This window comes from Rhodopila sp. (genome assembly GCF_035548235.1).
Lineage (GTDB): Bacteria > Pseudomonadota > Alphaproteobacteria > Acetobacterales > Acetobacteraceae > Rhodopila.
This window is the reverse complement of sequence record NZ_DASZTJ010000213.1, coordinates 1-57,229: the sequence shown is the minus strand read 5'-3', so window position 1 is coordinate 57,229 and position 57,229 is coordinate 1. Positions and strand designations below refer to the sequence as shown.

52 protein-coding genes (1 of these 52 cut by a window edge) are annotated in these 57,229 nt (G+C 67.7%); 13 read left to right on the top strand and 39 right to left on the bottom strand.

The genetic code is table 11. The features are described 5' to 3' along the window. The 5 genes from VHB27_RS17690 to VHB27_RS17670 all read right to left on the bottom strand — a co-directional run. Positions 1-160, bottom strand: partial view of a malonic semialdehyde reductase gene (locus VHB27_RS17690; protein ID WP_325602910.1) — the 5' portion only. Its footprint begins 428 nt before the window's first position; only the first 160 of its 588 coding nucleotides appear in the window; it begins with the start codon at positions 158-160; its stop codon lies beyond the left edge, outside the window. Positions 161-285: 125 nt separating this feature from the next. After that, positions 286-846 (bottom strand): NifU family protein, encoded by a 561-nt coding sequence (locus VHB27_RS17685; protein ID WP_325602908.1) that lies wholly within the window; start codon positions 844-846, stop codon positions 286-288. A 125-nt stretch (positions 847-971) separates the two neighbouring features. Further along, on the bottom strand, positions 972-1,787 hold the full coding sequence (locus tag VHB27_RS17680; RefSeq protein ID WP_325602906.1) for a gamma-glutamyl-gamma-aminobutyrate hydrolase family protein: 816 nt from the start codon (positions 1,785-1,787) through the stop codon (positions 972-974). Positions 1,788-1,884: 97 nt separating this feature from the next. Continuing rightward, positions 1,885-2,445: a LolA family protein gene (locus VHB27_RS17675; protein WP_325602904.1), complete on the bottom strand. Its 561-nt coding sequence runs from the start codon at positions 2,443-2,445 to the stop codon at positions 1,885-1,887. 148 nt (positions 2,446-2,593) lie between these two features. After that, positions 2,594-3,817, bottom strand: a complete 1,224-nt coding sequence (locus VHB27_RS17670; RefSeq protein ID WP_325602902.1) for an MFS transporter — start codon at positions 3,815-3,817, stop codon at positions 2,594-2,596. 105 nt (positions 3,818-3,922) lie between these two features. Here VHB27_RS17670 and VHB27_RS17665 point away from each other — a divergent pair, with 105 nt between their 5' ends. Then, positions 3,923-4,684, top strand: a complete 762-nt coding sequence (locus VHB27_RS17665; protein ID WP_325602900.1) for an AraC family transcriptional regulator — start codon at positions 3,923-3,925, stop codon at positions 4,682-4,684. Between the two features lie 15 nt (positions 4,685-4,699). Here VHB27_RS17665 and VHB27_RS17660 read toward each other — a convergent pair whose 3' ends face one another. The 12 genes from VHB27_RS17660 to VHB27_RS17605 all read right to left on the bottom strand — a co-directional run bounded on the left by VHB27_RS17660 (position 4,700) and on the right by VHB27_RS17605 (position 17,579). Next, entirely contained in the window at positions 4,700-5,173 is a 474-nt protein-coding gene (locus VHB27_RS17660; RefSeq protein WP_325602898.1) for a DUF1178 family protein, read from the bottom strand. Between the two features lie 95 nt (positions 5,174-5,268). Beyond that, positions 5,269-5,529, bottom strand: coding sequence for a glutaredoxin 3 (gene grxC, locus VHB27_RS17655; RefSeq protein ID WP_325602896.1), 261 nt, complete (start codon positions 5,527-5,529; stop codon positions 5,269-5,271). A gap of 5 nt (positions 5,530-5,534) precedes the next feature. Then, positions 5,535-6,701, bottom strand: coding sequence for a CCA tRNA nucleotidyltransferase (locus tag VHB27_RS17650; RefSeq protein WP_325602893.1), 1,167 nt, complete (start codon positions 6,699-6,701; stop codon positions 5,535-5,537). After that, complete coding sequence (locus VHB27_RS17645; RefSeq protein ID WP_325602890.1) at positions 6,701-6,949, bottom strand: DUF6111 family protein; 249 nt, start codon at positions 6,947-6,949, stop codon at positions 6,701-6,703. The genes VHB27_RS17650 and VHB27_RS17645 overlap by 1 nt, the downstream gene beginning before the upstream one ends. A 23-nt stretch (positions 6,950-6,972) precedes the next feature. Continuing rightward, entirely contained in the window at positions 6,973-7,875 is a 903-nt protein-coding gene (rfbD, locus tag VHB27_RS17640; protein ID WP_325602888.1) for a dTDP-4-dehydrorhamnose reductase, read from the bottom strand. Then, positions 7,868-8,425 carry a dTDP-4-dehydrorhamnose 3,5-epimerase gene (gene rfbC / locus VHB27_RS17635; RefSeq protein ID WP_325602886.1) on the bottom strand — a complete coding sequence of 186 codons (558 nt, stop codon included), beginning with the start codon at positions 8,423-8,425 and terminating at the stop codon, positions 7,868-7,870. Before rfbC ends, rfbD begins: the two co-directional genes overlap by 8 nt. Further along, positions 8,422-9,297, bottom strand: coding sequence for a glucose-1-phosphate thymidylyltransferase RfbA (gene rfbA, locus VHB27_RS17630; RefSeq protein WP_325602884.1), 876 nt, complete (start codon positions 9,295-9,297; stop codon positions 8,422-8,424). Before rfbA ends, rfbC begins: the two co-directional genes overlap by 4 nt. After that, complete coding sequence (rfbB, locus tag VHB27_RS17625) at positions 9,294-10,370, bottom strand: dTDP-glucose 4,6-dehydratase (RefSeq protein ID WP_325602882.1); 1,077 nt, start codon at positions 10,368-10,370, stop codon at positions 9,294-9,296. Before rfbB ends, rfbA begins: the two co-directional genes overlap by 4 nt. A 62-nt stretch (positions 10,371-10,432) precedes the next feature. Then, positions 10,433-11,110 (bottom strand): TetR/AcrR family transcriptional regulator, encoded by a 678-nt coding sequence (locus VHB27_RS17620; RefSeq protein ID WP_325602880.1) that lies wholly within the window; start codon positions 11,108-11,110, stop codon positions 10,433-10,435. 5 nt (positions 11,111-11,115) lie between these two features. Then, positions 11,116-11,247, bottom strand: a complete 132-nt coding sequence (locus VHB27_RS17615) for a hypothetical protein (RefSeq protein WP_325602878.1) — start codon at positions 11,245-11,247, stop codon at positions 11,116-11,118. 244 nt (positions 11,248-11,491) lie between these two features. Then, complete coding sequence (locus VHB27_RS17610; protein ID WP_325602876.1) at positions 11,492-14,911, bottom strand: FAD-dependent oxidoreductase; 3,420 nt, start codon at positions 14,909-14,911, stop codon at positions 11,492-11,494. 253 nt (positions 14,912-15,164) lie between these two features. Then, positions 15,165-17,579, bottom strand: coding sequence for an ATP-binding protein (locus VHB27_RS17605; RefSeq protein ID WP_325602874.1), 2,415 nt, complete (start codon positions 17,577-17,579; stop codon positions 15,165-15,167). 783 nt (positions 17,580-18,362) lie between these two features. Between VHB27_RS17605 and VHB27_RS17600 the strand changes: the two genes are divergently transcribed. Together VHB27_RS17600 and VHB27_RS17595 are read left to right on the top strand one after the other, a co-directional pair. Continuing rightward, positions 18,363-19,223: an ImuA family protein gene (locus VHB27_RS17600; RefSeq protein WP_325602872.1), complete on the top strand. Its 861-nt coding sequence runs from the start codon at positions 18,363-18,365 to the stop codon at positions 19,221-19,223. Beyond that, entirely contained in the window at positions 19,162-20,658 is a 1,497-nt protein-coding gene (locus VHB27_RS17595) for a Y-family DNA polymerase (RefSeq protein WP_325602870.1), read from the top strand. Before VHB27_RS17600 ends, VHB27_RS17595 begins: the two co-directional genes overlap by 62 nt. A 4-nt stretch (positions 20,659-20,662) precedes the next feature. On the opposite strand, the gene fixJ is transcribed toward VHB27_RS17595, so the two are convergent. Both fixJ and VHB27_RS17585 read right to left on the bottom strand, forming a co-directional pair. Next, positions 20,663-21,280 carry a response regulator FixJ gene (gene fixJ, locus VHB27_RS17590; protein ID WP_325602868.1) on the bottom strand — a complete coding sequence of 206 codons (618 nt, stop codon included), beginning with the start codon at positions 21,278-21,280 and terminating at the stop codon, positions 20,663-20,665. Next, positions 21,270-22,796, bottom strand: a complete 1,527-nt coding sequence (locus VHB27_RS17585) for a PAS domain-containing sensor histidine kinase (RefSeq protein WP_325602865.1) — start codon at positions 22,794-22,796, stop codon at positions 21,270-21,272. Before VHB27_RS17585 ends, fixJ begins: the two co-directional genes overlap by 11 nt. 142 nt (positions 22,797-22,938) lie before the next feature. Here VHB27_RS17585 and VHB27_RS17580 point away from each other — a divergent pair, with 142 nt between their 5' ends. Both VHB27_RS17580 and VHB27_RS17575 read left to right on the top strand, forming a co-directional pair. Continuing rightward, on the top strand, positions 22,939-23,793 hold the full coding sequence (locus tag VHB27_RS17580) for a universal stress protein (protein ID WP_325602863.1): 855 nt from the start codon (positions 22,939-22,941) through the stop codon (positions 23,791-23,793). 92 nt (positions 23,794-23,885) lie between these two features. Beyond that, a complete protein-coding gene (locus tag VHB27_RS17575; protein WP_325602861.1) occupies positions 23,886-25,007 on the top strand; it encodes an amidohydrolase family protein in 1,122 nt (373 codons plus the stop codon). A gap of 126 nt (positions 25,008-25,133) precedes the next feature. On the opposite strand, the gene VHB27_RS17570 is transcribed toward VHB27_RS17575, so the two are convergent. From VHB27_RS17570 to VHB27_RS17560, 3 genes are read right to left on the bottom strand one after another with little or no spacing between them, the layout of a single operon-like run. Further along, on the bottom strand, positions 25,134-26,096 hold the full coding sequence (locus VHB27_RS17570; RefSeq protein ID WP_325602859.1) for a sterol desaturase family protein: 963 nt from the start codon (positions 26,094-26,096) through the stop codon (positions 25,134-25,136). After that, positions 26,096-27,073, bottom strand: coding sequence for a YncE family protein (locus VHB27_RS17565; protein WP_325602857.1), 978 nt, complete (start codon positions 27,071-27,073; stop codon positions 26,096-26,098). The genes VHB27_RS17570 and VHB27_RS17565 overlap by 1 nt, the downstream gene beginning before the upstream one ends. Positions 27,074-27,107: 34 nt before the next feature. Beyond that, complete coding sequence (locus VHB27_RS17560; RefSeq protein WP_325602855.1) at positions 27,108-28,442, bottom strand: O-antigen ligase family protein; 1,335 nt, start codon at positions 28,440-28,442, stop codon at positions 27,108-27,110. 92 nt (positions 28,443-28,534) lie between these two features. Here VHB27_RS17560 and VHB27_RS17555 point away from each other — a divergent pair, with 92 nt between their 5' ends. Both VHB27_RS17555 and VHB27_RS17550 read left to right on the top strand, forming a co-directional pair. Then, the gene (locus tag VHB27_RS17555; protein ID WP_325602853.1) at positions 28,535-29,458 is read left to right on the top strand and encodes an SMP-30/gluconolactonase/LRE family protein; all 924 of its coding nucleotides are present in this window, start codon (positions 28,535-28,537) and stop codon (positions 29,456-29,458) included. Between the two features lie 164 nt (positions 29,459-29,622). Continuing rightward, the gene (locus VHB27_RS17550; RefSeq protein WP_325602851.1) at positions 29,623-30,285 is read left to right on the top strand and encodes a GntR family transcriptional regulator; all 663 of its coding nucleotides are present in this window, start codon (positions 29,623-29,625) and stop codon (positions 30,283-30,285) included. 85 nt (positions 30,286-30,370) lie between these two features. Here the strand turns inward: VHB27_RS17550 and VHB27_RS17545 are convergent, their stop codons facing one another. Further along, positions 30,371-31,045: a 3-oxoacid CoA-transferase subunit B gene (locus tag VHB27_RS17545; protein WP_325602849.1), complete on the bottom strand. Its 675-nt coding sequence runs from the start codon at positions 31,043-31,045 to the stop codon at positions 30,371-30,373. Beyond that, positions 31,042-31,782, bottom strand: a complete 741-nt coding sequence (locus tag VHB27_RS17540) for a CoA transferase subunit A (protein WP_325602847.1) — start codon at positions 31,780-31,782, stop codon at positions 31,042-31,044. The genes VHB27_RS17545 and VHB27_RS17540 overlap by 4 nt, the downstream gene beginning before the upstream one ends. Positions 31,783-32,109: 327 nt before the next feature. Between VHB27_RS17540 and VHB27_RS17535 the strand changes: the two genes are divergently transcribed. Beyond that, positions 32,110-32,493, top strand: coding sequence for a hypothetical protein (locus VHB27_RS17535; protein ID WP_325602844.1), 384 nt, complete (start codon positions 32,110-32,112; stop codon positions 32,491-32,493). A 212-nt stretch (positions 32,494-32,705) separates the two neighbouring features. Further along, complete coding sequence (gene tsaA, locus VHB27_RS17530) at positions 32,706-33,191, top strand: tRNA (N6-threonylcarbamoyladenosine(37)-N6)-methyltransferase TrmO (RefSeq protein WP_325602842.1); 486 nt, start codon at positions 32,706-32,708, stop codon at positions 33,189-33,191. Between the two features lie 21 nt (positions 33,192-33,212). Here tsaA and VHB27_RS17525 read toward each other — a convergent pair whose 3' ends face one another. The 10 genes from VHB27_RS17525 to hrpB form a co-directional block, all read right to left on the bottom strand. Next, complete coding sequence (locus tag VHB27_RS17525; RefSeq protein ID WP_325602840.1) at positions 33,213-33,425, bottom strand: formate dehydrogenase subunit delta; 213 nt, start codon at positions 33,423-33,425, stop codon at positions 33,213-33,215. After that, positions 33,415-34,239: a formate dehydrogenase accessory sulfurtransferase FdhD gene (gene fdhD / locus VHB27_RS17520; protein ID WP_325602838.1), complete on the bottom strand. Its 825-nt coding sequence runs from the start codon at positions 34,237-34,239 to the stop codon at positions 33,415-33,417. Before fdhD ends, VHB27_RS17525 begins: the two co-directional genes overlap by 11 nt. Further along, positions 34,232-37,075, bottom strand: a complete 2,844-nt coding sequence (fdhF, locus tag VHB27_RS17515; protein WP_325602836.1) for a formate dehydrogenase subunit alpha — start codon at positions 37,073-37,075, stop codon at positions 34,232-34,234. Before fdhF ends, fdhD begins: the two co-directional genes overlap by 8 nt. Positions 37,076-37,089: 14 nt before the next feature. Next, positions 37,090-38,610: an NADH-ubiquinone oxidoreductase-F iron-sulfur binding region domain-containing protein gene (locus tag VHB27_RS17510; protein WP_413788633.1), complete on the bottom strand. Its 1,521-nt coding sequence runs from the start codon at positions 38,608-38,610 to the stop codon at positions 37,090-37,092. Beyond that, positions 38,607-39,113, bottom strand: a complete 507-nt coding sequence (locus VHB27_RS17505; RefSeq protein WP_325602832.1) for a formate dehydrogenase subunit gamma — start codon at positions 39,111-39,113, stop codon at positions 38,607-38,609. Before VHB27_RS17505 ends, VHB27_RS17510 begins: the two co-directional genes overlap by 4 nt. 125 nt (positions 39,114-39,238) lie before the next feature. Next, complete coding sequence (locus VHB27_RS17500) at positions 39,239-39,550, bottom strand: hypothetical protein (protein WP_325602830.1); 312 nt, start codon at positions 39,548-39,550, stop codon at positions 39,239-39,241. 83 nt (positions 39,551-39,633) lie between these two features. Beyond that, the gene (locus VHB27_RS17495) at positions 39,634-41,055 is read right to left on the bottom strand and encodes a sensor histidine kinase (RefSeq protein ID WP_325602828.1); all 1,422 of its coding nucleotides are present in this window, start codon (positions 41,053-41,055) and stop codon (positions 39,634-39,636) included. A 24-nt stretch (positions 41,056-41,079) separates the two neighbouring features. After that, positions 41,080-41,763: a response regulator transcription factor gene (locus VHB27_RS17490; RefSeq protein WP_325602826.1), complete on the bottom strand. Its 684-nt coding sequence runs from the start codon at positions 41,761-41,763 to the stop codon at positions 41,080-41,082. A 10-nt stretch (positions 41,764-41,773) separates the two neighbouring features. Continuing rightward, on the bottom strand, positions 41,774-42,856 hold the full coding sequence (locus VHB27_RS17485) for a trypsin-like peptidase domain-containing protein (RefSeq protein ID WP_325602824.1): 1,083 nt from the start codon (positions 42,854-42,856) through the stop codon (positions 41,774-41,776). Positions 42,857-43,005: 149 nt separating this feature from the next. Then, positions 43,006-45,432: an ATP-dependent helicase HrpB gene (gene hrpB / locus VHB27_RS17480; RefSeq protein WP_325602822.1), complete on the bottom strand. Its 2,427-nt coding sequence runs from the start codon at positions 45,430-45,432 to the stop codon at positions 43,006-43,008. Between the two features lie 94 nt (positions 45,433-45,526). Between hrpB and VHB27_RS17475 the strand changes: the two genes are divergently transcribed. Together VHB27_RS17475 and mnmE are read left to right on the top strand one after the other, a co-directional pair. Further along, positions 45,527-46,246 carry an ArsR/SmtB family transcription factor gene (locus VHB27_RS17475; RefSeq protein ID WP_325602820.1) on the top strand — a complete coding sequence of 240 codons (720 nt, stop codon included), beginning with the start codon at positions 45,527-45,529 and terminating at the stop codon, positions 46,244-46,246. Then, positions 46,246-47,535, top strand: coding sequence for a tRNA uridine-5-carboxymethylaminomethyl(34) synthesis GTPase MnmE (gene mnmE / locus VHB27_RS17470; protein ID WP_325602818.1), 1,290 nt, complete (start codon positions 46,246-46,248; stop codon positions 47,533-47,535). The genes VHB27_RS17475 and mnmE overlap by 1 nt, the downstream gene beginning before the upstream one ends. A 33-nt stretch (positions 47,536-47,568) precedes the next feature. On the opposite strand, the gene ccmB is transcribed toward mnmE, so the two are convergent. Then, the gene (gene ccmB / locus VHB27_RS17465) at positions 47,569-48,234 is read right to left on the bottom strand and encodes a heme exporter protein CcmB (RefSeq protein ID WP_325602816.1); all 666 of its coding nucleotides are present in this window, start codon (positions 48,232-48,234) and stop codon (positions 47,569-47,571) included. Then, a complete protein-coding gene (gene ccmA, locus VHB27_RS17460) occupies positions 48,234-48,872 on the bottom strand; it encodes a heme ABC exporter ATP-binding protein CcmA (RefSeq protein WP_325602814.1) in 639 nt (212 codons plus the stop codon). The genes ccmB and ccmA overlap by 1 nt, the downstream gene beginning before the upstream one ends. A 144-nt stretch (positions 48,873-49,016) precedes the next feature. Between ccmA and acnA the strand changes: the two genes are divergently transcribed. Continuing rightward, positions 49,017-51,710 (top strand): aconitate hydratase AcnA, encoded by a 2,694-nt coding sequence (acnA, locus tag VHB27_RS17455; protein WP_325602812.1) that lies wholly within the window; start codon positions 49,017-49,019, stop codon positions 51,708-51,710. Positions 51,711-51,753: 43 nt separating this feature from the next. On the opposite strand, the gene VHB27_RS17450 is transcribed toward acnA, so the two are convergent. The 3 genes from VHB27_RS17450 to VHB27_RS17440 all read right to left on the bottom strand — a co-directional run bounded on the left by VHB27_RS17450 (position 51,754) and on the right by VHB27_RS17440 (position 57,061). Further along, the gene (locus VHB27_RS17450; protein WP_325602810.1) at positions 51,754-52,599 is read right to left on the bottom strand and encodes an FTR1 family iron permease; all 846 of its coding nucleotides are present in this window, start codon (positions 52,597-52,599) and stop codon (positions 51,754-51,756) included. Positions 52,600-52,682: 83 nt separating this feature from the next. Continuing rightward, on the bottom strand, positions 52,683-55,610 hold the full coding sequence (locus tag VHB27_RS17445; protein ID WP_325602808.1) for a Hint domain-containing protein: 2,928 nt from the start codon (positions 55,608-55,610) through the stop codon (positions 52,683-52,685). A 47-nt stretch (positions 55,611-55,657) separates the two neighbouring features. Further along, on the bottom strand, positions 55,658-57,061 hold the full coding sequence (locus VHB27_RS17440; RefSeq protein WP_408904019.1) for a sulfotransferase family protein: 1,404 nt from the start codon (positions 57,059-57,061) through the stop codon (positions 55,658-55,660). Here VHB27_RS17440 and VHB27_RS17435 point away from each other — a divergent pair. Further along, the coding region (locus VHB27_RS17435; protein ID WP_325602804.1) for a hypothetical protein at positions 56,948-57,229 on the top strand (282 nt) is incomplete at its 3' end. The genes VHB27_RS17440 and VHB27_RS17435 overlap by 114 nt on opposite strands.

Genomic DNA, 57,229 nt, shown 5'->3' with positions numbered 1-57,229 from the left:
AAACGAAGCGCGCCGGCGAGGAATTCGCCGAGGTCGGCCCCCATTTCGTCACCTCATACAACTCACGCAGCGTGTCGTCGGAGATCGGGTCGGGCTTCCACTTGTTATGGGTCCGCGCCTCGCGGAACAGCAGGTCGAGGCCCGCCGCGTCGATCGTCATCAGGCAAACTCCCAATACAACAGGCCGCGTCCGGCGCGGCAGGAAATGATGCGGTGCAGCGTAAAGAAGCCCCCGGCTTCGTCAACCGTCTATCGACGCCGCCAGCCCACGGGGCGTACGCCGCATCAGAACTCGACCTGTTCCACCGCCACCACTTCCGGGACGTAGTGCTTCAGCATGTTCTCGATGCCGTATTTCAGCGTCGCCGTGGAGGACGGGCAGCCGGAGCAGGAGCCCTGCATGTGCAGTCGCACGACACCGTCGCGGAAGCCGCGGAAGACGATGTCGCCGCCATCGCCCGCCACCGCGGGGCGCACCCGGGTGTCCAGCAACTCCTTGATCTGCTCGACCACTTCCTGATCGGCCGGGTCGGTGTCTTCCTCGAGCAGGTCCTCATCGCCGCTGTCGATGACCGGCAGGCCGGCGACGAAATGGTCCATGATCGCGGCCAGCACGCGCGGCTTCAGTTCCTGCCAGGAGACGCCATCCGTGCGGGTGACGGTGACGAAGTCGTTGCCCAGGAAGACGCGGCCCACGCCGTCCAGTTGGAACAGCACGGTGGCCAGCGGGCTGCGCGCGGCCGAGGCCGCCGAGGCGAAATCCGCCGTGCCCATTGTCATGACGTCCCGGCCAGGCAGGAACTTCAGGGTGGCGGGGTTCGGGGTGCCTTCGGTTTCGATGAACATGGCGGCGGTCCTGAGCTGTCTTGGCGATCAAATCCGGACTGTTCCGGTCCGGCTTTGCCGCATACATCGGTCCAATTGCTGTCGCAGGCAAGATGGGGGACGCGGAAAAAGCGCGATTCGCCGGATCAGTCGGCGGCGATCGAGACGCCGCCCAGGCGGGCCGATTCGGCATAGGCGCGGACAGCCGCGGCGAAGTGCTCGAAAATCGCGCGGGAGAGGGAATCGGTGCGCCAGTCGTATTCGGGATGCCACTGCACGCCGACGGCATATCCGATTGCAGGGCCGGCCTGACTGGCGACGACGCGCACGGCCTCGACCGTGCCGTCGGGTGCGACCCCTTCCACCACAAGGCCCGGCGCCAGCCGGTCGATTCCCTGGTTATGCAGCGAGTTCACGGCGATGTCCGTCGCGCCGGCCAGCCGATGCAGCCAGCCGCCGGACACGACGCGCACCGCGTGCGCCTTGCCCTGGCGCACCCGCGCCGATGGCTGCATCGGCGTCGCATGGTCCATGCGATCCGGCAGGTCCTGCAGGCGCTGGTGAAGGGAGCCGCCGAGGGCGACGTTGAGCTCCTGGAAGCCGCGGCAGATCGCCAGCACCGGGACGCCGCGCAGGATGGCGGCGCGAATCAGCGGCAGGGTGATACCATCGCGGGCCGGATCTTCCGGCGTCCCCTCGGCATGCGGAGGTCCGTCATACAGCGTCGGCTGCACGTTCGACCGGCTGCCGGTCAGGATGATTCCGTCGAGGCGGTCCAGCAGCGTCTCGATATCAGCGGAAGGGCCGTTCGCCGGCAGCAGCACCGGCACCCCCCCGATCACTTCATCCGTCGCTCGGACATAGGTATCGGAGGCGGCGTGGTTCGGCATGCCGAAAATGCCGAACTGCTTGGTGCAGCAACTGATGCCGATAAGCGGCTTGACCACGCGGGCTGACCTCATCTCGTCAAGGATCATCCCCTAAACTCGCGGCAAAAAGAAGACCTTTTCCGTGATTCGCCCACAAAACAGCCATGCGCGTCACGACGTCATCCCTTCCTCAGTGCGGATTCTGCGGCGTGCCGGCAGGGATGACGATCTGGTCGAACAGGCGCTGATCGTAGGTGCCACCCGTCTGGACGTTGTAGAGCGTGACGCGGGTTTCACGCCGTTGTGCGTCCAGCACGGTCCATTGGCGCAGCGCCAGCGGCGGATCGGAGAAAATCAGCGTCAGGCTGCCGTCGCCAGGGCTGGCGGTGCGGGTGACGGTGAGTTGAAGCTGCCCGGGCTGGCGTTGGATTCCCGTGACCGTCACCGCGCCGGACAGGCTGACGTGCTCGGCCAGCAGAATGCCCAGCGGCGTCCGGCTGAGCGGGATGTTGCTGGTCTGCTGCAACGACGCGTCACGAAACGTCAAGACGCCGCTCGACGCCAGCAACAGGAACGGAGAGGGCGGATCGTATTGGAACCGCAGGCGGCCGGGTCGTTCCATCCAGGCCGTGCCTTCCGACAATCCGCCGTCAGGCGCGACTTGCAGGAAATGCGCCTTCAGTGATTTCAGCCCGTTCAGGTAGGTCTCCACCCGGGCGATGTCCGCCTGGTCCTGCGGCGTCAGCGTCATCCTCGTCGCCGCTTGGGCCCGCGCCGCACGAGGCGCGGCGGCAAGCGCGAGGAGGGGAAGGGGGGCGAGAAGCAACCGGCGGCGCGAAATCATGCCGGCGATTTGGCCCCTCGCGCCTCGCTTTGCAAATGCCCTCGCCGCGGGCCGGCTATTCCGCCGCGACAGGCGCCACGCCGGCTTCCAGCCACAATTCCGGCTCCAGCTCCTCCCGCCGGTTCGGGAAGAACAGGGCGCAGCCCAGCGTGACGACGCAGAAGCCGGACAGCACCGCCGTCACCACGCTGACGCTGCCGGTGCGCTCATACAGGATGGACACCACCGGCGCGGCGCCCGAGGCCCCCAGGAATCCAACGAAAAAGCGCACCGAATAGATCCGCGCCCGCAGCGCCGGAGAGATGTAGCGGGCGGCCATGGTCTCGTTCACCGTCACCTGTCCGAAGATCGAGGCGGCGACGGCGGCGCAGAGCGGCAGCACCAGCCAGCCCTGGGCAAAGGACAGCGCGGCCATCGCCGGGGTCAGCACGATGCTGACGGGCAGGAAGACCCGCTTCAGCGTGTTGCGGTCGATCATCCGCCCGACGGTGAACTGGGTCAGGGCGCCGCACAGCGTCACCAGGAAGGCGCAGGCGCCGACCAGCGGCAGCAGGCTGGTATTGTCGGCCAGGCGCTCCTGCAACAGCTTGGGCAGCAGGATGGTGAACGCGTTGAACACCAGGCCCGAGGAAGCGGCGATCAGCAGCAGCACGATGACGGCGCGCCGCACCAGGTGCCGGGGGATCGGCGGGAAGGGGCGGGTGCTGGACTGCACGCCACCTTTGATCATCGGCATGCGCATCCAGGCCAGGCCGGCCAGCGCGCACAGGGCGCCTGGGACGATGAAGGCGGCGCGCCAGCCGCCGGCGTTCGCCAGGAATGCGCTGACCACCGGCGCCAGGGCCACGCCCAGGTTGCCGAACACGCCGTTCACGCCGATCGAGCGGCCGGGCTTGTCGCCCGCCGCCTCGACCAGCATCGTCGTGCCGATCGGATGGTAGATCGCCGCGAATCCGCCCGCCGCCGCCAGCGTCACCGCCAGCATGACAGGCCCCGATGCCAGGCCCGCGGCGATCAGTCCGCCGCCGGTGCCCAGGAAGAAGGCCGCCATCAGCACCTTCCGTCCCAGCCGCTGCACCAGCCATCCCTGCGGCAGCGACAACAGCCCGTACAGGACGAACATGCCGGTCGCGAGCGCCAGGATCGGCCCATAATCCGGCCCGAACGCGCCGCCGGGCGCCGCCATCGCCAGGACAGCGGTGGGCAGGATCAGCAGGCTGTAATGGGTGAACGTGTGGGCGGTGTTGATGAAGACGATCTGTCGGGTTGCCGGGCTCATGCTGGGCCTCTTCGCGTCAGATGACTGGTCAGTAATCTGAGCGGACTGTATCGTGGCGTTATGGCGACGTCGGGCCAATATCTGTCGCTCACCGGCCAAGCGCGGTTGCGCCCTTTCGAGAACGCGCCGCGCCCGCTGGTGGGCTATTCGCAGGACTATCCCGACGGCCATGCCACCGACTTGCACCAGCATCCGCGCGCGCAACTGCTGTTCGCGACCGAAGGGGTCATGCGGGTGGCGACGGAGCGGGCGCTTTTTACCATTCCCCCCGGCACCGGGCTGTGGGTGCCGGCCAGCGAGACCCACAGGGTCCAGATGGACGGGCTTGTCCGCATGCGCGCGCTGTTCCTGCGCGCGGACGCGGCGGCGTCGGGACCGGGAAAAACGATCGTCGTCGCCGTCTCCCCGCTGCTGCGGGAACTGATCCTGACGATCTGCTCCGAACCCGTCGTCTGGGACGCCAGCGGGCCAATGGCGCTGGTGGCGGAATTGGTGCTGCACGAAATCCGCCGCGCGCCGACGCGCCCGCTGTCGCTGCCGGCATGCCGCGATCCCAGGCTGGCCCGTGTCGCCGCCGCCCTGACAGCGAACCCGGCGGATGGACGCGACCTTGCGGAGCACGCGGTCGACGCGGGCGCGTCGGTGCGGACGCTGGCGCGTCTGTTCCGAACGGAAACGGGCATGAGCTTCCAGCAGTGGCGGCGGCAGTTGCGCATGACCGAAGCCCTGGCCCGCCTGTCCCTCGGCGAATCCCCCGCTCGGGTTGCCGCCGCCGTGGGCTATGCGAGCGTCCCGGCGTTCGGGGCGGCGTACCGGGAGACGTTTGGGATGACGCCGGCCGGGCGGGAACGGGGCGAGGCGGGGTAACGCCGGAAAGCCGGCCTAGCCGTCGGCGCGGGGGACCCAGGGGATGGCAGTGACCTCGATCCCTTCGTCGGCCAGGCTCTCGGCCTGTTCCGGCGTGGTCTCGCCATAGATGGCGCGGCGCTCGCTCTCGCCGCGGTGCATTTTGCGGGCTTCATCGGCGAATTCATTGCCGACGTAGTCGCAGTTCTTCTCCACCTCGGATCGCAGCCGCTGCAGCATGGCGACGACCTGGGCGGGCGCCCGGCCGCCGGCTGCCACTTTCCGCTCCGGCGGCAGTACCTCGCCTTCGGTTGCCTGCGGCGTGGCGGGAGCCGGTATCGCCTCGCGCGTCGAGACAGCAGGCGCCATCAGGGCACGCTGGACATCGGTGGCCCCGCATTCCGGGCATTCGATCAGGCGGCGCTTGGCCTGGCTTTCAAAGTTGGCACTGTCCTTGAACCAGCCATCGAACTCATGCGCCTGGCCGCACCGCAACTGGTAGTGGATCATCCTTCGTCCTGATTGAAGCGATCGTGGGCTTTGTAGATGTAACGCATCATAGGTGTGACACATTGGCACTCCAGGCAAGGGAGTGCCAGATTATTTCACGACAAGCCCAGAAGTGCGTCCAGTTTCCCGGCGCGGTCCAGGGCGAGCATATCGTCGCAGCCGCCGATGTGCCGGCCGTCGATGAAGATCTGGGGCACGGTGGTGCGGCCGCCGGACCGCTCGCGGGCCTGTTGGCGGGCGGCGGAGCCGTGGGGGGCATCGATTTCATGGAACTCGACCCCCTTGGTCGTCAGGACATGCATGGCCCGCTCGCAGAACGGGCACCAAGGCTGGGTATAGATTTCGACATTCGCCATCTGGTTCACCTCTTGGGCATGATTTTGAACCGTTCGGCTTGTCGTGCAAGTTCCCCGAGGCACGCTGCGCGGTCTGCCGTGCAGCCCGAGTCCAGCCACCAGCGCCGGACCGCCGCGAGCAGCGCACCGACCTCCCGCCCGGCGGGGATGCCGATGGCCAGCACATCGCGGCCTTCAAGGGGGAAGACCGGCACGGCCATCGCCTCGATACGGTCCCTGAGTGCCGACGGCGCGTGGTCCAGCCAGGTCCGGCCGACCAGGTCCGCCTTCCGGTGGTCCGCCAGCAGGCGCCGCAGCGTGCCGTCGTCCGCGGTGGCCGGTACGGACGGCGTGACGCACAGTCGCGACAGCCGGTCGCGGTCCTCGTTCGACAGCTTCAACCGCGCGGCCAGGGCCTCCGGATCGCCCGTCAGCATGGCGGCGAGCCGCAGGATCGGATCGGGCGGGAGGTCGTCGAGCCGTTCGCGCCGTGTCGCGTCCGGCATCACCGCCCGCCAGACGCCCAGCCGATGCATCAGCGCGACCGAGGCGTCCGGTGCGGGGATCGCCAGGATCAGGCGGAGTTCCTGCCACACCCGCTCCTTCGACAGCCTGGCCAGGCCGGGAACGCCATTGCGCAGGGCTTCGATCGTCGTCCTGTCCGGAGCGGCGGTCGCGTAGCGGGCATAGAAGCGGAAGAAGCGGAGGATGCGCAGATAGTCCTCGGCGATCCGCCGCACCGGGTCGCCGACGAACCGGACCCGGCCGGCGCGCAGGTCGTCGACGCCGCCGAAATAGTCGAAGACCGAACCGTCGCGTTCCATGGACATGGCGTTGATGGTGAAATCGCGCCGCGCCGCGTCCTCCCGGAAATCGCCGGTGTACGCGACCACGGCGTGGCGTCCGTCGGTCTGGACGTCGCGGCGCAGCGTGGTGATCTCGAAGCCGCGTCCGTCCAGCGTTGCGGTGATGGTGCCGTGCGCAAGCCCCGTCGGCACGACGCGGACACCCGCCGTCCGCAGCGCGGTCATGACCGCCTCCGGCGGCAGCGGCGTCGTCAGGTCGATATCGGCGACCGGCCGCCCGGCCAGGGAATCCCGCACCGCTCCGCCGACCACGCGCGCGGACGGCAGCGCGTCCCAGATCCGGCCCAGCGCGGCATCATCCCTGAACGGCGGCGGTTCGATCCGCATCACGGTCCCTTGCGCGGCCCCCCTGGCACGATGACGCCGTGCTCAATCTGGGCGGGAACGTAACGATCCTGGGCGTCGCCGGCGAGCCGGTAGCGGCTCCAGAGCAGACCGGCCAGCATCAACGCGACCAAGAGACCGAGGCAGACCAGGAAGGAAGCCGGGATGACCGGCGTCCGGACGCTCAGACGCCAAAGGGCATAGGCGAGGAACGGCGTCAGGAACAGCAAGACCTCGATGATCCGCGACATGGCGCCCTGACGGAAACGGGACGTTACGGCGGCGCGGTCGCGTAGATGAGGTCTACGGTGCGCGCCAGGCTCTCCCGCCACGGGGGCAGGCCGAGACCAAATACGGTGCGCAGGCGGGCGCAGTCCAGACGGGAGTTGGCCGGCCGCTTGGCTGGGGTCGGCCAGTCGGCGGTGGCGATGGGTGCGACCGCCGGCGCCTTGGCGCCGTGGCGGGCGGCTTCCTCGAAGGTCGCGACGGCGAGGCCGAACCAGGTGGTCTCACCCGTTCCGGCGGCGTGGAACAGGCCCTGATAGGATGGCTGCCAGCCGGTGCGCCCGATCGCGGCGACGATGCCGAGGATGGCGTCGGCCAGGTCCCCCGCGACGGTCGGGCAGCCGCGTTGGTCGGCGACGACCGTCAGCCGGTCCCGCGTCTTGCCGACCGCCAGCATGGTGCGCACGAAATTCTTGCCCGTCTCGGCATAGACCCAGGCCGTCCGCAGGATCACGGCCTTCGCGCCGGAGGCCAGCACCGCCTGCTCGCCCGCCAGCTTGCTCGCGCCGTAGACGCCCTGGGGCGCGACCGGATCGGTCTCGACATAGGGTTCTGCCTTGAGGCCGTCGAACACGTAGTCGGTCGAGATGTGGATCAGCGGGATATCCGCCTCGGCGCAGAGCTTCGCGAGCAGGGCCGGGCCGTCGCGGTTGGCGCGATAGGCGGCATCGGCGTCGCTCTCCGCCTTGTCCACGGCCGTATAGGCGGCGGCGTTGACCACCAGCCGGGGGTTGACGGCGCGGAAGGTCTCGGTGATCGACGCGGGACGGTCGAAATCGAAGTCCGGCCGGCCCACACGCACGACCGGCGCTCGGGCGGCGAGGGCCGAGGCGACCTGGCCGGACCCGCCGGTCACCAGGATCGGGCGGACAGCCTGAGAGCGATCAGACATGGAACAGCGGCGGGCAGTCGCGCAGGCGCGGCAAGACCTTGTCCTTGTCCGAGAGGATCACCTCCTCCTCCGCGATCGGCCAGGCGATGCCGATATCGGGATCGTTCCAGATCACGCCGCGTTCGGCTGGTTTGTCGTATGGGGCGGTGACCTTGTAGATCACCTCGGTCTCGGCGGTCAGCGTGCAATAGGCGTGCAGGAAGCCGACCGGCACCCAGATCTGCGTCCAGTTCTCGGCGCTGATCTCCGCGCCGACCCATTTGCCGAAATTCGGGGAGCCCCGGCGGACGTCGATCGCCACGTCGAAGATCGCGCCCTTCACGCAGCGGACCAGCTTGCCCTGGGCGTTCGCGCCGACCTGGCAGTGCAGTCCGCGCAACACGCCGCGGGCGGTCGAAACGGCGTGGTTGTCCTGGACGAACGGTCCGGGAACGCCGGCATCGGCAAACCGCCCGGCATTCCAGGTTTCGGAGAAGAAGCCGCGCGGGTCGTTGAAGCGCGGCGGGGTGATCAGCTTGACCTCGGGGATCGCGAGGGCCTCGACCTTCATACGCGCTCTCCGTCCGCCAGTTCCATCAAGGCACGGCCCAGGTCGGTCTTGCCGAGATGCCCGGCATAGCGCCGCAGTTGGTCGGCGTCGATGAAGCCCATGCGGAACGCCACTTCCTCGGGGCAGCCGACCAGCATGCCGGTGCGCGACTGGATGGTCTGCACGAAGGTCGCCGCCTGCAGCAGGCTGTCGGGGGTCCCGGCGTCGAGCCAGGCGCAGCCGCGGGACAGTTTCTCGACCTGCAGCGTGCCCATCTCCAGGTAGACGCGGTTGAGGTCGGTGATCTCCAGCTCGCCGCGGGCGGACGGCTTGATCCGCGGGGCGATGTCGTTCACCTGCTCGTCGTAGAAATAGAGGCCGGTGACCGCCCAGTTGCTCAGCGGCGCGGTCGGCTTTTCGACGATCTCCTCGGCCTTGCCGTCATCGCTGAAGCTGACGACGCCGTAACGTTCGGGATCGCGGACCTGGTAGGCGAAGACCGTGGCGCCCGTGCCCCGCTTCGCTGCGTTCCGCAGGAGCTGCGACAGGTGGTCGGCGTGGATGAGGTTGTCGCCGAGCGCCAGCGCGCAGGCCTCGCCGCCCAGCCAGTCGCGGCCGATCAGGAAGGCCTGGGCGATGCCGTCGGGGCGGGGCTGTTCCGCATAGGCGATGCGCACGCCGAACCGGCCGCCATCGCCCAGCAGGCGCTTGAACTGGGGCAGGTCGGCCGGCGTGGAGATCACCATGATGTCGCGGATGCCGGCGAGCATCAGGGTCGACAACGGATAATAGACCATCGGCTTGTCGTACACCGGCAGCAACTGCTTCGACGCCGCGAGCGTCATCGGATGCAGCCTGGTGCCGGAACCGCCGGCGAGCAAGATACCCTTCATGCAGCCTTTCCTTTCGCCGCGGGCGCGATGCCCAGACGCTGTCCGGCGTAGCGCGCCGCACGCAGTTTCTCCCACCAGGTCCGGTTCGCCAGATACCAGTCAATCGTCTTCGCCAGGCCGGACTCGAAATCATGCGGCGCGGTCCAGGACAGCGCGGCCTCGGTGCGGGAGGGATCGATCTCGTAGCGGAAATCGTGGCCGGGCCGGTCGGTGACGAAGCGGATCAGCCGTTCGCGCGGGCCGGCGGCATCGGGCACGCGCTTGTCGAGATGGGCGCAGATCGCCTTCACCACGTCCAGGTTGGTGCGCGGCTGGCGTCCGCCGATAGCATAGGTCTCGCCGGGCTTGCCATGTTCGGCGACGCGGACCAGGGCCTCGGCATGGTCTTCGACGAACAGCCAGTCGCGCATGTTGGAGCCGTCGCCGTAAACCGGCAGCTCCTTGCCCTCGAGCGCGTTCAGCGTGACCAGCGGGATCAGTTTCTCGGGAAACTGCCAGGGGCCGTAATTGTTGCACGTATTCGAAACGATCGTCGGCAGGCCATAGGTATGGTGCCAAGCGCGGACGAGGTGGTCGGACGCAGCCTTGGTGGCGGAGTAGGGGCTGCGCGGATCGTACGGGGTGGTTTCCGTGAACGGCGGATCGCCGTGGTCGAGCGCGCCGAACACCTCATCGGTCGAGATGTGGTGGAAGCGGAACGTGCCCCTACGTTCGTCATTCAGGCCCTGGTAATGCCACCGCGCGGCCTCCAGCAGCGTGAAGGTGCCGACGACATTCGTCTGGACGAAATCGGAGGGGCCATCGATCGACCTGTCGACATGACTTTCCGCCGCAAGGTGCATGACGACGTCCGGATCGAACGTCTCGAACACATGGTGCATCGCCTGCGCGTCCGCGATGTCCGCCTTGACCAGCGTGTGGCGGGACTGTTGCGTCGCCGCTTCCAGCGCGTCTTCCGAGGCCGCGTAGGTCATCTTGTCGACGTTGACCACGACATGGTCGGTATGGCGCAGCAGGTGGCGCACCACGGCGGAGCCGATGAACCCGCATCCGCCGGTCAACAAGAGTTTCATACCGACACAGATCCTCGCCCATGGGATGGCCGCACGAGGCAGGCCGACGGGTCAGTGCGGTATCATTGTTTTGGCGGGGACGGCAACCTCAAGCTGTTCAAACCACCTAAAAACAATCGTATGGTGTTGTCTCGCCAGACCGTCCCCTCCGCGCTTCCCATCGCCGGCCCAAGGCCCAGCGCCCGGCGCTGAGGGCCGGCGAGCAGCAGGTGCATGTATTGTTCCGAAGCAAAAACGGTGTCGTGCGACGGGCATTCGCCGCGTGCGACCGCGGCCTGCAACAGGGCGGCAATCCGGGCGACGCCGCTGTGGGCGCCGGCTTCCTGCATCATGCGGGGCAGTTCGGGGAAGCGGGCGCTTTCGGCGACCAGCAGGCGATAGAGCGCGATGGCCTCTGGCGTCAGGGCCACGGCCATGATGCGGTCGGCGGCCTGACGCAGCGCGTCTTCCAGGGTCGGGGCTGCCTCCCATTCGCCGGAGAGGGCAAGCCATTGGGCCACCAACCGTTCCACCGAAGCGCGAAACAGCGCAGGCTTGCCGGACCAACGGGCATAAATGGTCCGCTTGGCGACGGAACAGGACTTGGCGATCGCCTCGATCGACGTGGCGGCGTAGCCGTTGCGCAGGAAGGACGCGGTGGCCTGCTCGAGAATCGCGGCTTCCAGGCGCCTCGCGTCAGCGACGGTGGGCCGGCCGGCCCTGGGTTTCGCCGCCCGGCGGCGCACGGCCGGCCGCGCCACGGGCGCTAATACCAGGCCCAGCAACAGCGGTGGGGATGGTAATACCCCGGCCCTGCCGGGACGACCACACAGCCGGACAGGAGCAGCACGGCCGCCAGCATCGCGGCGGCGCGCAGGGCAGATCTGGCATGGGGCATTACAATGACCTCCTCGATTTCCGGAGGTCGTGGTACCAGAAAAAATGAAACGCTACGGGTGCATTGCAATTCGAATTGTAACGTGAACGGGGAGACTGTCCTCGCCGGAGGGGGAAACGGGCCTCCTGCCCTTGCGGCATCTATCCTGCTGCGCATCGGGGCTGGTCCCGGCGACCCGCTTGTCGGCGATGGAGCGCGGGGGCCGGCACGGGACCGGCCATGGCGGAAGAAGACGCCCGCGTCCTTATCCGCGGACGCCCAGGCGGTGCAGCGCGCGGTCGATCCATTGTGCCGACAGCTTCTCCTGCGTGCCGTTCTGTCCAAGCCGTTCATGCAGCGCGGGGAAGTCGACCCGGTCCAGCGCCTGATCCTGGTTGAAGCACGAGAACACCACCGTCCGCTCGCCTGTCACCGGATCGACATGTGGTTGCAGGCACTGGGCGCAGACCTCTTTCATCATGCACTGCATCGGCGAGTTGATCGACCCGATCGCCCCATGACCCGGCTTCAGATATGGCGCCAGGGCGACGTGCCGAGCGGCGCCGACGGCCTGCATCATGCGGTCGGAGCCGATGACGATCATATGCGCCGCGTCGCGCAGCGGAACCGCCTGCTCGCCCAGTTCCCCGGACCCATAGGCCTTCATCGCCTGGACGATATTGCCCACAAAGCTGCGGTCCTGCGGCCGATCGGGGTTAGGCGTGAAGCCCGGCGCCTCATCGCAGCACCAGATGATGACATCGGCCGCGCGTTCGATCTCTGTCACCTTGTAGCGGTCGCGCATCGCCTTGTATCCGGCGAAATAGATCACCTTCGACCCCGCTGCCCGGGTCGCCGCGCCGATCGAGAACAGCACCGCGTTCCCAAGGCCGCCGCCCACCAGGGCCACCGTCGTATGCGGGTGGATTTCGGTCGGCGTGCCGGTTGGCCCCATCAGCACCACCCGTTCGCCCGGCTTCAGTGTCGCACAGAGGTCCGAGCTGCCACCCATCTCCAGCGCGATGACGCTGACCAGGCCGGCTTCGGGGTCGGTCCAGGCCCCGGTCATCGCCAGGCCTTCCATGTTCATCACCGTACGGGGTTCGACGTCCTGCAACGCCGTCACCTCGAAATTCTGCAGCCGGTAGAACTGACCCGGCCGGAAGGCCCGAGCGGCCGCAGGCGCGTGGACCACGACCTCCACGATGGTCGGGGTCAGGCGGTTGACCTGATGCACCGTCGCCGCCAGCGCCGAACGCGTCGCCGCGATCAGGTCGGGTCCGGAGACCGCGCTGGCCGGCAGCGCCGCCAGGGCGCGGGAAACGACGGGATAGCCGCGCTTTGCACCGCCCATGGCCTTCACGACGTTGCCGAAGAAGCTGGGGTGCAGGTCGCCGAAGAAGCTGATGAACCGTCCGTTCTCGGCGCGGTGCATCAGCACTTGCGCGGCGTCCGGCTTGGCCATCGCCCGCTCCGGCCGGACCTTCTCGCCATTCTCGTCGATCGCCTGGAAATAACGGCCGTCGAGTTGGATGCGGCCGTCTTCCCGTGCCAGGACGGTGTTCGGCTGCGTGCCCGCGGCGACCAGGATCGCCTTGGCGGGCAGCACCATTTCGGTGCCGTCGGCGCGCTTCACGCGCAGGCCGGCGGCGTGGCCGAACGCGTCCGTCTCGACCGCGGCGGGCGTCAGGCCCTCGGCGAAGCGGACCGCCTCCTCCATCGCCTTGGCCACTTCCTCGTGGTTGAGCGTGTAGGACGGGCTGTCGACCAGGCGCCGGCGATAGGCGATGGTGGCGCCGCCCCAACTGTCCAGCAGCGCCGCGATGCGCGGTTCGGGCTTGGCCCGTTCGGCGGCGATCGCCGCGGCATGGGCCAGGAATTCATCGGCCGTTGCCGCTTCCTCAACCGTCCAGCGGGCGCGGACCGCGTCCTCTCCCCTCTCGGCGACCAGGATGCGGTAGCGGCGGGCGAATTTCTCCACCTGCCGGACGTAGTAGGCCAGGCTTTCGGTCGCCGTGTCGATCGCCGTCAGCCCGCCGCCGATGACGACGACCGGCAGGCGAAGCTGCAGGTTGGCGATGGACGATTCCTTGGCCGCACCGGTCAATTGCAGCGCCATCAGGAAGTCGGAGGCCTGCCGCACGCCGCGGGCGAGGCCGTTCGGGATGTCCAGCACGGTCGGCTTGCCGGCGCCCATGCACAGCGCGATGTGGTCGAAGCCCATGGCCCAGGCGTCGTCGATCGACAGCGTCGCGCCGCCGCCGAACCGCACGCCGCCGAAGCCGGCGAACTCGGATCGCCGCTCCAGCAGCAGGCGGACCAGCTTCAAGTAGTTCTTGTTCCAGCGAACGGTGATCCCGTACTCCGCCACGCCGCCGAACCCGGCCATGACCCGGTCGTCCAGGTTCTCGAACAGGGTCTCCACGTCGCGGATCGGTCGGGTGGGGTCGAAGGTCAGCGGCTCGATCTTCAGCCCGTCGACCGCGACGACGGTGTGGCCGTCGTTCATCAGGTGGTGCGCCAGCGTGAAGCCCGCGGGGCCCAGGCCGACGATCAGCACCTTCCGCCCGCTATCGGGTTTCGGCAGCGGACGGCGGATATCCAGCGGGTTCCAGCGGGTCAGCAGGGCATAGATCTCAAACCCCCAGGGCAGGCGCAGGACGTCCTTCAGCACCGATGTCTCGGCCTGCGGGATGTCGACCGGCTCCTGCTTTTGGTAGATGCAGGCCTTCATGCAGTCGTTGCAGATACGATGACCGGTGGCGGCCATCATCGGGTTGTCGACGGCGATGGTGGCGAACGCGCCGATCACGTGGCCGGCGGCGCGCAGCGTGTGCATCTCGCTGATCTTCTCGTCCAGCGGACAGCCCGCCAGGGTGACGCCGAACGCGGATTTCTGGAACCCGCCGGTCTTGCGATCCTTCAGCCCCTTGCTGCAACTGTCCTTGCCCTGGGTGTGGCACCAGATGCAGTAGTTCACCTGGTCCAGCGCCTGCTGGGTGTTCATGCCGTGATCGGTCAGCGCGAAGCCCTCGCGCGGCCGCCAGTCATGCTCCGGCAGCCGCAGCATCAGCACGCCGTCACGCTCGATGGTTTCGACCGGAACGAGGTGCTGAGGATCGATCCGGTGCGGCACCTTGAACAGCGTGCCGCCTTTGTGCGCGGCTTGCCCGGCCGGCGTCAGCGTCGCCCAGGCGGCGTAGCGCAGGGCGTCGTCGTCCTCGGGCTGAGTCGCGGCATAGGCGGCGAAATTCTGTTCCGTGAGCGGTCCGCCCAGCCGGGGCTCCAGCGCCTGGCGCAATGCGTCGCCGTCGAAGCCGGCGGGATCGGGGTATTTCTTGACCGCCTGACGCTGCACGAACAGCCGTTTGCAGGCATGGATCGGGTCCAGGGCGAGCGTGTCGCGCAGCAATGCATCGGTCTCCGCCTGAACACCGAAAAGGGTGGCGACAAAGCCGTTCAGATGCGGGCCGAGTGCGACGATCAGGTCGGATTCGGCGCGGCCGGCGACACTATCGGGTTCGGCGCGCGCGGCCAGCAACTGCTGACGCAGGCCGGGATCGTCGTTTTCCAGCAGCGACAGGAACTGCTGGTCCAGCCGGATCAGACCGTCGCGGCGGGACAGGTCGGCGAAGGTGAAGCCAAAGCCAAGGCCATCGAACGGCGAAGAGGGTGCGGTTACCAAATCATGCGACTTTCAACGGGACGGCGAGCCGCCGATGCCATAGCCCGGTCGGCGGAGCAACCCGGATAAAGGGACTACCACCGGCGCACCACCGTCAATGCGGCAATGCTGCCTCCGGTTGTTCGACGCGCCGCGGCGAGAAAAGGCTGCCGGCAGTCCTAGACGGCCTTTCTCGTCGTGGCGGCTGAACGACCATCGCTGCCCAAAGGGGAGATCGAACGGGGGATCGGACGGGCAACCGGACGGCGCCTTGTCACTTGCCGCCGGCGACGCCTTCCGGCACCAGCCATTCCAGCAGCTTGCTGATCAGCATCGCCATCGTCAGCGGCTTGGTGATCTGGTCGTCCATGCCGCTTGCGAGGCTTGCTTCCCGGCTGCCTTCCATCGCGTGGGCGGTCAGGGCCACGATCGCCGTCCGCCGATGCTGGAATCCCTCCATCTGTCGGATCGCCCGGGTGGCCTCGTAGCCGTCCATCTCGGGCATCTGGCAGTCCATCAGGATCAGGTCGAATTCCTTCTCCCGATAGGCGTCGATCGCCTCGAAACCATTGCGTGCCGTAGTAACGGTGCAGCCAAGTGTCTGCAGCAGCGCATGGGTCACGCGCATATTGGCGGGATTGTCGTCGACCAGAAGGATCGAGACATCCGATCGTCCCGCCTTCCGCAACGCCGCCTGGAAGTCCTTGCTGGCCGGGGAGAAAAGCGCGGGCTGGCCCTCGGCGCGCGGCTTGGGCAGGGGGCGTACCGGCTGGATCGCCGGTACCGGGCGTGCGACCTCGGACTTCTTCAGCGTAACGGTGAACCAGAACGTGGACCCGTTGTTCACCGTGCTGTTTACGCCGATCGAGCCGTCCATCATGTGAACCAACTGGCGGGCAATCGACAGCCCGAGGCCGGTGCCGCCGTAACGGCGGGTCATCGAGTTGTCACCCTGGGTGAACGCCTCGAAGATCGCTTCCTGCTTGCCCGCCGGGATGCCGATGCCGGTATCCGATACCTGGAACTTCAGCCGGACCGAGACGCCTGCGTCGTGCTCGACGGCGCAGGCAATCGCCACGCCTCCTTCGGCAGTGAACTTGATGGCGTTCGACAGCAGGTTCGTCAGGATCTGCAGCAGCCGATGCGCGTCGCCGATGACCATCAGATTGGCCGAATCGGGGACGTTGGTGGTCAGCGACAGCCCCTTGGCCCGTGCCTGGTCTGCAAACAGGACCCGAGCGTCGTGGATCAGGGTGGGAACGTGGAACGGGGCGTACTCGAGTTCAAGGCGGCCGACCTCGATCTTCGACAGGTCGAGGATATCGTCGATCAGCTTCAGCAAGGTCTGGCTGGACTGGCTGGCGGTCTCGACATAGCGGCGCTGCGCCGGGGACATTTCCGTGAGCTGCATCAGTTCGACCATGCCCACCACGCCGTTCAGCGGGGTTCGGATCTCATGGCTCATGTTCGCCAGGAATTGGCTTTTGGCCGCGCTCGACGTCTCAGCCTGGCGCAATGCCGCCTGCGTCTCCACCGCTCGGCGCCGCAGACTTTCCAGCATGGTGTTGAACGCGGCGCCCATGCGGCGGATTTCCTGGGGCACGAGGCCACGGAACTCCGGTGCCTCGGCGACGTCGCTGCCGGCCAGCACCTCCTCGGCGGTGGTCGCCACGGCGCGCACCGGACGCGCGAGATACAGCGCCAGCAGCCAGCTCATGAGCGCCGCCGAGGTGAACGACACGATGGCGATCACCATCGCCAGCTCATTCACCTGTTCAGCCCGGCGCTTCAGTTCGGAGATCGGCTGCGGTACCATCACCCCCCAGCCCGTTTCCGGGACGACCGCGTAACCGGCGATCATCTCGTCGTGGAAGGCGGACGAGTAGAACGTGCCGACCCCGTTTTCGCCCCGCATCATCGCCGCCACCGCCGGCACCCCGGAGATGTCCTTGGACGCGGCGACCCAGTCCTTGAACGGGTGCGCGATGACCTGGCCATGGCTGTCGACCAGCACCGCGTGGCCGCGGTCGCCGAATGCGATCGCCTGCTGCAGGGAGACCAGATAGGCCGTGCTCAGGACGCCGACGCCCATTCGTCCGTCGGACAGCAATTTGACGACGTAGAACACCGGTTCGCCGGACGGGTCGTGATACAACCGGCTGAATACGAGCTTCCCACGCGCATTGTCCGCGAGCGTCCGCAGTTCGCGCATGAGCGGGGGCAGCGACAGGCCGGGATTCGTCGTCGGCAGACCGGGCAGGCTGGCCTGGATCCGCCCATCCGGGCCGACGATGCAGACATGGACCACGTTCAGGGAGGTGAGCAGGTTCACCATCCCCGGCATCGGCGTCGTGATGGGCCCGTTGTCGAAGACCAGGTTCAGCACCGCCTCCACGTCGCGGGCATAGCGCGACATGGTCGTCGTCAGGTTGCGCGCGACCAGCAGGTGGCGTTCGCGGACGGAATCAAGTTCGTTGTGGAACGACGCGCTGCTTTCCCACAATGCCAGGACGACGATCGGAACACCGGCGATCAGGGTGAAGGCGATGAAAAGCACGTGGTGCAGGCGCAGGCCGAACCGGCTCCCGCGCCTGGCATCGCCCTTGGTCCCGTTTTTGGCCTCGGGCTGGGATTGGGCCTGGGAAGGATCCGGGGCGGGCGGATCCGCCGCCGAGGTGGCCGCGCTCATGCTTGCGATCCTTCGTGTGCGGGCATGCGCGATTGCGTCCGGCCTTCATGGGTCGGCCTTGCGCGGCGGAACTGGGAACAAATGATGGGCAAGCGCCGTTCACGGCGGGCTTCGGCGGCCATGGTCACACGGCTCAGCAATGAGGCCTCGGCCGACGGCAACACCCGCTCCTTGAAGCTGGCAGGTCGTTCAGCGCGCTGAAATTGGCTATTCCGACCTTATGACAACCGAATGCCAGCATCATGTCCCGTACCCAAAAGTCAATGAATTTGCGTGGAATCCCAGGCACTCGTTTCGTCGCCACCAACGTCCCGGGCCTGTCGGCCAGGCCATGCGGCGGGAGGCGGTTCTGTCTGACTCTGCCGCGGGTGCGGAACGATGGCGCGGCATGGGATGCTCTGGGGAGGTTGGGATAAAAAATATATCCAAACCCAAATTGTTGGGCAATCCCCATATTTCGGGATAATTCTGGTTGCGGGACGGACATTTCGGTTACAACTCTATAAGATATTATTATTAAATATGGATACTTTCGGCGTAGGCGCGCTGGCGGGAGAGGGTGAGCAATTCGCCTCAAAGCAAGACAAAATAAGAAATAAAATATCCAAAAAAAGATAATAATTTACCCGCTAAACGGGATTTATGGATTTCAATTTCAACCATTCGATTTATTCATATCGTTGTATATGACTTCGCCGTGCTTCGCCGTATGTCGTGACACAGCATGGCAAACAGCATGGCAAAAAGACTCGACGTCGTCCGCCGAGTTGATATGTTCCCGTTGTGTTCGAAATTCCTGCCATCCCCGCGGCGCCCGCCGCCACGCCTCCGCCTCCCCAATCCCGCGGCCGTCCGCGTGCTCGAGCCACGCTGGTGCGGTTGCAGGAGCAGATCAGCCGCATCGAACGGCGCCATGGCAGCGGTCCGGTCGATCCCGCCGCCGGCACGCCTCGGTACATTCCCTTGCATGTGCCGGCGATCGACGCGCACCTGCCAGGCGGCTTGGCGCGTTCGGCGCTGCATGAGGCCGCGTCCGGTGGTCCGGACACCGAACACGCCGCCGCGGCGACGCTGTTCGTCGGCGGCCTGCTCGCCAAGCTCGACGGGCCGGTGCTGTGGGTGCTGCGCCAGGCCGACCTGTTCGCACCCGGCCTGGCCGCCGTCGGCCTGGGGCCGGACCGGCTGATCTTCGCCGAGGCGGGGCGGGACGTGCTGGCGGTGATGGAGGAAGGGCTGCGCCATCGCGGCCTGGCCGCCGTGGTCGGCGAACCTGCCGGTCGGATCAGCCTCGTCGCGTCCCGCCGCTTGCAGCTTGCCGCCGAACAATCCGGCGTGATGGCCATGCTGATCCGCCGCAGCCAGGCCTTCGACGATCCGCGGCATGGCGAACCCACCGCCGCCTTCACCCGCTGGCGGGTCGGCGCATTGTCTTCCGCCCCCTTGTCTTCCGCCCCCTTGGCCTACGCCCCCTTGGCCTACGCCCCCTTGGCCTACGCCCCGTCGGAGGAACGTGTCCGTTGGCGGCTCGATCTGCTGCGCAGCCGGGGCGGCAAGCCTGGGTCCTGGATCGTGGAGGCGTGCGATGCGACGGGTTGTCTCGGTATGGCTGCCGTTATTGCCGATCGATCGGATCAGGCGGCATGAGCCGGACCTGGTTGGCGCCCCCCTGGTGACGGTGGCGCAGAATGGCGGCGCACGCCTTGTGGCGGCCATCGGGCCCGCCGCGGCCAAGGTTGGTCTGCGCATCGGGATGAAACTGGCGGAAGCCCGAGTTCTGGCCGGCGCGCTGACCGAACGGCGGGCCGATCCGAAGGGTGAGGGGATGGAACTGCGCCGGCTGGCGGAATGGTGCCTGGATTATGCGCCACTCGCCGCGCCCGATCCGCCGGATGGGCTGTGGATCGACGTCACCGGCAGCACGCATCTGCATGGCGGCGAGCGGCGCATGCTGCACGATCTCGTGCGCAAGCTGGCGGCCCAGGGCTTCACCGCTCGTGCCGCCGTCGCCGATACGCCGGGGTTGGCACATGCGATGGCGCGGTTCCACCACGATCCCATCAGCGTGGCCCCGCCCGGACAGGCCGGTCTGCCGGACGATCACCCGGTCGAGGCCCTGCGCCTGCCGCCGGAAACCAGCAGCGAACTGCGCCGGCTGGGCGTGCGCCGGGTTCACCAGGCCACCGCCATCGCCCGCGGCCCGATGGCGCGCCGCTTCGGCCCCGCCGTCGCGCTGCGCCTCGACCAGGCCGCCGGCCGGGTATTCGAGCCGATCCGGCCGGTCCTTCCCGAAGCAGCCATCCAGGCGGAGCAGCGGTTCCTCGAACCGCTGCTGACGACGGAGGGTTTCTCGGCGGCCATCGGCACGCTGGCCGATCAGGTCTGCGCGGCGCTGGGCCGGAAAGGGCAGGGGCTGCGCCGCTGCGACTTGCGCTTCGAGCGGGTCGACGGCTCCATCCAGGCGATCCGGACCGGCACCGCGCGCGCCGTCCGCGATCCCGCGCATCTGCGCCGCCTGCTGATCGACCGGCTGGAGAAGGTCGATCCTGGCCTGGGGGTCGAGACCATGGTCCTGACCGCCATCGCCACCGACGCGCTGCCCGTGAAACAGGCAACCTCCTTATTCGATGAGCCAGACACCGACCTCGCCCCGTTGTTCGACCGCCTGGTTGGCCGCCTGGGCGCCGCGCGGGTCTATCGCCTGGCGCCGGTCGCCGGCCATGTGCCGGAACGGACGGTACGGCGCGTGCCGGTGACGCAATCGGTCCCCGGATCGTGGCCCCAAGGGGAATGGTCCACGAAGATGCCGCGACCGGTGCGGATGCTCGACCCGCCACAGCCGGTCGAGGCAGTGTCCATCGCGGGGAAGGCACCCGATGAGGCCCCGGCCAGCTTCGTCTGGCGGCGCGTGCGCCATCGCGTCCGCCGCGCCAGCAGTCTCGAACGCATCGCCGCCGAGTGGTGGCAGGAGACGCCCCTCTCCGATCGGGACTATGTCCAGGTGGAAGACGAGCAGGGACGCCGCTTCTGGCTGTTCCGCGCCGCCGAGGGCGGGCGCTGGTTCCTGCACGGCTTCTTCTGATCGCCTATTCGCCGGCGGAGCGGATGAGGAAGGCCATGCGGACAAGCTCCGCGAGGCTGTGCGCGCCCATCCGGGCCATGAGGTTGGCGCGATGCACTTCCACCGTCCGCGGGCTGATCTTCAGGTCATAGGCGATCGTCTTGTTCGGCAAGCCGGCCAGAAGCCCGTCCAGCACCTCTCGCTCCCGCCCCGACAGGCTTGCTATCCGCTCGCGGATCGCGGCGAGTTCATCCTCGCGTTCGGCCTTCGCCGCATGGCGATCGATCGCCGAATAGATCGCGCCCAGCAGGGTGTCGTCGGAGAACGGCTTTTCGATCAGGTCTACGGCGCCGGCCTTCATCGCCTCGACCGCGAGAGGCACGTCGGCATGGCCGGTGATGACGATGACCGGCAGGGTCACCTTGCGGGCCTTCAACTGCCGCTGCAATTCCAGCCCATCCATCCCCGGCATGCGGACATCGGTGATGATGCAGCCCGCCTGCAGGGTCGGCACCACGTCAAGGAACGCCGCCGCCGATGCATACACGCGCACGGGAAGGCCCGCCGTCGCCAGCAGGAAGGCGACGGCCTGGCGGACGCCTTCATCGTCATCGATCAGATGAACCACGGCTTCAGCCGTCATTCTCGGCGTCCTCTTCATCCAGGTCAGGGTCGACGGCGCGCAGCGTCATGCGGAAGATCGTTCCGCCGCCGGGGTTGGGTTCGGCCCAGAGCTGGCCGCCATGCGCCTCGATGATCGTGCGTGAGATCGACAGGCCGACGCCCATCCCGTGCGGCTTGCTGGTGACGAAAGGCTGGAACAATTGCACCGCGATCTCCGGCGCGATACCCGGACCGGTATCCGCCACGCTGACCTCTGCCATCCCTTCCGTCCGTTCGGCCGTCGCGACCGTCAGCTCCCGGCGGGTCGTCTCCTGCATCGCCTCCATCGCGTTGCGGATCAGGTTGAGGATGACCTGCTGGATCTGGATCTTGTCGACCAGGACGAAGCGGGCGCGAGGATTGAACCGGTAGTGGACCGCGATGTTGGTTTCCTTGGCGCCGACCAGGGCGAGGGCGCTGGCTTCCTCGATCAGCTTGCCCAGGTCCTCGACATACCGCTCGGTCTCGCCGCGGGCCACGAACTGCCGCAGCCGGCGGATGATCTGACCCGCCCGCAGCGCCTGCTCCGCCGCACGGTCGATCGCGTCGTGCAGCATCCCGTCCCGGCCGGACACGTCGTCCTGCGTCCTGTTCTGGCCCGACAGCAGGCGGCGGCAGCCGTTCAGATAGCTGGCCACTGCCGTCAGCGGCTGGTTCAGCTCGTGCGCCAGGGTGGAGGCCATCTCACCCATCGCGGTGAAGCGCGACATATGGATCAGCTCCGCCTGCAGGTCCTGGAGGCGCTGCTGCGTCGCCTGCCGTTCCGTCAGGTCGCGGATGAAGCCGGTGAAGGAACGGCGGGTGCCGGTGATCATCTCGCCAACCGCGAGTTCCATCGGGAATGTCGTGCCGTTGCTGCGCAGGCCGACGACGACGCGGCCGTGGCCGATCACCCTGCGCTCCCCGGTCGCGAGGTAGCGTGCCAGGTAGTGGTCGTGCATCTCCCGGTACGGCGATGGCATCAGCATCGAGACGTTCCGTCCGATGACCTCCTCCCGCGCATAGCCGAACAGGCGTTCGGCGGTGGCGCTGAAGGACTGCATGATGCCCTGGCTGTCGATGACGATCATCGCGTCGGGCACCGTCTCCAAGACGGAGGTCAGATGTGCCTCACGCTCACGCAGGGCGGCCTCGGCGTTGGAAGCCTCGGCGGCGATCAGGATGCCGCAGGCCTCGTTGTCCGCCTTGCGCCCGCGCAGGCGCAGGCGGGCGCCGGCGGCCGTCCGGACGGTGATGTCGAGGCTGGGTCCGGGCCCGAACAGCGTGGTTTGGGCAAGGTTGCGGTCCTCGGGGTGGATCAGCCCGAGAAAGTCCTGGATGCCGGCCGGCGTACCGTCCACCAAGGCGGCGGCGCCCGCCGACAGCATCAGCGCACCCGTGCCCAGGTCCCAGTGCCATATGCCGATTTCGGCGGCCGCGATCCCTTTCTCCGCCCCAGTGTCCGCCATCCGGTCCATGGGGGAGGCCGCCCGGTCAGGGACGGTCTTCGCCGGCATGCTCTTCCGCCTCTCTTCGTCATCGATGCAGGCCGGTATAACATGGGCCATTGCGTCATCCAACGGATGGTTGACCTGTATCAACGCGGCGGGTCCGCTTGGGTAAGACTATCCGTGCCGTATGAAACGAGAGGAGGATCGGATGAGTCTGCGAGACATCCTGGTCGTGCTGGACGGCACGCCACGGGACGAGGCGAAGCTGACGGTGGCGTTCAGCCTGGCCCAGCGAAGCGATGCGCATGTGCGTGGCCTGTGCGTGCTGGAGCATCTGCTGCCCGCCGACATGGCGTTTGCCCTGGGCGGCTATCCCGATATCTGGGCGATGCCGGAATTCTCGCGGATGATCGAGGCTGCGGCGAAGACCCGAGCGGCCGAAGTGGAAACGAAGTTCCGCGACCGCCTGCGGCGTGAAGGCGCCAATGGCGACTGGGAGCTGGAGAGCGGTCCGCTCCTGCCCACGGTGCTGCGCTACGCGCGGATTTCCGATGTCGTGGTGATGGGCCAGCGCGACCCCGACAATCCCGGTCCCATCATCGCTCGGACACTGATCGAGGACATGTTGATGGCCTCGGGCCGGCCGGTCCTGCTGGTGCCCTATGCGGGCAGCTTTGAAACCATCGGCACGCGCGTCCTGGTCGGTTGGTCGCGCACGCGGGAGGCCTCGCGCGCCCTGCATGACGCGCTGCCGCTGATCGTGCCGAAGGCCAGCGTCTCGGTCCTGATCGCCGAGGCCGATCCGTCCGACGTCGATGAGGTGCCGACCGGCGATGTCGGGGAACACCTCGCACGCCACGGCTTCGAGGTGTCCGCCGCCCGTACGGTGCTGGCCGACGGCATCGGCCCCGCCGATGCCTTGCTGGGATACGCGGCGGAGAATGCCTGCGACCTGCTGGTGACCGGGGCATATGGGCATTCGCGCACGCGGGAGATGATCCTGGGCGGCGTCACCCGCGACCTGCTGCAGCACATGACGCTGCCGGTGCTGATGGCCCACTGACAAGCCGGCGGGGACGGGTCAAAAGGGCGCGCGGAAGGACCCAGGCTGGCATGCCCCTTGCCTCGTCGGGCCGTCCTTGGAATGGAGCCTGCATGACCAACCCCCTGGACGGTTCGGCCGTCGATATCCATACGCATGTCTATCCGGAGCGCTATGTTGCCCTGTTGCGGGCCCGTAACGCCGTGCCGCGGATCGTCAACCGGAACGGCATGGACCGGATGCTGATCCTCCCTGGCGAGGATACCGACGGCAGCACAGCGACCGGCCGTCCCCTGGGAAGCGAATACTGGGACCGCGACCGCAAGCTCGCATTCATGGACAGGCACGGGATTGGCATCTCGGTGCTGAGTCCCGCCAATCCCTGGCTGGATTTCCTGGACGCGGATGAAGCGGGGCCGGCGGCGACCAGCATCAACGAGAGCATGGAGGCGATGGCCGAGGGCGGGCAGGGGCGGCTTTACGGCATGGGTCTGCTGCCGCGCGATCCCGTCCTGGCGGCAGAGGAACTCGGGCGGATCGCGGCGCTGCCCCATCTGCGCGGGGCGGCGATCGGGACGACGGGCGCCGGCAAGGGGCTGGACGACCCGGCGATGGACGCGGTCTGGGCGGCGGCGGAGCGGACGGGGACGATGATCTTCGTGCATCCGCATTACGGGTTGGGCACGGAGCACATGCGCGGCTACGGCCACGGCATGCTGCTGGCCCTGGGCTTCCCGTTCGAGACGACGACGGCGATCACACGGCTGATCCTGGGCGGTACGTTCGACCGATTCCCTGGTCTGAAGATCATGGTCGCGCATTCCGGCGGCGCGCTGCCCTATCTCGCGGGGCGTCTGGACGCGTGCATCGGCGACCATGCCGACCCGAACGTGAAGCTGAAGCAGGAACCCAGCGCGTATCTGAGGATGATGTATTTTGATGCGATCTCGTATTCGACCGAGACGCTGCGGCTGCTGGCCAGCCTGGTGGGCTCGGATCGGTTGATGTTCGGCACCGACCATCCGTTCTTCCCGCCCGCGGTCCCCAATGACGCGCTGGATACGACGGATTGGCACAGCCCCGTCGCGCATCGTCCGGTCGTCGCGGCCCTTGGGGCGGCCCTCGGGACGGCCCTCGGGGCAGCCCAAGGGGCGCCTCTGGGGTCGGGCGTCGGCGACGCGATCCTGTCGGCGAATGCGATGCGGATCTTCGGCCTGACGCCGTTATCCCCTTAACCCGACGCCGTCCCTGATACCCGCCGGCCCTGCCGCCCCTGTTCATGGGCTGGGCCATCTCCGTCGCTCGAGGCGCCAGGTGGCCCGACCAAGCCGGGCCATGGCGAAAAAAAGGGGAAAGCCGTTTTACCCCGCCACAGACCCCTGGACCCGCGCCGGCTTGCGGCGGCGGAAGGCGCGGGTGAAGCGCCGGAGCCCCGCCATCTGCTGCTGGGTCCAGGTGCCCGTCGCCAGTGCCTCCTCTCCCGACGGATCGCCGGTGCGGACATAAGCGCGCGAGAAATCCGCCGTTCCGAACAGCATGTCCCACCATGGCAGCACCGCACCGTAGTTGCAGCTTCTCTGTCCCGCGGCCAGCACGCCGTGATGCGCGCGATGGAAGCGGGGCGAGATCAGCAGGCGGTCGCCCAACCACCCGAAGGACAGCCGGACATTGGCGTGCGCAAGCGATTCCAGGAACCGCAGCATCAGGACCAGCAGCGGGAACTGCAGCGGGGGCACCCCGATCAGCAGCGCGATCACGCTGAACCAGATGAACGAGATCAGGTCGTCCAGCACATGGTTCCGGTCGTCGGACCAGAACGTCATCTGCCGCTGCGCGTGATGCAGCGAATGCAAAGCCCACCACCAGCGGAACTTGTGCGACAGCCAGTGCCGGACATACTCGGCGAAATCGAGGATGATCGCGTAGAGGAAGAACGTCAGCACCTGCCGCCCCAGCAGGAACGGAAAGAAGCCTTCCAGGGTCGGAGGCACCCAGCCCTGGTCCGCCATCCACCCTGTCACCATGACCTGGGCGCGATAGAACAGCACATAGGTCACCAGAGGCAGGACGCCGACACGCGACAGCAGGGTGTACGCCACGTCCACCCAGACGGCGTGGCTGTTGGGCCAGCGCTCCACCGGCCGCCAGCGTTCCAGCGGCAGGCAGACCGCGAAGGTCACCACCACCTGCGCGACGCCGTACAAGGCGAACGTCGCCCAGCCGTAGGATACATCCTCCCAGCTCATCAGTCCGGTGGCGTACAGGAACGGGATCAGCAGGTGTTCCTGCAGCCAGCCGGCGCCGAGGTCGAACCAGTTGTCCATCAGCGGCTGGACAGGGCTGTCGGCGATGGTGCGTGGGGAACCAGGAACAGGCCGTGCGGCGACCGGCCGACATCGACCGTCTGGTAGTGCCCGCTTTCGGGATCCAGGACAGCGACCTTCTCCGCCCAGCGGCGCGTGATCCACAACTTTCCGTCCGGGGCGAAGGCCATGTCGTCCGGACCGCCGGGGATGTCATAGCGACGGATCAACTTCAGCGTCTTCGCGTCGAGCGAAACGGTCGTGCCGCCGACACGGTTGTTGACCCACAGGATCTTCCCGTCCGGGGACAGGAACAGGTTGTGCGCGCCCTTGCCGGTGACGACGTGTTCGATGACATGGCCGTCGGCCGGGTCAACGACGGCGATATAGTCGGTCCCCATGTCGGCAACCAGGACATGCCCGTTCAACCACAGCACGCCGGCAGGGGTCTTGCCGATCGGCACGTCCCATTTCGGTGTCATGGTGCGCAGGTCGAATGCCTCCAGCTTGTCGCTGTCCTGCAGGCTGACGAAAACCGTCGACGAGTCCGGCGAATATGCGAGATGGCTTGGCGTCGCGACGACCGGGAACCGTTTCACCAGCCGCATGGTCGCCGCGTCATAGACATCCACCTGGTTACGCGCGAGACCATTGACCGTCAGGTATTTCCCGTCCGGGCTGAAGCCGAGCTGATATGGGTCGGGAATGGGAAGGCGTTTCTGGATCGAACCGGTATTGGGATCCAGGAACAGCATCTGGTTGCCGGTCGTATCGCCGACCAGCAGGCTGCGTCCGTCGGGCGATATCACCAGGTGATGCGGCTCCCGCAGGACGGGGATGCGCCGTACCTCTTTCATCGTCGACATGTCGACGACGCTGATCGAGGCACCCGCCGAATTGAGGATATAGGCAACGCCCGCGGCACGGGCGGCCAGCGGCTGGATGCACCAGGTGAAGGCGCAGACCGCAAGAAATAGAAGGGGAGACAGGCGCCGCATGGGCCGAGACACTCCGGCTGGAACGCGCCCCTCCCTACGCCCTGGGGACCGAATCGGGCAAGGGTAAACGATTGAAAACAGCGGTTGAGAATGCGAACAGCACGCAGGCTGGCGTCGAGATCAGCACGTTGTCCGTCGCCGCATGCGCCGCGAAGGCGACGTAGACAAGGCGGAGGATACGACGCTCCGCCAGCCCAAGCCCGCGCGTGCCGCGGATCACCCAGCCGGCGAACAGCAGGACCAGCAGGGCCAGGCCGATCTGCCCGCCTTCGACCTCGATGCGGAGATATTCATTATGGGCGGCCCAGGTGTGCAGCAGGCGTGCGATCCACCCGTCGGAGGGGATCACGACGTTGCCGGCGCCGATCCCCCAGCCGAACCATGGGGATCGCGCCGCCGCCGTCTCGAACCATGGCCAGAGCAGGTTGCGCCCGCTCAGGTCTCCGGCCTCGGTCGCCACGATGTTGAACAGGCGCACGCCGGCCAGGCGATCGGCGAGCAGCGCCAGGACCGGGGCGGCGCAGGCAGCCAGCAGCAACAGCAGCCGCCGGGCATGGGACGGGAAGGTGCTCGAGGGGACGGCGACCAGCGTCACACCGATGACCCCGACTGCGTAGGCCAGCGGCGCTCGGGCACCCGTCAGCATCAGGATCACGACATTCGCCGCCAGCAGCGCCACGTCTCCGAGACGGCCGAACCGGTACGTCTCGATCAGGCAGGCGTAGATGGCGGGCAGGCAGACGCCGGCCAGGAAGGCCGGGTGCCCCAGGCCCGCCAGCCGGGCGCCGCCGCTGTCGACGAACATCGGCCGCCATCCGCCGATCGCCAGCGGGACGCAGGCGGCGACCGCGATCAGCGGACACCATTTCGTGGCGCGGATGATGGCGTCCGGCCAGTCGCGCGGCAGGCGGCAGAAGCAGAAGGCAAACGGCGCGACCGACCCGATGAAGGAGCGCAGACTCTCGCCGGTGGTCAGGCCCGGATACAGACCGTGCGCCCAGCCGAAACCGAGCATGGCGGCATAGGCCCAGACGGGGTTGAGCAGGTCAAGGCGACCTCCGAACCGCAGGGCACACAACGCGGCGAGGCCGATCTCCGCCCCTTTGACCACTGCGATCGTGGCCTGCATGGACGAAGGGGCGACCAGGTCATGCAGCGTCATCTCCAGGCTCATGCCGGCGCCAACCAGCCAGGCGGCGCTGAATGCCGTCGGATGGATCAGCGCCAGCCCGGCGACACCCATCACCGCGGCGCCCGCCAGGCACGCCGGGAAGATCGACGGGGTCAGCACGCCGTACGCGAGCAAGCCCACGATCAGCAGGATCGTGGCCTGGAGCAGTACGGTCTCGTTGCTTTTGTCTGCCAGCATCACACCGCCGTATGCCGGAAAAACCTGAACGAAAGGTTGACGCTCGGTCTCGCCGGTCCTCTCCTTCGGGAAACCAGTTGGGGGAAACGGGAATGAGCGAGATACGGGTCCTGGCCACGGGGTTACGCTTCCCCGAGGGACCGGTCGCGATGAAGGACGGATCGATCGCACTGGTGGAGATCGAGCGGCAGACCGTCACCAGGGTCTGGCCGGATGGGCGCACCGAGGTCATCGCCCATACCGGCGGAGGTCCGAACGGTCTGGCGGTCGGGCCGGACGGTGCGTTCTATGTCTGCAACAATGGCGGGTTCCAGTGGCGGCTGGAGATGAACCTGCTGCGTCCTGCGGGTCCGGCCAGCGACTATGCCGGCGGCAGCATCCAGCGGGTCGATCCCAGGACGGGCGAAGTGACCGTCCTGTACGACCGTTGCGGCGCCCACCGGCTGTTGGGGCCCAATGACCTCGTCTTCGATGGCCATGGCGGGTTCTATTTCACCGACCTCGGCAAGGCGCGGAGCCGGGACCGTGACTGGGGCGGGGTCTATTACGCGCTGGCCGACGGGTCCAAGATCACCGAGGTGGTGCATCCGGTGCTGACGCCGAACGGCATCGGCCTCTCCCCCGACGGGCGCACCCTCTATGTCGCCGAGACGGAAACCGCTCGGCTGTGGGCCTGGGACGTCGTCGCGCCGGGCGTGCTGGCGAAAGCGCCGTTCCCGTCGCCGCATGGCGGGCGGCTGATGGTGGGGCTGGGCGGGTTCCAGCGCTTCGACAGCCTGGCGGTCGACGCGACCGGGAATGTCTGCGTCGCGACGCTGGTCAACGGGTCGGTCAGCGTCATTTCCCCCGACGGGGGGTTGGTCCGGCAGGTGCCGATGCCCGACATGTTCTGCACGAACATCTGCTTCGGCGGCCCGGACCTGCGCACGGCCTACATGACCTTGTCGGGCACCGGGCAGTTGGTGGCGATGGAATGGAACGGCCCTGGCCTGAGGCTGGCGCACCAGCCAGCCTGATCGCACCGGGTGTCCCGGTATGATTGCACGCGGCTGGCGGTCCGGCGGCCGGGCCAGCCATGATCGCCGTCCGCCATGCCGCCAACCGCATGCGGCATTCCGCCGTCTTGACCTGATATATCAGGCCCGGCATGCTGATCGAAAACCTAGGGAGGTAACGAACCGTGCTGCTTCGCGACAGCATTTACGATGCGCTTCGCGCAGCCATCCTGCAGTGCGACCTGCCGCCCGGGCAGGAACTGCGCGAACAGGACCTGGCGGCACGCTATCGGGTCAGCCGCTCTCCGGTGCGCGACGCTCTGCTGCGGTTGGAGAAGGGGCGGCTGATCACCGTGCTTCCGCGCCAGGGCTACCGGGTGAATCCGATCTCGCTGGAGGACGCGACCGAGATATTCGCCCTGCGCCTCATCATGGAACCGGCCTGCGCTGCAGCGGCGGCCCAGGGGAAAGGTGTTGGGCGGGACGTCGCGGCCCTCGACGCCTGGCGGGACGCGGACGGGGAGGATTTCGTCGCCTATAACCGCGGTTTCCACGCCGCGGTTGCCGATCTCGCTGGGAATGGCCGGATGGCGGCGGTGGTACACGACCTGATCGACCAATCCGATCGCCTGGTGCGCGTCAGCGTCGCCAGCCCCGAGGTCGCCGACCGCCAGTTGATGGCCGAACATGGCGCCATCATCGATGCCATCCAGGCTGGGGACGCCGCGTTGGCGGAGCGGTTGATGCGCGCCCATGTCATGGGAGCCCGCGACCGCGTCCTGACCGCGCTGCGGGATGTCCCGGGATGCCGGCCCAAGACACCAGTCATTCGGGACAACGCCGCATAGGCCGAGGGCCGCACGACCACGCCCAGGTCGAACCTCTGCGCGAACTGGCGGGCCGAGGCCGCTGCGGCCGGGGGACGCGGCGGCGTTACGTCCCCATCGTCACCGGCCGCAGGCCGTCGGCGACGCGCAGCGTGCCGCCCGTCGCCGCCCGGATCTCCTCGACCGTCAGGCCGGGAGCGATCTCACGCAGCCGGAAGCCATCACCGGTCGGCTCGAACAACCCGTAATTGGTCATGACGAGCGTCACCACGCCGCGTGCGGTGACAGGCAGATCGCAGGCCGGGACCAGCCTGGGGCTGCCGTCACGGGTCACGTGCTCCAGGATGATGAACACCCGCTTCGCACAGGCCGCGAGGTCCATCGCGCCGCCAATGCCGCCACCTTTCTGGCCCTTGAGCTTCCAGTTGGCGAAATCGCCGGTCATCGCGACCTGATAGGCCCCCATCACGGTCGCATCGATATGCCCGCCGCGGATCACGCCGAAACTGTCGGCATGATGCACAACGGCCGCGCCCGGCTTCAGCGTCACGTTCTGTCCGCCGGCGTTCACGAGGTTCAGGTCTTCCTCGCCCGCCGGCGCCACGGGCCCGTACCCGATCACCCCGTTCTCTGAATGATACGTGATCGCCCGGTCGCCGATATCGGTGTTGGAACACATGGTCGGGATGCCGACGCCCAGGTTGACGATCCAGCCGTCCTGGAATTCCCATGCCACCCGGTCCGCCATCTGCTGGCGGGTCAGTCCTTTCGTCTCGCTCATCGTTTCCGCTCCTGCCGCTTGGCGGGCCAGATGCCTTCGGGCGCCGGCGGCACCTTGACCAGGCGGTGTACGTAGATACCCGGCGTATGGACGTCGTCCGGGTCGATGGAGCCCGCGGGCAGGATCGGGTCGTCGATCTCGGCGATCGTGCAGGCGGCGGCCGTCGCCATCACCGGATTGAAGTTTCGTTGCGAACGATGGAACCGCAGATTGCCGAACGCGTCCGCCGTGCGGGCGCGGATGAAGGCGTAATCGAGTTTCAGCGCGTATTCCAGCAGGTATTCGCGGCCGTTGATGACCCGCGTCTCCCGCCCCGCGGCGAGTTCGGTCCCGACCGCTGTCGGCGTATAGAACGCCGGGATGCCCGCTCCGGCCGCCCGCATTCGTTCCGCGAGCGTGCCCTGCGGCACCAGCTCCGCGTCGACCTCGCCGCTCTCGTAATATTTGGTGAAGGGCAGGACATCGGTCGGCCGGGTCGCCGCAGTGAAGGCGCAGATCACCTTGGCGACCTGCCCGTTCTCCACCAGCATGCCGATATCGGGCATCCGGGGCTGCTGCGCGCCGCCGGTGGTGTTGGCAACCAGCGTCAGCCGCTTGGCCCCCTGGTCCCGCAAGGCGTTGATCAGGTTGAAAGGCGTGCCGGGCATGGCGAAGCCGCCGAAGCCGATCACGCTGCCGTCCGGAATATCCGCTACGGCTTCGGCGAAGCCACCGAATAGCTTGGTTCTTTGACTCATGCGTTTCCCCGCGTGCTGACAACGATGAACAGCCAGAGGCGCGCCGAGTCAAGGCAAGCGGTCTTGCCGGCTCAGGGACCATGTGCCGAGATCCCGCGTCCGGACACTTTTTGCCTGCTTCGGGGGCACAAGATATTCGCCAGAGATATCCACCAGGCACCTCTGCCGGCAGGTTGCCGGCATCGTGGGCGAGATGGTTGCCATAACCGGCCGTATGGCCGGGTGTATGTCTACTAACCTGTGCACAAGTCATTTCGAGGCGACGATGAGTTGATGTTTCGGCGGCAAACCGCCAAATTCAAATGCACAAGTGCGGAAGGTTCCTCGATGAACGCCTCTTTTCTGACCCCGACCCTCGTGGCGTGTCTGTTGATCGCCCAACCTGTGCTGGCGCAGACGACACCCAGCAGCCAACCGACCCAGAGCATGAGCCATGAAGCGCCAAGCAAGCAGCCGGCGCAAAGCCTGAGCCACAATGCGGCGACGAAGCAGAAGACCCAGAGCTTGAGCCATGGGATGGCGACCAAACAGAAGACTCAAAGTCTCGCGCACGAAGCGCCCATGAAGCAGCGGACGCAGAGCCTCGCGCACGACGCGGCGACGAAGCAGCAGACGCAGAGCCTCGCGCATGAAGCGCCCATGAAGCAGCAGACGCAGAGCCTGAGCCACCCTGGCGGCGGTCTCCCCGATGGCGTGACCAAGCAGCAGTAACGCCAACCGGCTTCCATCCCGCACGTGCCATCCGTCATGGTTCGACTGTCTCATCTTCTCCCCCTCCGAGGCGCCGGAATGACCCGGTCAAGCCGAGCCGAAAGGGGGATGGACATGGACCCTGGTCGCGGATGCTCGTCATGGACATGCAAGACGTCGGGCCATGTGCTGTTATCGGAAAGCCTGAGGGCATCCGGCACCCCGAGGACGCCATGATCGAACCCGCCTCCCTTGTCTGCCGAACGATCGGCACCTTGCACACCCCGTGGAAGACGCCGCGAGACTGCCCGCGCAATGGACGCCAGCCCGATCCGGCACCCGTCTGTTCGGTTCGCCTCGACCCCGACATGGTGCCGGGCCTGGCCAGCCTGGACGGGTTCTCACACCTGGTTCTAATCTACTGGATGAACCTCGCCGGCCAGCCTCTGCTGACCTTCACGCCGCCCTTCGACACCGAGGTCCGTGGGGTCTTCGCCACGCGCGCACCGTTCCGGCCCAATCCGATCGGCCTGTCGGTCGTGGCGTTCGACGGCTTCACCGCGCCCGATACGCTGGCGGTCCGCTATCTGGATTGCGTCGACGGCACGCCGCTGCTGGACATCAAACCCTATCTGCCCAGCACTGACAGCGAACCCAACGCGCGAACCGGCTGGCTCGACCGGCACGTCACCCGCAACCGCAACACCGCCGCCACCTGAGCCGTTCGCCATACGAACCGTTCAGGGTGTCCGCAGCCGCTCCACCGCCTGCCGCACCAGCGGGTCGAGTTGCATCGTCCCATCGTCCAGATGGGAGACGATCGTCCGTCGCATGCGCGGGTCCCAGAACTTGATCAGGTGATCGGCGATCCCGTCCACCGCTTCCTGGCTTTTCTGCGACGCGAAGAACCGGCCGATCTGGTTGGCCATGTAGGCAAGCTTCTCAGGCGACATGACGTTCCGCCACCGGTTCCTGTTGGATGCGGTCGGGGTGGGTGAACACCTCGAAACCATCGGGCCGGACGATGCCGATCAAGGTGATCCCGGCGGCATCGGCCGTCCGGATCGCCAGCGCCGTCGGGGCCGACACGGCCGCGACGACCGTCGCCCCCAGCGTGGCCGCCTTCTGCACCATTTCGACTGAGATACGGCTCGACAGCAGCACGATTCCATGGTCGACCGAAGTTTCGGCACGTGCCAGCGCGCCCGCCAGCTTATCGAGCGCGTTGTGCCGCCCGACATCCTCCCGCAATGCCACAAGGCCCCGTGTCGGGGTCCAGAACGCCGCAGCGTGGACGGCATGGGTGTCGGCGTTCAGCGTCTGAGCCGGGACCATCGACCGCATCGCGGCCTCGATCGTCCCCGTTGTCAGCGTCGGACCGGCCGGCACCCGAGGGACCGGGCGGATCGCGGCGGCCAAGCTGTCCAGCCCGCACAGCCCGCATCCGCTGGGTCCGGCGAGGTGCCGCTGCCGGCGCGTCAGCGCCTCCTGCCGGTCACCGGCGAGGTCCATGCGCAATTCGATCCCATCCCGGACCGTTACGACCTCCAGCGCCGTGACATCGGCGGGCGACGCGATGATGCCCTCGGAGAGGCTGAAGCCGTAGGCGAAATCTTCCAGGTCGCCGGGAGTCGCCAGCATCACGGCATGCGTCGTTCGGCCGTATGTCAGCGCGACAGGGGCTTCCTCGGCGACACGCCGAACCCCCTCGACCGAGGCATGGCCACGCCACGCCGTCCGTGCGACCGGGATCGAGACGTCAGTCACCCGCGTCTTCCGGTTCGGCGATCCGCCGGCTCTGCGCCGCCAGCGCCGTATAGCGGACCTGCCAGTCGCTGGGACCGTTCGAGGGTGAGACCTGCACCGCGGTCACCTTGTATTCCGGGCAGTTCGTCGCCCAGTCGGAATAGTCGGTCGTCACCACGTTCGCCTGCGTCATCGGGTGATGGAACGTCGTATAGACGACGCCGGGCGCGACGCGGTCGGTGATGCGGGCGCGCAGCGTCGTCTCACCGGTACGGCTGCGCAGCCGTACCCAGTCACCCTCGTTCAGACCACGCTCCTGGGCGTCGTGCGGATGGATCTCCAGCACATCCTCCTGATGCCAGACGACATTCGCGGTCCGGCGGGTCTGCGCGCCGACATTGTATTGCGACAGGATCCGGCCGGTCGTCAGCAGAAGGGGGAAGCGCGGACCGATCTTCTCGTCGGTCGGCACGTACTCGGTGACGACGAAATTGCCCTTGCCCCGGACGAAGCCGTTGACGTGCATCACCGGTGTCCCGTCCGGCGCGGCGCCGTTGCACGGCCACTGGATCGACTCCTCGTCCAGCTTCTCGTAGGTGACACCGGCAAAGGTCGGTGTGGTGCGGGCGATCTCCGCCATGATCTCCCGCGGATGCGTGTAGTGCATCGGATAGCCCATGGCGTTGGAGATGGCCTGCGTCACCTCCCAGTCCGCGAAGCCGGTGCGTGGCGCCATGACCTTGCGCACCCGGTTGATGCGGCGTTCGGCGTTGATGAACGTGCCGTCCTTTTCCAGGAAGGTCGCGCCGGGCAGGAAGACATGCGCGTAATTGGCCGTTTCGTTCAGGAACAGGTCGTGCACCACCACGCAGTCCATGGCCGCGAGGCCGGCGGTGACGTGCTGGGTGTCGGGATCGGACTGCACGATGTCCTCGCCCTGGATGTATATGCCGCGGAAGGATCCCTCGACGGCGGCGTCCAGCATGTTGGGGATGCGCAGGCCCGGTTCGGGTTCCAGCGCCACGCCCCATTCCTTTTCATAGATCGCTCGGACCCCATCGTCGGCAACGTGGCGATAGCCCGGCAGTTCGTGTGGGAAGCTGCCCATGTCGCAGCTTCCCTGCACGTTGTTCTGGCCGCGCAGCGGGTTCACCCCGACGCCGGGCCGGCCGATATTGCCGGTCGCCATCGCGAGGTTCGCGATCGCCATGACCGCGGTGCTGCCCTGGCTGTGTTCGGTCACGCCCAGCCCGTAATAGATCGCCCCGTTCCCCCCCGTGGCATAAAGCCGAGCGGCACCGCGGACCAGGGCGGCGGGGACATGGGCGTGGGATTCGAGGGCTTCGGGGCTGTTGCGCGGCTCCGCCACGAACGCCGCCCAATCGGCGAAGGCCTGCATGTCGCAGCGTTCCTTCACGAAGGCCTCGTTCACCAGGCCTTCGGTCACGATGACATGCGCCATGGCGGTCAGTACCGCGACATTGGTGCCGGGGCGCAGCGGCAGGTGGTAGGACGCCGCGACATGGGGCGTGCGCACCAGGTCGATGCGGCGCGGATCGACGACGATCAGCTTCGCGCCTTGCCGCAGCCGCCGCTTCAGGCGTGACCCGAAGACCGGATGACCATCCGTCGGATTGGCGCCGATGACCATGACCACGTCGGCATGCTCGATGCTGTCGAAATCCTGCGTGCCGGCCGAGGTGCCGAATGTCGTCTTCAGCCCATAGCCGGTCGGCGAGTGGCACACGCGCGCGCAGGTGTCGGTGTTGTTGTTGCCGAACGCCGCCCGCGCCAGCTTCTGCACCAGGTAGGTCTCTTCATTGGTGCAGCGCGAGGAGGTGATGACCCCGATCGAGTCCTTCCCGTGCTCGGCCTGGATGCGCTTGAAGTCACGGGCGACGCGGGCGATCGCCTCGTCCCACGTGGTCTCCCGCCAGGGATCGGAGATCTTGTCGCGCATCATGGGCTTGAGGATGCGGTCCGGATGCGAGGCATAGCCCCAGGCGAAGCGGCCCTTGACGCAGGAATGGCCATGATTGGCCTTGCCATCTTTCCACGGCACCATGCGCACGACCTGATCGCCCCGCATCTCCGCCTTGAAGCTGCAGCCCACGCCGCAATAGGCGCATGTCGTAACGGCGCTGTGTTCCGGCTGTCCCATCTCGACGACGGATTTCTCCATCAGCGTCGCGGTCGGACAGGCCTGGACGCAGGCGCCGCAGGAGACGCATTCGCTGGTCAGGAACGGTTCATCCATGCCGGCCGCGACTTTCGATTCAAAGCCGCGGCCCTGGATCGTCAGCGCGAACGTGCCCTGCACCTCGGCGCAGGCCCGCACGCAACGGGAGCAGACGATGCATTTCGACGGATCGAAATCGAAATAGGGATTGGAGGCGTCGACCGGGGCCGACAGATGGTTGGCACCTTCGTAGCCGTAGCGCACGTCCCGCAGCCCGACCTCTCCGGCCGCGGTCTGCAACTCGCAATTCCCGTTGGCGGAGCAGGTGAGGCAGTCGAGCGGATGGTCGGAGATGTAAAGCTCCATCACCCCCCGCCGCAGGCGGCGCAGCTTGTCGGAAATCGTGTGTACCGCCATGCCGGGGGCAACCGGCGTGGTGCAGGACGCCGGCGTGCCGGAACGGCCCTCGATCTCCACAAGGCACAAGCGGCAACTGCCAAAGCTGTTCAGCGAGTCGGTGGCGCAGAGCTTGGGGACCTTGATCCCAGCTTCCATCGCCGCGCGCATGATGGAGGTGCCGGCCGGCACCGACACCATCTGACCGTCGATGGTGAGGGTGACGGCTTCGCCTTCGGTGACGGCCGGGGTTCCGTAGTCGGTCTCCTGCAACAGAGGCACGTCCAACTCCTCCTCTACGCAGCGTTCCGGCGGGCGTCCGGATGGGCCAGCCGCCGGAAATCGTCTGGGAAATGCTCCAGCGCGCTCAGCACTGGATATGGGATGAAACCGCCCAAGGCACAGAGTGATCCGAACCTCAGCGTATGGCAAAGATCGCGCAGCACTTCGAGGTTCCTGTCGACTTCGTGCCCGGCGATGATCTTTTCGATCGTCTCCCGCCCGCGCACCGACCCGATGCGGCAGGGGGTGCATTTGCCGCAGGACTCGGCGGCGCAGAACTCCATGGCGAAGCGTGCCATCCGGGCCATGTCCACCGTGTCGTCGAACACGACGACGCCGCCATGGCCGATCAGTCCGTCCTTGGCGGCGAAGGCCTCGTAGTCGAACGGCGTGTCGAACAGGGACGGGGGGAAATAGGCGCCCAGCGGACCGCCGACCTGCACCGCCCGTACCGGACGGCCAGAGCGGGTGCCGCCGCCGATGTCGTTTACCAGTTCCCCCAGCGTGACGCCGAAGCCGACCTCAAACAGGCCGCCGTTGCGGACATTCCCCGCGAGTTGGATCGGCATCGTGCCACGGGAGCGGCCGAAGCCTAGGGCGTGATACGCCTTGGCGCCGTCACGCAGGATGGCCGGCACGCTGGCGAGGGTGACGACGTTGTTGATCACCGTTGGCCGGCTGAACAGGCCCTGATGGGCCGGCAGCGGCGGTTTCGCCCTGACCTGCCCGCGCTTGCCCTCCAGGCTTTCGAGCAGCGCGGTTTCCTCGCCGCAGACATAAGCGCCGCCGCCGACCCGCTGTTCGATGTCGAAGCCGGCGCCCAACAGGCCTTCCCGCCGTGCGATGGCCAGTGCGGCGTCGAAGGTAGCGATCGCATGGGGGTATTCGGAGCGGGTGTAAACGTAGCCTTTCGCGGCGCCAACGGCGAAAGCGGCGATCGCCATGCCCTCGATCAGCGTGAACGGGTCGCCTTCCATCAGCATCCGGTCAGCATAGGTGCCGGAATCGCCTTCATCGGCGTTGCAGACGATGTATTTGCGCGGCCCTTTTGCGTCCGCCACCGTCTTCCATTTGATGCCGGTAGGAAATCCCGCGCCGCCCCGGCCGCGCAGGCCGGAGTCGAGCACGGTCTGCACGGTCGCCGCCGGTCCCGCCGCGTACGCGCGGTCCAAGCCGGTCATGCCGCCATGGGCGCGATAGTCGGTGAAGGACAGCGGGTCGATCTCGCCGCAGCGGGCGAATGTCAGGCGGTTCTGGCGGCGGAGGAACGGGATGTCGGCAGGGTTGCCGAGCCGGTGCGCCGTCGCGTGCCCTTCCAGCAAGCCAGCCGCCAGAAGGGCGGGGATGTCGGCCGCGGAGACGGGACCGTAGGCGATGCGGCCGGATTGGGTTTCCACCTCGATCATCGGCTCCAGCCAGAACAACCCGCGGGAACCGGTCCGCACGACCTGAGCATGCGGCGCCAATGCCGCAGCCACCGCATCGGCCCCGACCGCCAGCGCGGCCGCGTCCCGCGGAACGAAAACGCGGGTCACGATAAATCCCCCAACAGCGCGCATGCCCGCTCTGCCGTCAGTCGGCCGACCGGCTGGCCGTCGAGCAGCGCCGCGGGCCCGCTGGCGCAGAGACCGAGGCAGAAGACCGGTTCCAGCGTCACCGCACCATTGGCGGTCGTGTCGTGCCAGTCGATGCCCAGGACGGCATGGACCGTCTCGGCGACGGCCTCGGACCCGACGGACTGGCACGCCTCCGCGCGGCAGAGGCGCAGGGTATGCCGGCCGGGAGGCGTGCGGCGAAATTCATGATAGAACGAAACGATCCCGTGGACGTCGGCGCGGCTGATGTTCAGATGGGCCGCGATCAGCGGTTCGGCGTGGGCAGGTACGCAGCCGAACGTGTGCTGCAGGGCGTGCAGGATGGGCAGGGCCAGGGTCTGGCCTGATGTTTCCGGGTCGTCGCCGCCGGCCCCTTGGGCGGGGCCGAAACCCTTGATGATCGATGCCGCCCGATCAGCGTTCCATGGCTCATAATGCGCCATCTGTTTCCTCCGGGCGACATTCCCGCGTACCCGCGAGGCCGCCTGGAGCGGAGACTAGAACGGTGATGCGCTGACGGAAAGCGCTGACGCTGCCTGTTCCGATCGCAACAGCGTCCTCGACACCCTCAATGCTGCGCCGGCGGATCGTCGTGCTTCATCATCAACAGCAACGCCTGACGCAGCCGCAGGATGCCGCCGCGGGTCTGGCCATGGTCGCACATCTTCTGGCCCTCGGCCGACAGGTCGTCGACTTCCCGAGGCGGCTTGGCCGGCGCGACCTCCACCAGGTCACGCACCCGATCGGCAAGCTGGCGGCAATATTCGGGCGTGTCCGTCGTGACCTCCATCGGCGGCTGCTGCAGCCGCGTCTCCGCGCTCAGGCGCCCGCTCGGCACGGTGAGACCGGCGAAAGCGATCATCCCGCCGGACAGAGCCACATATCCAAATCGCGGACCGGAGGTCCGAAAGGCAAACGTCAACTTCATGCGAATTGACTGCCACATCCGCGCGCCGCCTGTCCTTATTGCGTTGTGACAATGCCGTTAGATTGAGAAATATTGGCGGCCCGTCGCAATTCCGCATCTTCCGGCAGAGGCAGCGTCAGCACAACCCGCAGGCCCGGGTGGTTGTCCTCCAGCCGCAGCCCGCCGCCATGCAGGTTCGCTACCGCCAGCACCAGAGACAGGCCTAACCCCGAACCCGGCGTGCTGCGGGCGGTCTCGCCGCGGAAGAACCGGTCGGTCGCCCGCTGCCGGTCGTCGGCCGGGATGCCCGGCCCCTCATCCATCACGATGATGGAGATCTGGTCGCCGACGATGACCGCAAGCCGGACCACCCCGCCGGGCGGCGAGAACTTCACTGCATTATCCAGCAAGTTCGCCACCGCCTGCTGGATCAGGGCCTGATCGCCATAGGCGGCGACCTGGGCCGGCAATGCGGTTTCGAGACGTACCTCGCGCTCCTCGGCGACGGCGCTGTACAGGTCGGTCACATCGTCCAGCACGGGCACCAGGTCCAGGCGCGTGAAGGATGACCGGCGTGACCCGGCCTCGATCTCGGCGATCCGCAGCAAGGCCTGGAACACCGCGACGATCCCATCCAGGTCTATCGTTGCCCGTTCGATCGCGGCGCGCAGGTCGTCGGTCGTGGCGGCGTGCAGCACCGCGTCCTCCAGCCGAGCGCGGGCGCGCGTAATGGGGGTGCGGAGGTCGTGGGCGATGGCGTTGGAGACCTCGCGCACGCCGTCCATCAGCCGGCCGATCCGCTCCAGCATGTCGTTGATCACCTCCGCCACCTGGTCGAACTCGTCGCCTCGGCCCGAGAGCCGGACGCGCTGGGCGAGGTCGCCGCCCGCGATGGCCGCGGTGGTCGCCGAGATATTGGACAGCGTGCGGTTGAACAGGCTGCGAATGACCAGGGCGCCGATGGTGGCCAGCATGCCGACCACCACGACGGCCCAGAGCAGGGCGTCGGTCAGCATCTTGCGCAATTGGGCACGCACCTGCACGTCACGGCCGATCAGCAGATGGAAGTTGCCAGGCAGGTCATAGCGCTGGACATGCGCCAGCGACCGTATCCCCGCACGCATCACCGGGAATTCGTAGCTGACGCCGGTCTCGGTCACATCCGCCGGCCAGCGCTGTAGGTTGCCCGCCAATCGGCGCATCTGCGGATCGGCCAGGAAATAGATGGCGTCATCGTCGACGTTCTGGGCCAGCCGGTCCTCGATGGTGACGACGAGCGCCGGCAGCCCGCCCTCAGCCCAGCGTTCGGACAGGCCTTGCGCGTCCGCGCGGATCGCCGCTTCCGTCTGCCGATCCAGCAGGCCCGCCGTCGCCCACCAAAGGAACATGGCCAGGGCCGTCGCACTCGCCGCCAGCAGCACGGCGTAGATCAGGCCGAAGCGGAAACTCGCGGACCGGAACAGTCTCCGATCGATCACCGATGCACCATCTAGCCGATACTACTACGGCTGCTCTGCCCGCAACATGTAGCCGGCATTACGGACGGTATGGATCAACCCGGTCGGGAACGGCTTGTCGACTTTCTGGCGCAGCCGCGACACATGGACGTCGATCACGTTGGTCTGCGGGTCGAAGTGGTAGTCCCATACGCCCTCCAGCAGCATGGTGCGGGTGACGACCTGGCCTGCATGGCGCATCAGGTATTCCAGCAGGCGGAACTCTCGCGGCTGCAAGTCGATTTTCTGCCCGGCCCGCTTCACCTGCCGTGACAGAAGGTCGAGTTCCAGGTCCTCGACCACCAGCTTGGTGACCGGTCCGTCGCCCTTGCCGCGCCGCGCCAGAGCCTCGACCCGCGCCAGCAGTTCGGCGAAGGCGAAGGGTTTGGTCAGGTAGTCGTCGCTGCCGGCCTTCAGGCCCTTCACCCGATCGTCTACCTCGGCCAGCGCCGAGAGGATCAGCACCGGCACCGTATTCTTCTGCGCGCGCAGCGTTTCCAGGATTTTCAGGCCGTCGATCCCGCCAGGCAACATGCGGTCCAGGATGACCGCGTCGAACGTTTCGCTGGCCGCCATGAACAACCCGTCGCGGCCATTGTCGGCGTGCTCTACGACATGCCCGGCTTCGCGCAGGCCTCGCACGACGAAACCCGCAACGTCCTTGTCGTCCTCGACCACCAGGATGCGCATGATGTTCTCCTCAACCTTGTTGTTCGGTGGGCCTGCGGCCGACCGTGACGGAAAAATCCATCGCCTGGCCCTTGCGATTCACCGTGACCCGCACCGTATGCCCGGGCGTCACGCTCGCGACCGCTCGGATCAACCCGCGGGAGCTGTCGATGTGCTCGCCGTTCACCGCGACGACCGTGTCGCCGCGCCGGATGCCGGCCTGCGCCGCCGGACCTTTGGGATCCTCGGTCGCGATCACCACGCCGCCGGTGCGGTCGTCGACCGACACGCCCAGCCAGCCGCGCTCGATCGAGCCATGCGCGATCAGTTGCGCGACGACCCGGCTGACCGTGTCGCTGGGGATCGCGAAGCCGATGCCCACCGACGCGCCGGTCGGCGACACGATGACCGAGGTGACGCCGATCACCTGACCTTCCATGTCGAACACCGGGCCACCCGAGTTGCCGGGATTGATCGGCGCGTCGAGCTGCAGGAAGTTGTCGAACGGTCCGGACCCGAGGTCGCGGCCTTCGGCCGAGATGATGCCGACCGACACGGATCCGCCCAGGCCGAACGGGTTGCCGGCCGCCAGGATCCAGTCCCCGACCTCGGCCTTCCGGCTGTCGCCCCATGAGACGCTGGGCAGCGTCTGGTTCGCCTGGACCTTGATCACCGCGACGTCCGTCAGTTCGTCGCGGCCGATCACCTTGGCGGGCAATTGCCGTCCGTCGGAGAGCGAGACCACGATCTTGTCGGCCCGGTCCACCACGTGGTTGTTGGTGACGATGATCCCCGACGGGTCGATCACGAACCCCGATCCCGCGCCCGCCACTTGTTCCGGCTTGTTGCCGAAGCGGCGCCGGAACTCCCGCCCCAGCGGGGTGTCCCTCAGCTCGGGCGGGATGTCGTTGGCGACGTCACCGCCGGTGAGGGTCTCGGTGACCGCGATGTTGACCACCGACGGCAGCACCTTCTTCACGAGCGGAGAGAAGCTGTCGGGGGCGGAGCGGGCATGCGCGCCGGACATCGAGCATGCGCCCAAGGCGAGCAGCGTGCCCAGCATGGCGGCGCGCAGGGCGGAAAGCGGCAGCCGCTGAAGACTGGTCATGGTCATGCCATGGCCGCCGCGAACGGGGCCGGCAAATATGCGATCGAAGAAAAAAGGGCGGCGGACATGGATTCTCCGTGCGTCAGGCACTCGGTAACAGATGGCATCCGCACGGTGTTGTAACAAGCGCGGCGTATTGCGCATTCTTAATCGAATCACCCGGGATTCGCGCCGTTTTCCGGCCAATTGTGCTTGGGATAGCGCCCCCGCATGTCGCGTCTGGCATCCGCCCAGGCGTTTTTCCAGAACCCGGCGAGGTCGGCGGTGATCGCGATCGGCCGGCCGGCGGGCGACAGCAAGGCGAGGCGCAGCGTCACGCGACCCTCCGCCAGCAGGGGCGTCGCCGCCATGCCATAGAAGGCTTGCGCCTTGGCCGAGGCGATGGGCGGCTGTTCGGTGTAATCGATCAGCGCGCGGCCACCCTCCAGCGGCAGATGCGTCGGCAGCGCGCGATCGAGCCGCGCCGTCATCTCCCACGCCATCAGCCCACGCAGGATCGCATGGAGGTCCAGCTTGGACAGGTCGGCCAGCCGTGTCAGGCCGCTCAAATAGGGTGGCAACCAATCCCGGATGCCGGCCTTCAGTGCCGCGTCGCTCAGGTCCGGCCAGCCTGCCTCGGGTTCCAGGTCGCGCATCAGGGCAACCCGAGCCTGGAGCTGCCTGGTGGTGTCGGTCCAAGGCAAGGGGCGCAGGTCCTGCGCGGCGACGGCATCGGCCAATGCCGCGGCCAGGGTGGCCGGGTCGGCCTGCTCCATGCGGTCGGACAGGATCAGGGTGCCCAGGCGCTGCCGGCGGCGGGACAGGACCCCGCCGGTGACCGGATCGAAGCCGGACTCGACCTGCTCCGTCACCCGCTCCGCCAGGACCGGCGGCAGGTGGTCCGGATCGAGCGGTGCGGCGAGGCGGATGCGCGACGCGGCCTTGAGTTCCAGGGCGGCGGCGACCAGCAGGTTCGCTTTCGCCAGCGGGTCCGTCACCGGCATTCGCGCACTGCCCCCGCCTGACAGGCGAAAGGAACCGGGTTCGCCGCGGCGCTGGCCGATCCGGTCGGGAAACGCGGCGGCGAGCAGGGCACCCGGCTCCCCATCGGCTTGCGTCCCGCGCGGCACGCGCATGCGGCGCCGATACTGCTCGGCGGTCTGGCGGATCCGATGCAGCGCGCCGCGATCGGCATCGTCGGCGCCGAACGCGATGGCGTTCATCCGCAGTCCGATATCGGCGGGGGCGTCGGCGCGGCGCAGCGGGTCGCGCTCCTCCAGCAAGGCCGCCAGGTCGGCGGCCAGTGCGGCTTCGCCGGGCGATGCGGCGGCCAGCATCATGGCGGCGAGCCTCGGATGGCCGCCGATGCGGACCATGTCGCGGCCGGCTTGGGTGATGCGGTCCTGCTCGTCCAGTGCGCCCAGCTCCTTCAGCAGCGCGGCACCGGCGGCGAGCGCGCCGGACGGCGGCGGGTCCTGGAACGCCAGCGCGCCGGGCGGCGTGCCCCAGGCCGCGCATTCCAGCACGAGTCCGGAAAGTTCCGCTTCCAGGATCTCCGGCCGGTCGAACGGCGGCAGGCCTCGGTGCTGCGCCTGCGACCACACGCGGATGGCGACGCCGGGGGCCTCGCGGCCTGCGCGTCCCGCCCGCTGGTCCGCGGCGGCGCGGGAGATGCGGACGGTGGTCAACCGCGTCAGGCCCGTCGCCGGATCCAGCCGCGGCGTCCTTCGCCAGCCGCCGTCGACGACGATGCGCACGCCGGGAACGGTCAGGGAGGTTTCGGCGATCGAGGTCGCCAGCACGACGCGCCGCGTCTCGGCCGGTCGCAGGGCGCGGTCCTGCTCCGCCGGCGGCAGGTCGCCGTGCAGCGGCAGCACCAGCGCGCCGCATCGGTCCAAGGCGGATTGGGTCCGGCGGATTTCCGCCATCCCGGGCAGGAAGGCCAGCACGTCGCCCTGATGCGCGGCCAGTGCCTCGCGGATGGCGCGCGCCACCGCGTCGGGCAGGTCGCGGATATGGGCGATGTCGCGCTTCGCCTGTTCGATGGAGACCGGAAACATCCGGCCCTCGCTCTCGATCACCGCGGCATTCATCATGCCCGAGAGCCGTGCGCCGTCGGCCGTGGCGGACATGGCCAGCAGGCGCAGGTCCGGGCGCAGCATGCGCTGAAGATCCAGGCACAGCGCCAGCCCCAGGTCGGACTCCAGCGAACGCTCGTGGACTTCGTCCAGGATGACAGTGCCGACACCCTCCAGGCCGGGATCGGCCTGAAGGCGACGCAGCAGCAGGCCCTCGGTGATGACCTCGACCCTGGTTTCGACGGATCGCGCACCCTCCAGCCGGGTCTGGAAGCCGACCGTCCCGCCGACTTGCTGGCCGATCAGGGACGCCATGCGCGTGGCGGCGGCGCGGGTGGCGAGACGGCGCGGCTCCAGCATCAGGATGCGGCGGTCCGGATCCCGTTCCGCCTCCAGCAGCGCGAGCGGCACGATGGTGGTCTTCCCTGCGCCGGGCGGCGCGACCAGGACGGCGTTGCGCCCGGTGGCCAGGGTGGCGAGGAGGGCAGGCAGCGCGTCGGAGACGGGGAGGGTGGGAAGAGGCACGGCAGGACGATTATAACAGGACGCGGAAAGAGGACCACGATCCTTCGGTCCTCGCCGAAGCACCCGCCTCCCCAAACCATGCTATGATCTCGCCATGAAGCACGGACCTAACATCGCCACGGTCTCGGCTCTCGCTGGAGACCCGGCTCGCGCCAACATCCTGACGGCGCTGATCGGCGGCCAGGCGCTGACCGCCAACGAACTTGCACTGGAGGCCGGCGTGACGGCCCCGACCGCGAGCGGCCATCTTGCGCGGCTGCTCGACGGCGGCCTCGTGGCCGTCGCCAAGCAGGGGCGACATCGCTACTACCGGCTCGCCAACCCGGACATTGCCGCGGCACTGGAATCGCTGATGACCATCGCCGAACTGACGGATCGTCCGCGGACGCGCCTTGGTCCCAAGGACCCGGCGCTGCGCCGCGCGCGGGTCTGCTACGACCACCTGGCCGGGGAGTTGGGCGTCGCGCTGTTCGCGCGCCTGTGCGACACGAACGCCATCGCCCTGTCTGGTGGCGACATTCGGGTGACCCCCTCCGGGGAGGCGCAATTCTTCCGGGTGGGCATCGATGTCGGCGCATTGCGGCAGGCGAAACGGCCGATCTGTCGCTCCTGCCTCGACTGGAGCGAACGGACGCCTCATCTCGCGGGTTCCCTCGGCACCGCCTTGCTGAACCACATCTTCGCCGCGGGCTGGGCAACGCGCCTGCCCGGGACCCGCATCGTCCGGTTCACGCCGGCCGGCGAGCGGGCTTTCGCCAGTTGGCCGGCGGCGGTGGGGCCGATAGAGATGGCGGAACGCGCCTCGGCGGCATAATGCCCGAGGATACGATCTTCGCGCTGGCCTCGGGATCGGTCCGGTCCGCGATCGCGGTCATGCGGATCAGCGGGTCTGACGCCGGGCCGGCCCTGGCAGGACTAGGCGGCGGCCGTCTGCCGCGGCCACGCCAGGCCAGCCTGCGGGCACTGCGTGATGCCGAAGGCGCATTGCTGGACCAGGCATTGGTACTTTGGCTGCCTGGTCCAGGGTCCTATACCGGGGAGGACAGCGCCGAATTGCACCTTCACGGCGGCCGAGCGGTCATCGAAGGGGTCGCCGCCGCCCTGGTCGTCGCCGGTCTGCGCCCTGCCGAACCGGGCGAATTTACCCGCCGGGCATTCCTCAACGGACGGCTGGACCTGGTGCAGGCCGAGGCGGTGCACGACTTGATCGGCGCGGAAACCGACGCGCAACGCCGCCAGGCGCTCCGCCAGATGGCCGGCGAACTCGGCGCGCTCTACCAGGACTGGGCCGCTCGGTTGCAAGGCGTGCTGGCGTACCAGGAAGCGCTGATCGATTTCCCCGACGAAGACCTGCCGCCGGAGGCGGAGGCGCAGTTGCTGGCGACCTTGCGTGACGTGCGGGCGGAAATGGAAACGCACCTGGACGACGACCATCGCGGCGAGAAGCTGCGCGAGGGACTGCTGTTCGCCATCACCGGCGCGCCCAATGTCGGCAAATCGACCCTGATCAACGCCTTGGCGGGGCGGGAGGTGGCGATCGTTTCGGCGATCCCCGGCACGACACGCGACGCGCTGGAGACCCGCGTGGCGCTGGGCGGCGTCCCGGTCACGCTGGTGGACACCGCCGGCTTGCGCGAAACGGACGACCCGATCGAGGCCGAGGGCGTCCGCCGCGCCAGGGCGCATGCCGAGGAAGCCGACCTGGTGATCGCCCTGGTGGAGGCCGGAGATGCCGCGCCCGAGTTGCCTGGTTCCGTGCTGCTGGTCGCAAGCAAGGCCGATCTGGGTCACCCCGGTCCCGGGGGCGCCATGCGGGTCAGCGCCGTGACCGGCGAGGGGATGGACGCGTTGCGCCGCCGCCTGGCGGCCATCGCGCGGGACGCCACCGAAACCGCCGGCCCCCCGCCGCTGACGCAAGCCCGCCACCGCGCGGCGTTGCAGGACGCGGTGGCACATCTTGCGATGGCCGAGGCGGCTGCATTGCCCGAACTGCGCGGGGAGGACCTGCGTCTGGCGATGCGGGCGCTCGGGCGGATCACCGGGCATGTCGGGGTGGAAGACATTCTCGATACGGTGTTTTCGCGGTTCTGCATCGGGAAGTAGGTTTCCCCGGGCCATGCCTCAATGGAGGCTCCTTTACCCCACCGCGTTCCGCAGTCCCGCCCCGCCGGCCAGCGGACACAGCGGCAGCGCCGCCAGGCACATCGCCGTCAGCAGCAGGATATGCGATTGCGGCGACACTCCGTTCGCGGCCGCATCCGCGGCCCCGGCGCCGAAGATCAGCACCGGGACGACCAGCGGCAGCACCAGGATCGGCAGCAACACCCCGGCCCTTCGAGCGCCAAGGACCACGGCGGCGCACATGGCGCCGAAGGATGAGAGCAGGAGGCTGCCCGGCAGCAGCGCCAGAAGCAGCGTCGGGATCGCCTCTTCCGGCATGCGCAGCATGATCGCAACCGGCCCCGCCATCAGCAGCATGGGCAGTCCGGTCGAAATCCAATGCACCAGCGTCTTCGCGGCCACGATGCCGGCGGCCGGCAGGCCCGACAGCATCAGGTGATCGAGCGATCCGTCGTCGAAATCGGCGCCGAACAGCCGATCCAGCGGCAACAGGGACGCCAGCAGGGCGCAGACCCAGACGACACCCGGCGCGATCCGCCCCAGCGTCTCCGGCTCCGGACCGATTCCGAACGGAAACAAGGACGCGGCGACCAGGAAGAACAGGAACGTGGCCACCGTGTCTCCGCCATGCCGCACCGACAGGCGGAGGTCACGCGCCACGACAGCCCAGAAGATGTGCATCAGCCGAGCTGGAAGGAGATTGTGTCGGTCAGGGGCAGCGGGACATGCGTCGCCGCCACGATCATGCCCCCCGTGCGGCGGTGCTCCGCCAGCATGGTCCCGAACCGGTCGATCGACCCGGCGTCGAGGGCCAGCGTCGGTTCGTCCAGCAGCCAGAGCGGCGCATTCGACAGCAGCAGGCGGCTGAGTGCAAGGCGTCGCCGCTGCCCGGCGGACAAGCGGCGCACCGGCAGGTCCGCGAGCGGTTCCAGCCGGAGGCAGGCGAGGGCGCGTTCGATCGGCCGGCGGGAGACGGCGGCGGCGAATTTCAGGTTCTCGGTCACCGTCAGCCCCAGCTTGACGGCGTCCTGATGGCCGACATAGGCGACGTGCTCGCCGTGTTCGGCGACGTCGTTGCCGGGATTGCCGCCGCGCCAGGAAACGCGCCCGGCAGTCGGGCGGATCAGCCCCGCCAGCACGCGCAACAGGGTCGTCTTCCCCGACCCGTTCGGTCCGGTCAGGACGATCGCCACGCCCGATCCAACCGTCAGCGACAGGTTCCGGAGTACCAGCCGCTCGCCGCGCATGACGGATACGTCTTCCGCGCGGACTTCGTAACCAGATTTATCCGGTCCCGCCGTGGCAATCTGCCCTTCCAAGATATAAGTCCCTTGCATGTCGGCCGGTGGACGAGTCTGGGTGGGTGTGGTTAAAGCCCGGCGTTCGTCAATATTTCATCCGCGGCGCGATCTCCACCCCCGCCGCCCTAACAGAGGCGCCCCCGCAACGGGCGAAACAAGCGCATGACAGCCGTCGGGCATGACACCCTGAAAACGCGCAAAACCCTGTCAGCCGGCGGGCAGACTTACACGTATTTCTCGCTGCCCGAGGCGGCGAAGACGCTGGGCGACATCTCCCGCCTGCCGGTCAGCCTGAAGGTGCTGCTGGAGAACGTGCTGCGGTTCGAGGACGGGCGTAGCTACAAGGTGGATGATGCCAAGGCGATCGTCGAATGGCTGCAAAAGGCATCCTCGACCAAGGAAGTGCCGTTCAAGCCCGCCCGCATCCTGATGCAGGACTTCACCGGCGTTCCGGCGGTCGTCGACCTCGCCGCGATGCGCGACGGGATCACCCGCCTCGGCGGCGACCCGGCGAAGGTGAACCCGCTGGTGCCGGTCGACCTGGTGATCGACCACTCGGTGATGGTGGACGTCTACGGCCGCCCGGACGCTCTGCAGAAGAACGTCGACATCGAGTTCGAGCGGAACGGGGAGCGGTACCGCTTCCTGCGCTGGGGACAGGAAGCGTTCGACAATTTCCGCGTCGTCCCGCCCGGAACCGGCATCTGCCACCAGGTGAACCTGGAATATCTCGGCCAATGCGTCTGGGCGTCCACGAACAACGGCACGACCTATGCCTACCCGGACACGCTGTACGGCACCGACAGCCACACCACGATGGTGAACGGCCTTGGCATCCTCGGCTGGGGCGTCGGCGGCATCGAGGCCGAGGCCGCCATGCTTGGCCAGCCCATCGCCATGCTGATCCCCGACGTGATCGGCTTCCGCCTGACCGGCAAGCTGCCCGAGGGCGCGACGGCCACCGACCTGGTGCTGACCGTCACCCAGATGCTGCGCAAGAAGGGCGTGGTCGGCAAGTTCGTCGAGTTCTTCGGTCCCGGCCTGGATGAGCTGGGTCTGCCGGACCGCGCGACGATCGGCAACATGGCCCCGGAATACGGCGCGACCTGCGGCTTCTTCCCGGTCGACAAGATCGCGCTGGACTACCTGCGCCTGTCGGGCCGCGACACCGACCGCATCGCGCTGGTCGAGGCGTATCTGAAGGCCCAGGGCATGTTCCGCGAGCCTGGCATGCCCGACCCTGTGTTCACCGACACGCTGGAACTGGACCTCGGCACCGTGCAGCCGTCGATGGCGGGGCCGAAGCGGCCGCAGGACCGCGTCCTGCTGAAGGACGTCTCGACCTCGTTCAAGGCGGACCTGACCAAGGGGCTGGGCGTGCCGGCCAACGACGTCGGCAAGTCGGTGCCGGTCGAAGGCAAGAACTACGAGCTGACGCACGGCGACGTGGTGATCGCGGCCATCACCTCCTGCACCAATACCTCCAACCCGTCGGTGCTGGTCGCGGCCGGCTTGGTTGCGAAGAAGGCCAATGCCAAAGGGCTTAAGCCGAAGCCCTGGGTGAAGACCTCGCTGGCGCCCGGTTCGCAGGTGGTGACGGAATACCTGGAGAAGTCGGGCCTGCAGAAGGACCTCGACGCGCTGGGCTTCGAGACCGTCGGTTATGGCTGCACCACCTGCATCGGCAACTCCGGCCCGCTGGACGACGCGATCGTCGACGCGATCGAGGACAACAAGCTGGTCGGCGCGGCGGTCATCTCCGGCAACCGCAACTTCGAAGGCCGCGTGCATGCCAATGTCCGCGCGAACTACCTGGCCTCGCCGCCGCTGGTCGTCGCCTACTCGCTGTTGGGGAAAGTATCGGTCGACATCACCACGGAGCCGCTGGGCACCGGGTCGGACGGCAAGCCGGTCTACCTGAAGGACATCTGGCCGACGAACAAGGAGATCGCCGATGTGATCGCATCCAGCCTGTCGCGCGACCAGTTCCTGCATCGCTATGGCGAGGTCTTCAAGGGACCGAAGCAGTGGCAGGCGATCCAGGTGGAAGGCGACAGCGCTACCTATCGCTGGTCCGACGGCTCGACCTATGTGAAGAACCCGCCCTATTTCGAGGGCATCACGATGGAGCCGAAGCCGGTCGGCGACGTCAAGGGCGCCCGCATCCTTGCGGAACTGGGCGACTCGATCACCACCGACCACATCAGCCCGGCGGGGTCGATCCGCAAGACGTCGCCGGCTGGCGAGTACCTGCTGGAGCGGCAGGTCACCCAGGCCAATTTCAACAGCTATGGCGCGCGACGCGGCAATCATGAGATCATGATGCGCGGCACCTTCGCCAACATCCGTATCCGCAACGAGATGCTGACGAACGTCGAAGGCGGGATGACCAGGCACCTGCCCAGCGGGGAGCAGATGCCGATCTACGACGCGGCGATGCGCTATAAGAAAGAAGGCGTGCCGCTGGTCATCTTCGGCGGCAAGGAATACGGCACCGGTTCGTCGCGCGACTGGGCGGCGAAGGGAACGTTCCTGCTGGGGGTCAAGGCGGTGATCGTCGAAAGCTTCGAGCGTATCCACCGCTCCAACCTGGTGGGCATGGGCGTGCTGCCGCTGGTCTTCAAGCCGGGCCAGGACCGCAAGTCGCTGGGCATCACCGGCGAGGAGATCATCGACATCACCGGCCTGGACACCATCACGCCCCGGATGGACGTGAACCTGGTCATCCACAGGCCGAACGGCGCCGTCGACACGGTGCCGGTCATTTGCCGGATCGATACGGTCGACGAGGTCGCGTACTACCAGCACGGCGGGATCCTGCAATACGTGCTGCGTGGGATGGCCAAGGCGGCTTGACTCCATCAGCGGCCGGTCCCGGAGGCGAGGCCGGCCGCGGATCCTATTTCGCGGCGGCCGGGACGGCAGTCCCCGCCGCGCCCCGTTGCGGTCGGCTCGCCACCCGGCTGAGGACGAACAGCAGTGCCAGCGTGCCGGCCCAGGCGGCGAGTTGGATGCCGGATGGCTGCGCCTCATAGCCCACCAGCGCGTGCAGCGAGCGGCCGAGATAGCCGTCGTTGGTGAGGACGGCGCTCGTGTCCCAAAGCTGCTCGCCCCATCCCGGCAGCAGGTCCGCGGAATGAAGCGTCGCGGCCGCCTGGCCCGCCATCCCGGCGGCGAGCAATGCGATCAGCCCGTTGGTCACCCCGAACAGGCGCTTCAGCGGGATCGCCACCAGGCCACGATACAGCAGCCATGACAGCGCCGCTGCGGCCGCCAGGCCGGCAAGACCCCCAAGGCCCAGGCTCAACCCCGATGTCGCCGATCCGGCGGCGATGCCGAACAGGAACAGGACGACCTCGGCCCCCTCCCGCAGCACCGCGACGGCAACCACGACGGCGAGGGCGGTCAGCGAGCGTTGGCCAAGGCGCACGGCATTGCCGACCTCTTGCATCTCCCGCGTCAATTCGCGGGCATGGCCGGACATCCAGGCTACGTGCCAGGTCAGCATGACCACGGCGAACACCAGGATGCCGGCGGTGAAGACTTCCTGTCCCGAACCTGCGAAGGCACTGGAGAGAGAGGTCGCGAACAGTGCCACCAGGACGGCGCCGAACGCCCCGGCGGCAAGGCCGCCCGCGATCCAGCGGGCTCGGCGAGGCACGCCCTCGGTGGCCGCGAGGACGATGCCGACGATCAGTCCGGCTTCCATGGCCTCCCGGAAGACGATGATCATGCTGACCAGCATGCGAGGGCCCTTCTCATACAATTGCGAATGACTCGCAATAACTGGAAGGTATCTGTCACCGCCGGGAAGTGCAAGGACTCAGATCAAGCGGCGCTCGGCACGCGCGATCCCACATCCCGGTACCGGTTCCGTCCCCCAAGATGCACCGTTAACCGGACCTGCCCATCGAACCCGTCAAACAATGCGCCGGGTACCATCGCATGACCATCGGTCCAGCGTATCGCCGCTTCAGGCTCATAGCCGTGGAACCCATCGGCCAGCCTTGGGTCTTCGGCCCGCAGAACGGCGTGGTGCGTGCGTTGGCGCACTTCGATCCGGCGGATCGCCACGCCCAGCAAGCGCGGGTCGCGTGCGAGGCCGATCTCCTGCGGTGCAGCAGCGCGCGAGACGATGGCCAGCGCCGAAGGAACCGTGGGGAGCAAGAAGGCGACCGCGTCCCCATCGACCCAAAGGGCGTCGATCCGCTCGCCATCGGCGAGCAGATGCAGGTCGGGATCGTCCGTCAGGACCAGTCCCGGACGCGGCCCCGCGCGATCGAGGATGCGGCGCCACAAGGCGTCAACCGCCGGGCCGCCGGCCAACACCGGCGCGCACGCAGGTTCCGGTGTCACGTCCCATCGCGGATTGGCGTTGCGGAACAGCCATCGATTGCCGTCGTCGCGATAGCTTTCCGCTGCGGCGCCATCGGCGATCAGCACGTCATGGGCGTCGAGTTCGACATGGAAGACTTCGATCTCCTGCGCATGGTCGTCCCACAGCACGGAGCGGTGGTTGACCAGGAACTCGGCCGGGACCAGCACGCCATCCAGGTAGAGGGAGTGGCCTTTCGTCACCCGCAGGTCCCGGTGCGGGACATTGTCCGCCAACGCACCCTTGCGGATGATGACGGGCGTCGCCGCGTTGCGCCGCCCTCGGACGGCGAGTGCTCGGCCATGGCCGATCCACCTGACCGGCCGGGTTGCGTTCGAAAGCGTCGTGACGACGTCCCCGACCGCCAGTTTCTCGACTGGCACTTCGCCCGACGGCGTCGCAATCAGCGTGCCGGGCAGGAAGCAGGGCACAGCGTTCGAGGTGATGGTGGTCAGGTCGTTGGTCGGATCGGACGTCACGGTGAGGTCGCCAGGGTTCACCCCGGGCAGTTGCAACGTGACCGTGCCGGACCCGTTGGTCAGCGTCAGCGTGTTGTCGCCATAATCGTGGCCGGTCGCGACAAAGCCGGTGATCGCAATCGTGTCGCCCTGCGTGAAGTTCTCGATCGGGTTCGTCGGCACATCTGTCTCGGCGAAGCGCAACTCGGGGTCCGACGCGGTCGCGAAAGTGATCGGGCCGGAGCCAGCCGCGCCTGTCGCTGACAGCACCAGAACCCCGGACTGGAGTGTGATGCCGCCGACGAAATCGTTGGTGGCGGCAAGGTCCACGGTTCCTTGGGCATCGATCCGCAGCGCGCCCGAACCCGGAAGGCCGAACTGATCCGTCGGATCGGATCCCGACTGATCGGAGATCTGGTCGGACACGATCAGCGTTTGGCCGGACAGTGCGCCAAGCGTGACAGTCTGATTGCCCATGATGAAGATGCCGGCGCCAAAGGCGCTGCCGGCATCGCCGGCATTGGCGGGAGTCGATGCCGCTCCGCCTGCGCCGCCGAACACCGCGCCGTTCGCCAATCCACCGCCATCGATGATCAGTTGGCCCCCTTGGGCGACGAAGATGTCGCCGCCGGCGCCGAGTCCGCCACCACCGCCGCCGCCGGCGCCACCCTTCCCGCCATTCCCGCCGCTGCCGCCCGAACCACCCGAACCACCGGCGCCGCCATGGCCGCCGGAGCCAGGCGAGCCGAACGAACCATCATTGCCGCCGGAGCCATCCTGGCCGGGACTGCCGGCGGTTCCGGTCATGCCGGTTTCGCCGTCTCCGCCATCGCCTCCCCCGCCGCCACCGAAGCCACCCTGACCACCGGCGCCACCCTTGCCGCCTTCGGCGCCCTCACTGCCGTCGCCACCCGCACCGCCGCTGCCACCGAACCCGCCACTTCCCGGCGTGAAGGTCGGCGTGCCGCCACCGGCGCCCGTCGTCCCGCCCGAACCGCCGCCGCCGCCCCCTCCGCCACCCCCGCCGTTGCCGCCATGGCCGCCCGCGCCGCCGCCGCCGCCCCCACCGCCGCCGCCCCCGCCGCCGAAGCCACTCGTGTTGCCGGCGTCGCCGCCATCCTTGCCCGGCTGACCCGCCTGGCCGCTACCGCCATCGTCGCCGATCCCGCCACTGCCGCCGTCCAGGGGACCGGCGAAGGGATTGCCGCCCGATCCTTCGGCGCCGCCGAAGCCGATCGTCCCGATCAGGGTTTGGCCAGGCCGTCCACCCGTGCCGCCGATGCCGCCATCGCCGCCGGTGCCGATCCCATCGATACCCTGGCCGCCGGATCCGTCGGATGCGCCTTTGCCGCCCGCGCCGCCCAACCCGCCGATACCGCCGGTGCCGCCCCCTCCGCCAAGCCCACCGTTCGGCGAGGGAAGCTGCACGCCGATCGCTCCCGTACCCGGGCCGCCTGGCTCGCCGGCCTCGCCGGTCGCGCCATCGGCCCCATCCGCTCCGCCGGGCATGCCGTTGCCGCCGTTGCCGCCGTTGCCGCCGACCGCGGAGTCGTTCAGGAACGTGACGGTGTTCAGCGTGACCTGCGCGGCGGCGCCCACGAACAGGCCGCCACCGAGCCCCGCGCCCCCGCCACCGCCGATCGCGCCGCTGACGCCTTGGGCAACGGCGTTCTCGATCGTCAGGTCGTCGACGTCGACGATGCCCTGGAGCACTTCCAGTCCGTCGGCCGCGCCGCCGGCATTCAGCGTGTGGCCGCCACCGTCAATGACCAGCGTAACGCCGCTGTTGAGTTCGATCGGTGCGATCGCCACCGAATAATCGATATCGGACGCCAGCGTGATCACGTAGGTGCCGGAGGTCAGCGCCTCGGCATCCGCGATCTGCTGATTGAGGGTGGTCAGGTCGTTCGCCGTACCGCTCATCGTCGTTCCCCGTTTTAGGGTATTTGTGCGAGTACGGATCGTTTTGTTCAAGTGTCTTTCAGGACATTTTCTTCCCGCAGCGCCGCGATCAATGGGGCCAGGCTTTGCTCGTATTCACGCCATCGGCCGATGCCGCGTGCATGAATCGGTTGGCGTACCTGTTCACGGCTGACGGTGCGCACGCGGCGCTCTACTTCGTGGAAGTGTTCGCAGGCGGGATCATAGGGCAAATCTAGAAAGTTGAGCGTACGATGCAACGTGGCGTTGAAGTCATCGACCCAGTCCTGCAATCGGACGGTCAGGATCGGATTGGGTAGCACGCGCCGCCAATGGGCCATCAGCCGGTCGTGCTGGCCGATATACCAGCCGAGGTCCGACAGGTCATGCGCATAGGGGTGCGCGCCGAAGAAACGAAAAGTGAAAATCGAAAACCCGATGTCGCGCGGATCCCGCTCACAGGCGATGATGCGCGCGTTCGGAAGCAGCCGCGCCACCAGGCCGAGATATCGGAAATTCCCCGGCATTTTATCGACGATCCGGTGCGCAGCCGGCGCCAGGGCATGCAGCGCCGCCAGATAACGGTCCGCCACCGGATCAAGCGAGCGCGAGTCGAGCGAGGCGATCCGTCGCACCGCCCCCGGCGTCTCGGCCGCGCCACCGAGTTCGGAGAAGACCATGCCCAGTTCGGAACGTTCGCCCGCGCCGTGGACGTCAGCGTGGGCATGCAGGATCTGCTCGATCAGCGTGGTGCCTGAGCGCGGCATGCCGATGACGAAGACGGGTGTCCCGTCCCGGTTGGCGGCGGCGCGCGACGGGGCGAGGCAGGCCGCGTCGAATGCTGCGATGCTGGCGTCGACGAAGGCCCTGTAGGCTTCACGCGAGAATGGCTGGAAGCGTGAGAGAAGCCGGTGGCCTTCCGTCCAGTGCCTGATCGCACGATCGGGTGATTGCAAAAGCGACCAGAACTTCGCCAGGTCGTAGTGACCCATGATGCGGTGCTCCGGCAGCATCGACGGCATCGCTTCCAGTGCCGCCTCCATGCGCCTGGCGTGCTCTGTGGCCGTCGCGGCGTCGCGGTCGGCGAGGGCCGACAGGGCCTGGCGCCATTCCAGCAGCGGCTGTAGCGCGGGCGGCACCGGGCCCAGCGTATCGGTCAGCACGCGCGCCTCGCCGGCCCGGTTGAGCCGGATGAGCGCCAGGATCTGTTGCAGTCGCCAGTGTTGCGCGGTTTCCGCATCCTCGGGCGGCGGCCGGTCGAGCAGGGCGAGGGCCTCGGCCGACCGGTTTTCCCGCATCAGGTCGGCCGCGAGGTTGATACGTGCCGCCGCCGCGTCCGGATGGGTGTCGAGAATGCCGCGCAGCATGGTCTCGGCGGCCTCGCCGTGTCCGGTCAGACGGAGAAAGGTGGCGAGGTTGGTGCGTGCGGCGACATTGCCCGGGTCGGCCCGCAACGCGGCGCGCATGGCGTCCTTCGCCGGTTCGATCTGGCCGGCGCGGTATCGGGCGACGCCCAGGTTCACCCAGGCATCGGCGAAATCCGGGGCGAGGCGCGTGGCGGCCTGGAAGCACTCGGCGGCACGGACGAAGAAATCGCCGCCGAGATAGGCAAGGCCGAGTGT

What these genes read in the sequence shown, in the direction of transcription:
- VHB27_RS17685 (WP_325602908.1), bottom strand. Translation starts at nt 846, where the DNA reads ATGTTCATCGAAACCGAAGGCACCCCGAACCCCGCCACCCTGAAGTTC.
- VHB27_RS17680 (WP_325602906.1), bottom strand. Translation starts at nt 1,787, where the DNA reads ATGAGGTCAGCCCGCGTGGTCAAGCCGCTTATCGGCATCAGTTGCTGC.
- VHB27_RS17675 (WP_325602904.1), bottom strand. Translation starts at nt 2,445, where the DNA reads ATGACGCTGACGCCGCAGGACCAGGCGGACATCGCCCGGGTGGAGACC.
- VHB27_RS17670 (WP_325602902.1), bottom strand. Translation starts at nt 3,817, where the DNA reads ATGAGCCCGGCAACCCGACAGATCGTCTTCATCAACACCGCCCACACG.
- VHB27_RS17660 (WP_325602898.1), bottom strand. Translation starts at nt 5,173, where the DNA reads ATGATCCACTACCAGTTGCGGTGCGGCCAGGCGCATGAGTTCGATGGC.
- grxC (WP_325602896.1), bottom strand. Translation starts at nt 5,529, where the DNA reads ATGGCGAATGTCGAAATCTATACCCAGCCTTGGTGCCCGTTCTGCGAG.
- VHB27_RS17650 (WP_325602893.1), bottom strand. Translation starts at nt 6,701, where the DNA reads ATGCGGATCGAACCGCCGCCGTTCAGGGATGATGCCGCGCTGGGCCGG.
- VHB27_RS17645 (WP_325602890.1), bottom strand. Translation starts at nt 6,949, where the DNA reads ATGTCGCGGATCATCGAGGTCTTGCTGTTCCTGACGCCGTTCCTCGCC.
- rfbD (WP_325602888.1), bottom strand. Translation starts at nt 7,875, where the DNA reads ATGTCTGATCGCTCTCAGGCTGTCCGCCCGATCCTGGTGACCGGCGGG.
- rfbC (WP_325602886.1), bottom strand. Translation starts at nt 8,425, where the DNA reads ATGAAGGTCGAGGCCCTCGCGATCCCCGAGGTCAAGCTGATCACCCCG.
- rfbA (WP_325602884.1), bottom strand. Translation starts at nt 9,297, where the DNA reads ATGAAGGGTATCTTGCTCGCCGGCGGTTCCGGCACCAGGCTGCATCCG.
- rfbB (WP_325602882.1), bottom strand. Translation starts at nt 10,370, where the DNA reads ATGAAACTCTTGTTGACCGGCGGATGCGGGTTCATCGGCTCCGCCGTG.
- VHB27_RS17615 (WP_325602878.1), bottom strand. Translation starts at nt 11,247, where the DNA reads ATGCCCCATGCCAGATCTGCCCTGCGCGCCGCCGCGATGCTGGCGGCC.
- VHB27_RS17605 (WP_325602874.1), bottom strand. Translation starts at nt 17,579, where the DNA reads ATGAGCGCGGCCACCTCGGCGGCGGATCCGCCCGCCCCGGATCCTTCC.
- VHB27_RS17595 (WP_325602870.1), top strand. Translation starts at nt 19,162, where the DNA reads ATGCGACGGGTTGTCTCGGTATGGCTGCCGTTATTGCCGATCGATCGG.
- fixJ (WP_325602868.1), bottom strand. Translation starts at nt 21,280, where the DNA reads ATGACGGCTGAAGCCGTGGTTCATCTGATCGATGACGATGAAGGCGTC.
- VHB27_RS17585 (WP_325602865.1), bottom strand. Translation starts at nt 22,796, where the DNA reads ATGCCGGCGAAGACCGTCCCTGACCGGGCGGCCTCCCCCATGGACCGG.
- VHB27_RS17580 (WP_325602863.1), top strand. Translation starts at nt 22,939, where the DNA reads ATGAGTCTGCGAGACATCCTGGTCGTGCTGGACGGCACGCCACGGGAC.
- VHB27_RS17575 (WP_325602861.1), top strand. Translation starts at nt 23,886, where the DNA reads ATGACCAACCCCCTGGACGGTTCGGCCGTCGATATCCATACGCATGTC.
- VHB27_RS17570 (WP_325602859.1), bottom strand. Translation starts at nt 26,096, where the DNA reads ATGGACAACTGGTTCGACCTCGGCGCCGGCTGGCTGCAGGAACACCTG.
- VHB27_RS17565 (WP_325602857.1), bottom strand. Translation starts at nt 27,073, where the DNA reads ATGCGGCGCCTGTCTCCCCTTCTATTTCTTGCGGTCTGCGCCTTCACC.
- VHB27_RS17560 (WP_325602855.1), bottom strand. Translation starts at nt 28,442, where the DNA reads ATGCTGGCAGACAAAAGCAACGAGACCGTACTGCTCCAGGCCACGATC.
- VHB27_RS17555 (WP_325602853.1), top strand. Translation starts at nt 28,535, where the DNA reads ATGAGCGAGATACGGGTCCTGGCCACGGGGTTACGCTTCCCCGAGGGA.
- VHB27_RS17545 (WP_325602849.1), bottom strand. Translation starts at nt 31,045, where the DNA reads ATGAGCGAGACGAAAGGACTGACCCGCCAGCAGATGGCGGACCGGGTG.
- VHB27_RS17540 (WP_325602847.1), bottom strand. Translation starts at nt 31,782, where the DNA reads ATGAGTCAAAGAACCAAGCTATTCGGTGGCTTCGCCGAAGCCGTAGCG.
- VHB27_RS17535 (WP_325602844.1), top strand. Translation starts at nt 32,110, where the DNA reads ATGAACGCCTCTTTTCTGACCCCGACCCTCGTGGCGTGTCTGTTGATC.
- tsaA (WP_325602842.1), top strand. Translation starts at nt 32,706, where the DNA reads ATGATCGAACCCGCCTCCCTTGTCTGCCGAACGATCGGCACCTTGCAC.
- VHB27_RS17525 (WP_325602840.1), bottom strand. Translation starts at nt 33,425, where the DNA reads ATGTCGCCTGAGAAGCTTGCCTACATGGCCAACCAGATCGGCCGGTTC.
- VHB27_RS17505 (WP_325602832.1), bottom strand. Translation starts at nt 39,113, where the DNA reads ATGGCGCATTATGAGCCATGGAACGCTGATCGGGCGGCATCGATCATC.
- VHB27_RS17490 (WP_325602826.1), bottom strand. Translation starts at nt 41,763, where the DNA reads ATGCGCATCCTGGTGGTCGAGGACGACAAGGACGTTGCGGGTTTCGTC.
- VHB27_RS17485 (WP_325602824.1), bottom strand. Translation starts at nt 42,856, where the DNA reads ATGACCATGACCAGTCTTCAGCGGCTGCCGCTTTCCGCCCTGCGCGCC.
- VHB27_RS17475 (WP_325602820.1), top strand. Translation starts at nt 45,527, where the DNA reads ATGAAGCACGGACCTAACATCGCCACGGTCTCGGCTCTCGCTGGAGAC.
- mnmE (WP_325602818.1), top strand. Translation starts at nt 46,246, where the DNA reads ATGCCCGAGGATACGATCTTCGCGCTGGCCTCGGGATCGGTCCGGTCC.
- ccmB (WP_325602816.1), bottom strand. Translation starts at nt 48,234, where the DNA reads ATGCACATCTTCTGGGCTGTCGTGGCGCGTGACCTCCGCCTGTCGGTG.
- acnA (WP_325602812.1), top strand. Translation starts at nt 49,017, where the DNA reads ATGACAGCCGTCGGGCATGACACCCTGAAAACGCGCAAAACCCTGTCA.
- VHB27_RS17450 (WP_325602810.1), bottom strand. Translation starts at nt 52,599, where the DNA reads ATGCTGGTCAGCATGATCATCGTCTTCCGGGAGGCCATGGAAGCCGGA.
- VHB27_RS17445 (WP_325602808.1), bottom strand. Translation starts at nt 55,610, where the DNA reads ATGAGCGGTACGGCGAACGACCTGACCACCCTCAATCAGCAGATCGCG.